Raw genomic sequence first — 57,671 nt, 5'->3', positions numbered from 1 at the left:
TGCGTTTAGTATAGGTGTAACCACAGTTTGATTAGGGAACTCGGCAACTACTGCTGCTTTTGTTTTTTCGGCTAATTTACGTTGTTCGTCGTTTTGTACAAATATAGCGCTTAAGTAACTAGGGCCTTTATCACAAAATTGGCCTTTGGCATCAAAGGGATCGATATTTACCCAGTAATGATCAAGTATGCCCTGATAGCTTACTATGGCCGGATCGTATGTGATTTCAACGGCCTCGTAATGGCCTTTATGATTACCATTGTATGTCGGGTTTATAAGTTTACCGCCAGTAAAGCCCGATATTACATCGGTTACGCCTTCTAGCTTTTCAAAGTCACTTTCCATACACCAAAAACAACCTCCAGCTAGAACGGCTTTTTCGGTTTTAGCTGCATGGGAGAATGTACTAAACAAAATAACGGCAGATGTTAATGCAAGCGTAAGTGATTTTTTCATAAAATTATCCATCTGTACTGTGAGTTTATAAATACTTATAAAGTTAGACCCGCTAAGTGCTAATACAATTTCATTGTAGAGTGCTGACTAATTTATCTATGGTGAAAAATATTGTGCTTTGACGAGTTTTATAGGGATAAGGCTAGTAACAAGATCACTATTTAAGTTAGTAGCATGGTTTAATTGGATTAGCCAAGTATGCGTTATTTAATGGGGTGTTGAATTATGCTTACGTGTTCATTAAAGTGACAACATTCGTGATATAAATTAGCAGGTGATAAATGAACCAGTTAACAGAAACATCAATAAGCTGCCCTTATTGTGGAGAAAGTATAGAAGTATTACTTGATGCAGCAGATATTGATGAGCAATACATAGAAGACTGCCAAGTGTGCTGTAAGCCTATCTCGTTTGTGGTATTTGAAAATGATGACGAGCTAAACGTTAATGTTTACAGCGAAGACGATGCATTTTAATTCGTTGATTAGATAGTAGGCTGCAAAATTGCAGCCTTTTTACTGTGTATGTGTTTGGTTAGCTATTTTGCTCACGCGCTAATTGGTTAGGAAGAAGTTCTTCTACTATTTCGCGTGCTGGAAGCGTATAGCGTGTGCCGTCAAACATTACTGAGGTAAACTCGTTAATATTAGTAATGCCTGTTAAGGTCCAGCCTTCGCCGCGCTTTGGGCAATATACTGTGGTAGTGGGTTGTATTACTTTAAAATCGTCACTCATTACGTTATCCACTCTTTTTGCTTTAAAGATAATGCTTGTTAATAGGGTATGGTAAGTTAATAATGCGTGCCCATAAAGAGCTAATTTAAATAACCACTTAAATAAAATGTTTAACACCACAAAGCTTGAGCGCGTTACGCTGCGTTTAGTTACCCACAAACACGCAGCGTGTTTATTTAATATTTTAAATCACCCGCACGTGTCAGAATTTAACGACTACGAAACACCACTTAGCAAAACGCAAATCAAACAATTAATACAAGATGATATTAGTGCTTACTACGAAGGCGAAGTAATTCGAGTTGCAATTGAACATAATATATCTGGAAAGTTAATGGGTACTTGTGGGCTTTATAATTTAACCCGGTGTAAAAGTAGTGCGTTTATAGGATTTGAGCTGCATCCTGACTTTTGGGATAAGGGCGTAATGTTTGAAGTGGTGACCGGTTTTATTGAAACTCTAGTTAAGCAAATTCCGCTTAAACATTTGTCGGCCGAGGTGAGTGCACATAATGCACGTTCCCATAATTTACTTATGAAACTGGGCTTTAGTTTAAGAGAAAATTCTATTTGGCATAAATCACTTTAACTCAAGACGGCAATTATAAGTGCTTACCTTGTTTCAATCCTCAATCCTTAAAGCTCAGTAAATAAAATACAAAAAATAGCGGCTTTCTATTATAGTTAAGCGTAAGCAAATGAATTTGTTACCCGTGTTTTATTAAACATTTACGCTTAACAAGGATTTTATATGCTAGAAAAACTCTCTCAAGATGCGCTTGTAATTTGGGCGACCATTGACCCAACAGGCACTATGGCGCTGTTTGCTGCGCTTACTTCTCATTTAACTGATCAACAACGCCGTAAAACTGCATTTAAAACGGTACTTTATGCCGGGGGCGTATTATTGGGTTCTATTTTAATAGGGCAACTAATACTTAATACGATGGGAATTAGGTTGGTGTCGTTTCAGTTAGGGGGCGGAATTATATTGTTTTTGTTTGGCCTGCAAATGATTTTTGGAAACGATTCTAATAAAGCCAAACAAGACCCCGATCACGATATAGCCGTGTTTCCGCTTGCTATACCTGCAACGGCGACTCCTGGCGCTATTTTGGCGGTAATACTACTTACCGATAACCACATACACCCAATTACTACTCAAATAGGCACAGCGCTTGTTACACTTGGTGTGTTGGGTATTACCTTAATACTGTTGCTGCTTTCGGGTAAAATTATTAAGCTAATTGGTACTGGCGGCGCGTCTATTTTAACGCGAGTGATGGGCATGATTTTAGCCGCGTTTTCGGTTGAGCTTATTATGACCGCGCTGGAAATAAAACAATGGGTTAAGCTCGATTAAATAACTCCTAAACATTGAAAGGAATGCCGTATGGCAATAAAAATAACAAAACACTATATTATTAATTTAAGTTTAGCCGTAGTCATTTTTGCTATTGGTATTTTAGCTATACGCTATTACAACCATTATGTATCGGCCTATACAGATGTAACAATTAACTCAAGCGTGCTTAATGAGTCGCGCAAAGTGTTTATAAGATTGCCCGCTAATTACAATCCTAAAAAAGCGTATCCGTTAATTATTAAAACAGATGGTAACTTTAATTTAGATACATGGGATAAAGCACTTACAAAACAAGCTAAGAGCGAAAAAGGGGATAAGGCTATATTGGTGTCTATTCCTAATTTGTTTTTTACAGATACACGTAATCGCGATTTAGTGCCTCCTTATGCTCGCCAAGATGTAAACACACAAGCGCGCACAGAAAATGAAACACTTATTGAACCAAATGGTGAAGCCGACAAGTTTTTAGCGTTTATTGAAACTGAGTTACTCCCTTATCTATCAGCAAAATATAAGCTTAGTAATAACCGTGTTTTAAGTGGTTTTTCGGCAGGTGGTAGCTTTGTACTTTATACGCTGCATACAAAGCCTGAATTGTTTAATGGCTATTTTGCTTTTAGCCCTGCGGCTTGGTATGACGATATGACCGTAGTTAATAATGTAGAAGCGTTTTTAAGTGCCCAAGATAACAAAGTGAAGTCGTCTACATATTTATATCTTTCGGTGGGCGGGGCAGAGCATCCGCTAATGTTAAAAGCGTTTAGTAATTTAGAGGCCGCTTTATCAACCAATCCTAACAATAACCTTGTGTGGCAAAGTGATATAAACAAAGGTGCTGAGCATTCAGATAATCCATCAATTAGTGTGGCTAAGGCATTAGCTGGTTATAGTACGTTTATTAAAAAGTAAGATAGATTGGTTTAAGTGATAACTGTATATACATACAGTTATCGTTGTTTTATCTATTTATGATAACGAATCAACTTTATAACACTTTACTTAGTTCAATATTATTAACGACTTACAAAGAAAGGTAGGTTTAAATTATTTTTTCATAGCAATCACATGTACTGTTTTCATATACAGTACATGACTATTGAATTAGAATACCGTGAGTACCCATGAGCATATACCACACCTATATGTGACTGCTTTTAAGCAGCCTTAGGTATTTGTGATCAGTAAAAAGCAGTGTCAGTACTTTGCAATTTCAATATAGTTTCAGCATCTTTTTATACTCTTAATGCAGTTAATATAAATTGGCTGGTGGCTTTACAGTAAAAGAACACATCATACTAAGTGTTGCTATAACGTTAAAATTAGCAATAAAGTCAAATTATAAAAAGTAATCAAAGAGGTAGTCAAAATAATAAAGCCTGCGATAACTACATCCACTAAAAATATAAATGCCGAGTGTGGACTATGAGTGATTAATTAAAGTTTTCCTCGCTCATTGTAATGAGCAGCAAAATGGTAAACGTAAAAAATAGGGGCATCGTGAATGGTGCTATTACAAATTGAAAAAGCAGATACCACTGCGGCTGTTAATGCCTTTTTTGAAATAGCCTTAAATGCAAAATTGAGTATTGAAAAAAGTATGGAAAAATAAAAAAAGCCCAGTTAAAAAAGTTAAAAGGGCTAAAATGGTTGTGCTTAGGGAAGTTGTAGTCGTTTTATAAACTTATATTTAAAACTTATATCTAAAACCAAATGCTATACCGTCATCTTCCGACTGCTCCATTTGTGCTTGTTGCTCTTTGTTATCGCTTTCAAAGTCGCTAAAGTCTTTACGCGCTTCTACGTAGGCAATAGTGTCTTCGTCAATTAAGTAGTGAAGGCCAATAACAGCAAACTGACGTTTAAATACATCGTCTGGGTCGGCGTTAAAGTTTGGCTGAATTACGTAATCATCACCAGCATCAAACACGTTGTAGGCAATAAAAGGGCGAAAATCGTTATCAAAGCGGTAAGATGCAAATGTTTCTACACCGATTGCGTCTTTAATTAAGCGACCAATGTTATCTGTGTCGTGGTTTTTGTTTTTATTTACGTTGGCTGCAACGTATAGGCCGGGCTCATCAATGTTGCCCCACATAATACCTGCACCATAAATTAAATCTTCAACATTGCGAGTAGAACCATCGGCAAACGTTAAATCAAACTCACCACTGTTAACACCTGCTGTAAGTGTTAGCATGTCAGTTGGGGTATAAGTTACAGACGCACCAAATGTGTAATTAAATTCAACTTCTTGGGCTGCACTATCGCCAGAGTTCCAAAGTGCTTCACATTCTTCTTCTGAAATGTCGGTTACGTCACAGGTATAAAATTCGCTGTTTTTAAGCTGCGCTTGTACTGCAAAACTAAAATCGTTATAGCTATTGCGGTACTGCACTAATTTATCTCCACGACCAGTGCCATTAACAGCGCCATCGTCTTTGTTATAGGTGTAAACACCAGCCGCATTACCATCCCATACAAAGCTATTATTTGTGCCGTAAACTACGTCGTACCATGCACCCCATTGTTTACCAATGGTAAGTTGGCCGTACTTTTCGTGTGAAAGGCCTGCGTAACCTAAACGGTTATATAAAAACTCATCCTGGATAGACTCAAAACGATTGTTATAAATAATATGGCTGCTGCCAACAGGGTTTACACCCCATTCTACGAGTGCGAGTGCAGTCCAGTCTTTCTTAAGCTTTCGGGTAAATCCAAAGTTAATGCGCGAAGTACCGTTAACAACTTCGGTTTCATTTTGTGTATTAATTACACGCACATCAAGATATCCACCAACTTCAACAGTATTTTTGTCATCTTTGTATAATTCTACTGCCGAAACAGCGGGTGCGAATACAATACTTGCGCTAATAAGCGTCGCTAATTTTTTGCTCATCTTGTGTGTTGCCCTGTGTAAATTGGTCAATTTTTTACGTAGGTAAAAATTCAGATTCGAAGACTAACAAAGCAATAAACGGCTCAAAAGTGAAAAATACTCAATAAAATTAATCGTTAAACTTAACGGATATTCACTAAAGGTTAATTTTGTTTTTCAGGTGTTGCAAAAGTTTGTGTTTTTAATGATTTGATAGGTAAATAGGATGAGGAGTTAGCGATGTGTAAAAATTGTAATTTGAATTAATTTCATCTTGGTTAAAAAGTAGTAACTAGTGTAAAAGCTCTAAAAGTACTTTATTATCATTAATATAACTTTTTATTATTATAGGGTGAACAAAAATGAGTTAAGTAGACACACAAACACGTTAAAAGTTTTTTTACTCTAATTTGTATCGTAATTTCTAATCTCTTATGCCTGTTTGTAAAACATACTTTATGGATTTTAATTAGAATAAGTTGAATAAAAATTAACGAAACCATTAAATCTAATCCGTTATTTTTACTACTAACTACATAGCCATAATAAATGGCTAAAACGCAGTGGTTTGCTTTTAAACTTTCATAGAAAAACAGGCCATTTTGGTTTAAACTGCGCGCAATTTAAATACATCATTACTCCTTTGGAGGGTAGCGCTATTATTAGTACAGCTAATGTCACCATGCAATTTGGTGCTAAACCATTATTTGAAAATATCTCAGCAAAATTTGGCGATGGTAACCGTTACGGTTTAATCGGTGCAAATGGTTGTGGTAAATCAACATTTATGAAAATTTTAAGTGGTGAGCTTGAAGCGTCTTCAGGTAATGTAAGTACTGATCCTAACGAACGCGTTGCTAAACTTAATCAAGATCAGTTTGCCTACGAAGAATACTCAGTAATCGATACCGTAATTATGGGCCACAAAGAGTTGTGGGAAATCAAACAAGAACGTGACCGTATTTACTCTTTACCTGAAATGAGCGAAGAAGACGGTATGAAAGTAGCCGATCTTGAAACTGAATTTGCTGAAATGGATGGTTACTCTGCTGAATCTAAAGCAGGTGAGCTTTTATTAGGTGTAGGTATTGGCACTGACCAACACTTTGGCCCAATGTCAGAAATTGCACCGGGTTTTAAGCTGCGCGTGCTACTTGCACAGGTATTGTTTTCAGACCCAGACATTATGCTACTTGATGAGCCTACTAATAACTTGGATATTTACACCATCAAGTGGTTAGAAGACGTGTTAAATCAGCGCGACTGTACCATGATAATCATCTCGCATGACCGTCACTTTTTAAACTCTGTGTGTACACACATGGCCGACATTGACTACGGCGAGCTTCGTATTTACCCAGGTAATTATGACGAATACATGTTTGCAGCAACGCAAGCACGTGAGCAATTACTTAACGAAAACGCGAAAAAGAAAAACCAAATTGCTGAACTTCAACAGTTTGTATCTCGTTTCTCTGCTAACGCATCTAAAGCTAAGCAAGCAACATCGCGTGCTAAACGTATCGACAAAATCCAATTAGACGAAGTTAAAGCATCTTCACGCCAAACGCCGTTTATTCGTTTTGATCAAGAAAAGCAGTTATTCAGAAACGCACTTGAAATGACAAACCTAACACAAGGTTTTGACGACAATACGTTGTTTTCTGGACTTGAAGGTTTAGTAGAAGTTGGCGAACGTATTGCTATTATTGGTGAAAATGGTGTTGGTAAAACAACATTACTTAATACATTAGCAGGGCGTTTAGCCCCTAAAGCTGGTGAGTTTAAGTTCTCGGAAAATGCTAATATTGGTTACTACGCGCAAGATCACGCTGATGAGTTTGCAACCGACATGAACTTGTTTCAGTGGATGGAGCAATGGCAACAAGAAGGCGACGACGAGCAAGTGGTTCGTAGCTTCTTAGGCCGTATGTTATTCTCTCAAAACGATATTAAAAAATCAGTTAAAGTAATTTCAGGTGGTGAGCAAGGCCGCATGTTGTTTGGTAAAATTATGATGCATAAGCCAAACATATTGTTAATGGATGAGCCAACTAACCACATGGATATGGAATCAATTGAAGCGCTTAACTTAGCCCTTGAAGCTTACGAAGGTACATTGATGTTTGTTTCCCACGACCGTCAGTTTGTATCGTCGGTTGCGACCCGTATTTGGGAAATTAAAGACGGTAAAGTTATCGACTTTAGAGGCAACTACGCAGAATACCTAGCGAGTAAAGAAGCTTAATTAGCTATTTACCCGTTAACTCTAAAAAGCCATGTTTAAACATGGCTTTTTTTGTTTTTGTGAGTCGCAATTAAACTTGGTTTGGGTATAATACCCGCCTAAAACCGGACATAAGTCCGCTATTTTTAAAATACATTACTGAGGAGTATTTATGACTGTTGGCATTATTATGGGTTCTAAATCAGATTGGCCAACCATGGAACATGCAGCACTTATGCTAGAGCATTTTGGCATTAAGTACGAAACCAAAGTCGTGTCTGCACACCGCACTCCTCAATTACTTGCTGATTACGCAAGTTCAGCCGCAGAACGTGGTATTAAAGTTATTATTGCTGGTGCTGGCGGCGCAGCGCATTTACCTGGTATGGCAGCTGCTTTTACGTCGCTTCCTGTACTTGGCGTACCTGTAAAATCAAAAGCATTAAATGGTGTTGATTCACTTTTATCTATTTGCCAAATGCCTAAAGGCGTTGCGGTAGGTACGCTTGCCATTGGTGAGCCGGGCGCAGCAAACGCGGGTTTATTAGCTGCACAAATTTTAGGATGTCAAAATCCAGAAATTTTTGCAAAAATTGAAGCTTTTCGTAAAGCTCAAACCGACACTATATTAGCTAATCCAAACCCTGCAGAGTAATAATGAATATTTTAATATTAGGTGCAGGGCAACTTGCACGTATGATGAGCCTTGCAGGCGCGCCGCTTAATTTAAACGTTGTTGCATACGATGTAGGCAGTAAACAAATTATGCACCCGCTAACTGGTGACATTTATAACACGTCGCTTGAGCAAGCAATATCAAACGCTGATGCCATTACTGCCGAGTTTGAACACATTCCTGATGACGTACTAACCCTTTGCTGTAACAGTAATAAGTTTTACCCAGGAAAAGCCGCTATTAAAACCGGTGGCGATCGCTCGCTTGAAAAGGCATTGCTTGATAAAACAAACGTAACTTGTGCGCCGTACCAATTAATTACTGAAAAAGCGCATTTAGAACTTGCCGTTAAAACTCTAGGTAAACCTCTTGTAATTAAAACATGCCAAGCGGGTTACGACGGAAAAGGCCAATGGCGTTTAAAATCGGATGATCAAATAGACGAAATTTGGTCACAAATGGCTGATTTTATTGCATCAGGCACCGAGCTTGCGCCACATACGATTATTGCTGAAAAAATGATCCCGTTTGATCGTGAAGTATCTATCATTGGTGCGCGCGACAAACACGGTAATGTTGCTATATATCCGCTAACAGAAAACGAGCACACTAATGGTGTGTTAACGCTTTCTATTGCTGGTAAAAATAATCAAAGTGTTGAAGCGCAAGCAAACGATGCATTTACAAAAATAGCAAATGAGCTTAACTACGTTGGCGTGTTAGCTATTGAGTTTTTTGATGTACATGGCACGTTACTCGTTAACGAAATTGCACCGCGCGTACATAACTCAGGCCATTGGACGCAACAAGGTTGCCATTGCTCGCAGTTTGAAAACCACATGCGCGCTGTTGCAGGCTTACCGCTTGGTAATACAGAGCTTAAACACATTACCGCGATGGTCAATGTGCTAGGCCAACCAAGTATTCCAAGCGAAGTATTAAAGTTCGCTGATGTAACTAGCCATTGGTATGGTAAAACCGCAAAACCAGGTCGTAAAATGGGCCATATTAATGTATCGGCTATTAATATGAGTGAGCTTGCAGATAAATTAGGTGAACTTACAGAGTATCTACCAGAGCAAGATTATCCCGGTATTTTAAAAGCAGCTGCCAATTTAGTGCTCAGTGAATAGTTATTATAACTTTATATAAATACCGGCTTAAGCCGGTATTTTTTTGTCATAAAAATGGGCTTTGAATATGTAATACTGTTAAAGTCTAATTTTTAATTTGTGAAGTAGAACAATGAAACTAAAAACAATATCAGGCGTGCTAGCCATTACAGCATTATTTAGCTTAAATGCATTTGCATCGGAATCTCTTCGTGTTGCAACTTTTAATGTAAGTATGGATGCAACTAATCACACGCCCAAAGGTGAGCAAGTTAAAAGTGATGCTTTAGTTAATGCACTTAAAGCTAACCACCAGCAAATTAAGAACATAGCGGAAATTATTCAGCGTGTTCGCCCTGATATTATTTTACTTAACGAATTTGATTACATCCCAAAAGAGCAGGGTATTGAATACTTTAATCAGCATTATTTAAACGTAAGTCAGCAAAAACAAGCCGCTATTAACTACCCTTACTCTTATATTGCACCAGTAAATACAGGCCTAGCTACCGAGTTTGATTTAGATAACGATGGCAAAAAAAATGGCGTGATGGGCGATGCACAAGGCTTTGGCTTTTTTGAAGGGCATTATGGTATGGCTATTTTGTCAAAATACCCAATTAATTTTGATAAAGTAAGAACCCTTCAAACCTTTAAATATAAAGACATGCCAAATGCACAAATGCCTGTGATGCCTAAAACAGGTGAAAACTGGTATAACGCACAAGAATGGCAAGCACTTAGACTCAGTTCTAAATCGTTTTGGGATTTACCTATTAGCGTAAATGATAAAACAATTCATGTTATTGCATCTCACCCAACACCGCCTGTATTCGACGGTGAAGAGGATAGAAACGGCAAGCGTAACCACGATGAAGTAAGGTTAATTGCCGATTACGTTTCAAATGCTAAGTATATTTACGACGATAAAGGCGAAAAGGGCGGTTTAAAAACTCACTCTCGTTTTGTTATTTTAGGCGATTTAAATGCAGCCCCTGAGGGGGACAAAGCCCGTACAAATACCACCGAGCAATTACTTAAAAACCCACTTATCAACGCAAGCTTTGTTCCAAAAAGCGAAGGTGCTAAAGAGCAGTATGATGTGCCTTATGCACAAAATTACAGTGCTAATTGGCAAGCCCGTGTTGATTACGTTTTACCGTCAAACTATGGTTTAAAAATTAAGGGTGGTGGTGTGTTTTGGCCTACTAAAGCGAGTAGTGAATATCGTTTAATTAAAGATAGAAACGCATCGAGCGATCACCGACTGGTTTGGCTTGATTTGGTAATTGAATAACGCCTATTAACAAGAGAAGCGCTAGTAAACTGAGCTTTACCCTGTTTAATGGCTATTTATCTTAAAAAATTGCAATAACTTAAGTGCTTCTGCTTAAATACGGCTTAATTATAATAACCGTATAGAAGCACTATGATTTTTAATTTTTCTTCATCTAAAACGTTAGTGGCCTTAGCTGTTGCCTCAAGTGTTATGCTTGCAGGTTGTAGCGCTACCGCTAACACCTCTTCAACACAGCAAAGTGCTTTACCAGCAAGTAAGGTTGCTGCGGTTGTGAACACGCCAGCAGATATCGGCTCACAAAAAATAACGCTAGAACAAGCAATGGCCGATCCTGATTGGATGGGCAATCAGCCAGAGAACGCTTATTGGGCTAGCGATTCGGCTACTATTATTTATGCTCAAAAAGAGAAAGGTAATACACTACGCAATTTATTTAGCCAATCTGTTACTAGCCAAACAGCAGAGCAAGTAGCTCTTAATAAACTTCATACTGTGGGTTCTAATAAAGCCGTTTATTCTAAAAATAAAACAATGGCGGCTTACACATTTAAAGGCAATGTGTTTGTTAAAAACCTAAAAACAGGTGAACTTAAGCAAATTACAGCTACATCAGCAAACGAGTCTAAACCACAATTTTTAAATAATGGCGATTTAGTTTACCGCCAAGGCAATGTGTTTTTTAAAGTTGATTTAAAAACAGGCTTAACGAGCGAGCTTGCTAACTTAAAACTTACTGATGAGCCAAAAGGGATTGAAGAGCCAAGCACGTATATTGCTAAAGAGCAGCATAAATTGATTAAGTTTGTGGCGCTTCAACAAAAAAATAAAAAAGACAACCAAGCACGTAATGAGCAAATTAATGAACAAAACGATTCAATTGCTAATACGGCTTACTACTTAGGTGACGGTAATAAAGTTGCAGAGGCTCAGCTTTCGCCAAATGGTGATGCGTTATTAGTCGTTGTACAAAAGCAAACAGATTGGCGCGGTGATGACGATATTATGCCAAATTACATCACTAATGATGCAACCATTGAGCCTAAAAAAGCACGCCGCCGTGTTGCAGATGCTAAAGAAGAAACCTCAAAGCTTGTCTACATCAATTTAACTAACAAAGAGCAAACATCACTTAGCTTTAATACTTTACCGGGCTTTGACGAAGATGTTTTAGCCGCAGTTAAAAAAGAAAATTATGCACGTGATGGTAAAGCATATAAGTCTAAAAAGGCGCCTCGTGGCATTAACCTTATTATGGACTGGGGTTTTGAGCAAAGCCCAATAGTATGGAACGATGACGGCTCGCAAGTGGCTATCATGCTCGAAGCATGGGACAACAAAGACCGCTGGCTTGCTACTGTTGATTTTGAAAACAACAAACTTGTGTCGCAACATCGCCTGCATGACGACGCATGGATTGCTTATGCGTTTAACGACTTTGGGTGGTTACATAACTCGAACACGCTTTATTACCTATCGGAAGAGTCGGGTTACAGTCAGCTTTATAAAAAACCAGTTAATGGTAGTGCAACCGCGCTAACACAAGGCCAATTTGAGGTTTCTAACTTAACGCTTACCAGTGACAACAGCGCAATTTATTATAAAGCGAATGTTGAACACCCAGGTCTGTACGAAATTTACCGTGTTAACCCGCAAACTGGTAAGAGTGAGCAAGTTACTGACTTAAACGGCATGACCGATTACACGTTAAGCCCAGATGAAACCAAGTTACTCCTTAAGCACTCTACAATTACGATGCCTAATGAGCTTTATGTAGCTGACGCACAAGCCAATGCAAAAGCAACGCGCTTAACTCATACAGTGTCGGATGAGTTTTTAGCTAAAAAGCTAACTGCACCTAAAATTGTTGCTGTGCCATCGAGCCATACCGAACAACCAATATACGCAAAAGTGTACTACCCAGCTGACTACGTAGAAGGTGAAGTAGGTAAAAATCGCAAAGCAGTTATTTTTAACCACGGCGCGGGTTACTTACAAAACTCACATATGGGATTTTCGGTTTATTTTCGTGAATTTATGTTTCATTCATTGCTCGCTGATGAAGGTTACATAGTAATGGATATGGATTACCGCGCATCTAAAGGTTACGGCCGTGATTGGCGCACCGCGATTTATCGTCAAATGGGCACACCTGAAACACAAGATTTAGCCGATGGCGTTAAATGGATGGCGCAAAATGCCAACGTTGATACCAAAGCAGTCGGCACTTATGGCGGCTCATACGGCGGCTTTATGACCTTTATGGCATTGTTTACCGCGCCTGAGTTGTTTCAATCGGGTGCGGCACTACGACCTGTTACCGACTGGGCACATTACAACACGGGGTACACTGCTAATATATTAAACCATCCTGATGTTGACCCGATTGCATATGAGCGCAGCTCGCCAATTTATTACGCTGAGGGTTTAAACAAACGTTTATTAATTAACGCACCCATGGTTGACGATAACGTGTTTTTTCAAGACTCAGTGCGTTTAGTGCAGCGCTTAATAGAGCTTGAAAAACAAAACTTTGAAACAGCTATATTCCCTGTTGAACCGCATGGCTTTGTACAGCCTTCAAGCTGGTTAGACGAATACCGCCGTATTTATAAGTTATTTAAAGAAACGCTTTAATCTTTAATTATAAAAACAAAAACGCCGCATTGGTTTAGTTAACTAATGCGGCGTTTTTATTGGGTTGAACAAAATCTAACTTTATTTTTTCTTTCTAAAGAGCTCTATAACCAATGGTATGGCAAGCAGAGTCCCGCCAATTACACCAATTAAATGTGCATCAATAGCCACAGTGGAGTTAATAAGCTTTCCTATATCAGCATTAGGGCCGCTAAATTGCTCAAACGCTATTTTAATCCATACGCCTATAAATAATAAATAACCTGATTTAAGCCCTACGGTTATATCTTTAACTGCGCCCCAAATAATTACACCATGCAGTAGAGCACTTAATCCGGTGTAAATATGTATGTTTGGGCAAAACCAATAAACACCGAGTCCACACCACAGTGCTAGCGCACTTGTATTAAAAGCGTAGCGAGTAGGGGATGTGTATTCGCCATGTAGTAACCATATTAGTAAAACACCACTGGCATTTAATCCCAAATGAGCCCAATTAGCATGAACAAATTGGCTAGAAAAAATTCGCCACAGTTCGCCATCATCAATTAGGCTTCGGTTAAATTCAAGTAAACTATTTAAATCAAATGCAGCAAAAATGGTACTAAAAAGCAGCAAAATAATAGGCGGTAATATATAACGAGGTTGAATAGGTAAATTAAGCATTTTATTATATTTTTTTAGTCAAAATTTTTGCATATTGTGCCCGTTTAACTTTAAGATGCCAAATACAACTACGTAATTAAGTGTTTTTAGTATTTTTATGCATTTTAAACTTAACTCATTATTTGCCATTGGACTGTGCGCAGTATCACTGCCTTCATTTGCACAGCAAACAACTCAAATTGAAACTCGCGAACCTGAAGCTGCTACAGGATTAATCCATAAAAAAGTAGTGCAAGGTGATAAATACATGGTAGCTGCGGCAAATCCATATGCCTCAAAAGCCGGTCAACAAATTTTAGCCCAAGGCGGCAGTGCCGTAGATGCTGCGATTGCTACTCAACTAGTGCTTACTTTAGTTGAGCCGCAATCCTCAGGTATTGGCGGTGGTACATTTATGATGTATTACAACAAGGCTAACAATAAATTAACTAGTTTTGATGGCCGCGAAACCGCACCTGCAAATGCAGACGAAACGCTGTTTTTAGATAAACACGGTAAAGCCGTTAAATGGATTGAAGCCGTAGTAGGTGGACGCTCTGTTGGTGTACCCGGTATTTTACATGCCTTTGCAAGTGCACATAAACAATACGGTACATTACCGTGGGAAGCGCTTTTTAAACCTGCTATTGAACTTGCAGAGCAAGGCTTTGTAGTTTCGCCGCGTTTACACGGCTTATTAGCCCGACAGTTAAACCCAGGCGTATTGAGTATGCCGATTATTAACGAATACTTTTACCCAAATGGTAAATTAATTGAAGTGGGTAGTGTTAAAAAGAATCAACCACTTGCTGATTTGTACAAAGACATTGCAAAGCAGGGCATTGATGCATTTTACAAAGGCGAAAATGCAAAACAAATGGTTAATGCTGTAAAGCACTCTAAAATTGCCCCTGGTAAATTAAGTGTGCAAGATTTAGCAGATTACAAAAGCAAAGAACGCGATGCGGTATGTATACAATACCGTGCCTATAACGTGTGTTCTATGGCACCACCAAGTAGTGGCGGCGTAGCAGTACTGCAAATGCTAGGCTTGCTTGAGCATAAAGATATGAGCGCACTTAAGCCAAACGGCGAAAAGGCAATTCATTACTTTAGCCAAGCTTCGCGTATTGCATTTGCCGATCGCGATATGTACATGGGCGATCCCGATTTTACTCAAGTACCTACAAAAGAGCTCCTAAACAAAGATTATATTGCCTCACGCGCTAAATTAATTACCGAAACAGACCAAAAAGCGGTAGCAGGTAATCCTGTAGGGTACTTAAGTTATGCAATGGATGATTCATACGAGTTACCTTCTACCTCACATGTATCTATTGTAGATAGTAAAGGTAATGCCGTTTCGATGACCAGTTCAATTGAAATGGCGTTTGGCTCTACGGTTATGGTTAATGGCTTTATTTTAAATAACCAACTAACTGACTTTTCGTTATCGCCACGTAAAAACGGCAAGCTTGTAGCAAACCGTGTAGAGGCCGGAAAACGCCCGCGTAGCTCTATGTCACCGGTAATGGTATTTAATAAAGATGGTAGCTTACGCTTAATTGTAGGCTCACCTGGTGGTAGCCGTATCATTGATTACGTTGCACAAGTTGTTGTGGGTGTTATTGACTGGAATTTATCAGCGCAAGACGCTATTAACTTACCACGTACAACAAATCGTAACGATTACACCAGCCTTGAAAAAGGCACAACCATAGAAGCCATTGCGCCTGCACTTACCAAACGCGGCCACAATGTACGTATTATTGATTTAAACTCAGGCTTACACGCAGTTGAAGTTAAAAATAATACCTTATATGGTGGCGCTGATCCGCGCCGTGAAGGTGTTGCGTTATCTGATTTAACTGATAATAACGCCACTATCAAATTTTAAATTATGTATAATATGCATGCGGGCAGTGAAGTCCGCATGTATTTTCTCTCAATGGTCTGACTAGCTTAATTGTCGTTGCAATTAAACCTCTAACACTGATAATGACAGATCATAACTTAAGACTCCGTTAAAGCCTGGAAATATGACAACTAATACTGATCCTAACTACTTATATATTCATCATTCTGGCCCTGGCCTAATTGAAACACCGCTATTAAATAAAGGCAGCGCCTTTAGTAAAAAAGAACGCGAAAATTTCAATCTTGCTGGTTTACTTCCTCCTCGCTTTGAAACAATAGAAGAGCAAGTTGAGCGTTGTTATCAGCAGTATTCTAGCTTTACCGACAACCTTAATAAGCATATTTACTTACGTGCGATTCAAGATAACAACGAAACACTTTACTACCGTTTAGTGCGTGACCACCTTGAAGAAATGATGCCAATCATTTACACACCGACAGTGGGCGATGCTTGTGAAAAATTCTCAGACATTTATCGCAGCGCACGTGGCTTATTTATTTCGTATGAAGATCGCTACCAAATTGACGACATTTTACGCAACGCTACCAAAGGTAAAGTAAAAGTTATTGTTGTAACCGATGGCGAGCGTATTTTAGGCCTAGGCGATCAGGGTATTGGTGGCATGGGTATTCCAATTGGTAAATTGTCACTTTACACAGCGTGTGGTGGTATAAGCCCAGCATACACATTGCCTGTAATGCTTGATGTGGGTACTAATAACGAAAAGCTTTTAAACGATCCTATGTACATGGGTGCACGCCATAAGCGTATTGCTCAAGACGAATACGATGAGTTTTTAGATTTATTCATTAAAGCGGTTAAACGTCGCTGGCCAAATGTATTACTTCAGTTTGAAGATTTTGCACAGCCAAATGCAATGCCATTACTTAAGCGCTACCGCAATGAAATTTGTAGCTTTAACGATGACATTCAAGGTACTGCGGCTGTAACGGTCGGTTCTTTACTTGCTGCGTGTCGTGTTAAAAATTCAACCCTAAGCCAGCAAAAAGTAGTTTTTGTGGGTGCAGGCTCTGCTGGTTGTGGTATTGCTGAGCAAATTATTAGCCAAATGGTTTTTGAAGGTATTTCAGAAGCTCAAGCGCGTAGCCAAGTATTTATGGTTGACCGTTTTGGTTTGCTTAGTGAGGGTATGGAAGGCTTACGCGATTTCCAACAAGCACTTGCACAACCTAAAGGCTCTTTAAGTGATTGGACTTACAGCGGCGAATACGCATCACTTCTTGATGTTATGCACTGTGCTGAACCTGATATTCTAATTGGTGTTTCTGGTCAACCTGGCTTATTTACAGAACAAGTAATACGCGCTATGCATGCCGGTTGTGAACAGCCAATTATTTTCCCATTAAGTAATCCATCTAAGCAAGTAGAAGCGCATCCTGCTGATGTGATTAAGTGGACTGACGGTAAAGCACTTGTTGCCACAGGTAGCCCATTTGATCCTGTTGAGTACAATGGCGAGACGTTCCCAATCCCACAATGTAACAACAGTTATATTTTCCCGGGTATTGGTTTAGGTGTTATTGCCGCTAAAGCGACACGCATTACTGATGCTATGTTAAGTGTGTCTAGCGAAATGCTTGCAGAGTCGTCGCCGCGTGCAAACACAGGTAAAGGTAGTTTATTACCAGCCTTGACTGAAATTGAAACGCTAAGTAAACGTATTGCATTTGCCATCGCTAAAAAAGCAATCGAAGAGGGCGTTGCTCTTGAGATTACTGATGATGCATTATGGGCAGCAATCGACAAAAATTACTGGTTACCAAAATACCGTAACTATAAACGCAGTAGTATTTAGTAACGTTTATACGTAATTTTAAGTAAATGGTGTAATAGCATTAGTTACAACGCTTAACAAAAAACAGGCAATTGCCTGTTTTTTTGTGCTTGTTCATATTTAATTAACCACGTACGGTGTTTACTTGCTTTTACATAATTAAAGGATCGACTTAATGAAAACACTGACTTTTGTTTTAGGTAGTGCACTGGCTTTAAACGTACTTAGCTTTGATGCACTTGCGGCAGCGACTCCCGATGCTCCTCATATTTATGTTAAGGGCGAAGCGACTCTTACTACAATGCCAGATTACGTACAGCTAAGTGTAGGTATTACCGAAGTTGATAAAGACTTAATTGCTGCTAAAAATAAAACCGACTTAACTATCGCCAAGGCAATTAAGCTCGTAAAAGAGATTGGTGTTAAAGAGGGAGATATAAACGCAGGGCAAATTTCAATAAACCGTGATAGCCAATACAACCGCACTACCGGTAATCAAGAATTTAAAGGCTTTAAGGTTTCTCGTACGTTAACAGTAAAACTCAGCGATATAAATAAATACCCAGAGTTACTACAAAGCTTAGTTAACAACGGTATTAACGAAATTAATCAAACTCAATTTTTAGCAAGCAACTATAACGAGCTGCATAAAAAAGCACAAAAGTTAGCAATTAAAGACGCACGTGACGCAGCAAAAGAGTTTAGTGAAGATTATGACGTTGATTTAAAAGGATTGTACAGCGCATCACTGAGTCCACTCAATGTGCAGTCGCAGCCTTATATGCGCGCAGAAAAAGTAATGATGGCTGATAGCGCACCAAGTAACTATGTACCTGATGCCTACCATGCTGGAGAGATTAAAGTAACAGCGTCAAGCTACGCTGTTTACTACATAGATTAAACTTTAATTTTGGTGGTGCTCAAAACGTGCCACCAACTTCTCACCTTGCTCTTGGCTGATACGCGCTATAGAGTTGAGCATATTAGTCACTTCGCGTCTGTCGTATTCATTAGTTACATGCTCGTTTATGTCATCAACAATTGCATTTAAATAATTAAATAAACTGTTTCGTGCATCGGTATCTTTATGGGCAACAAACAAAATATTTTTAAATGCCTCAAGCACGTTTGTCATTACGTATGCATCGCCTTTGGCGTAATTACGCAGCGGTGTAAAGTTGTCGTGTAATAACTCATCAAAGCTTGTTTCATGAAGGTATAACAATGGGGCATTATCACTGTGCTTAAACGAGTAGTTAATATCGTTAATTGAAAGTCGTTGAATAAGTAAAATACTCAGCATATCAATTGATTTAACCGCAGTACCGGGATCGTTTATGCCTGGACTCATTGCCTTAACCGCAATTTCTGATATTTGCGTTAATCCATAACGGTAATGATCGCTAATGTACTCTTCTATATAAAAAATAAAGCAGTCGAGAATTTTATTAATCAGCTCTTCATCGTTTGCTATATCTTTATTGCATTTTAAAAACGGGTAACCTTTAACTGTAAAATAGCCTTGGTTTACAGATATATACACCTTTATATCTTGCTCAGCCAAAATAGCACACAGCTTATCGGTATGTACGCCTTTATAATATCCTTCTGTTTTACTGCTAACCGAATGCCATTTGCTAAAGTCCGGAAAGTCTTCAACTGGGTTCTCTTGTTGTCTTTGTATTATTGTTTTAATTTCGTTTTTAGTTTGGCTAAACAAGCCATTTAACACGTTATCAACTTGAATAGCACGTGAAATTGAATGTATAAAAAATACAAACAAACCTAATGAAATCAATCCAAAAACAAGTGCAAACAACACACCTATTGAAGGAATTGCCGTACTGCCACCATCAAGCTTATTAATATTTATAAGCATAATAATAGAGTAAATTATGCTGCCTAAATAAAACCCCAAAACCATTTGGTGTGATTTGCGCGTAATAAGCCCTGGCACTACGCGGGGCGATAAACTCGCACTGGCCGAATTTAAAACCACCATTACCATCGAAAAACTGAACACGGTAAGCGAAATAATACTCCCCGCTAAAGTGCTTAAAATAGTCCGCGCGTTTTCGGCGCTATCTACAAGTACAACCGATATAAACGATTTTAGCTGCTCAACAGGGGCTAAATATTCAACCGACATTATAATAATGGCAAATACCAAAAAGCCCACTGAAAGCATCGAAGGGTAAAAGCCAATACTGTTAATCATTTCACGGTAACTGTCGGCTACTTTGCGAGGTACAAACATAAAATCCTTATGTATTTTCTACTAACTTAATACCTCTAGCTTAGCATAGGCAATTATTAAACTTCTGATAATGCTGCTCAAATTTATGTGTTATTATCACGCCCACAATAATAGAGCGCATATTTATGCGATAAAATAACAGGAAAACACCGTGATCATTTCAACTTATGCTGCATTACTCGCATTCTTTTACATTTATTTAAGCTTTAACGTAATAAAAGTGCGCCGTGCGGAGCAAATATCACTTGGTGATAACGGTAATGCAACGCTACAACGTGCTGTGCGTGCCCACGCAAATTTTATGGAATACGTGCCATTTGCTTTAATTTTGCTTTTTTTAGCAGAGTACCAAGGGCTTGCTAGCCATTACAGCCATATATTAGGTGGTGCGTTATTAGTAGGGCGTGTGTTTCAAAACTTAGGCATAGTAGAAAAAAGCCTTAAATATCGCCAAATTGGTACTATTACTACATTTTTAGTCATGATTATCAGCGCCTTTGTATTACTAGTAACACGTGGCTAATTAAAGAAAAGTTAATGAGCAAAATATTTATAATAGGTTTACCACGTACCGGCACAACCAGTGTGTGCCATGCATTTTTAGAGCTTGGCATTACAACAGCGCATACCGCGTATACTAATGCCTGTTTTGAAAATGCCAGCGCAATTGCCGACACTCCCATATTTAACGATTTTAAAGCGCTTGATATTCATTATCCACACTCTAAGTTTATTTATTTAGAGCGCGAACTTGGTGCATGGCTTGTATCAATAAAACAGCTTTTAACGCGTATGCACACTAATTTAACCCGTGCAGACGGGGGCTTTAATATTCATATAAAGCGCTGTTATTTAAATACGTTTAGTGAGCTTTCGCTTAATAATATTAGCGACGATAGTTACTTAGCTCACTGCTATAAAACACATTTTAACGATGCTCACACGTACTTTAAGAATCGTGACAACGATTTTTTATCCATTGATATAGCAAAGCCTGATAGCTACAAAAAACTATGCGATTTTTTAGCATTAAAAAGTGACAAAGCTGATTTTGAAAAAATGAATATGGGCGGTAAAGTCACCGCATGGAACGATATTAAACACCCGCTAAAAGTTGAATCCACCGCTAAAGGGCGCATAGATAAATTGCTGCCTTACAAGATTTTTTAAAACAAATACGTTAAAATCCCCGCATTATTATTTAAGTTGTACAGAACATGTTTGAATTAAAATACCACACTCCATTTGAATGGACCGAAGTTGTCCTTGCTGACTTTAATACTTTTTTACAAGATCATGCCGCTGCAGAAAAAAAAGCATCGGGTATGGCTATGTCTATGCTTTCGCATTACCCAGACAAACGTAAATTAGTAAAAGCCATGACCGACTTAGCATTAGAAGAATTAATACACTTTAAACAAGTGCTTAAGTTACTTTTAGAGCGCGATGTAAACTTAGGTGACGACAAAAAAGACCCGTACATAAAACAAATACGTGCACTGTTTAGACATGGTCGTGATGGTTTTTTAATGGACCGATTACTGGTTGGCGGTGTAATTGAGGCACGCGGTCACGAGCGTTTTTCTTTAGTTGCACAAGCACTTCCTGAGGGTAAAGAAAAAGACTTTTATGTTGCGATTGCCAAGTCAGAAGAAAAACATAAAAACCTTTTTGTAGAGCTTGCTTACGAATACTTTGATAAAGAAGAAGTTGATACTCGCCTAGAAGAGTTACTTACAGCAGAAGCTAAAATCTGTGAAAGCATCCCATTTACAGCTGCTTTGCATTAACTAAAATTAGCGCAGAGCCTATTTTATTCGCTTTGCGCCACCTACCTCTACTCTCATTTCTTGGTTAAACCCTTCATGAATTATTGATTTGCAATTTGCGAATCAAAATAATAAAACACACTTTCACACATCTTAATGCATTGATAATAAAGATAAAAGCGTTTGGTCTCATACTTGCTACCTATACATTAAGCAAATTGATGGAAAGGCTTATGTTAAAATTTACTTTTATACTATTACTAATATCTTTTAGCGCCGTAGGCAGTGAAAGTCATTTAGATTATATAGAAAAGGCAAATGGTGAGCGGGTACAAAAAGTATCACACTTAGTTAAATGGACACATACTCGCTTTGTGAATAGTTTTGAAAAATAATATTACATCAGAGTTAACGATAGCAAGCGATGAAAAGTTAATTTCTCAACTGGTTATTCAGTTAGTGACTGAGGTTTTGGATTCGTCAAACAATACTACGCTTTCAATTAACGCCGAGATTAAAAAAGAAAGTACTCGTAATTACCTACATCTCGATTTTTCATTAAGTAATTTGATTAATACGAGCCATTTTATAACTGAGCTTAAAAGCATTTCGGGTGATGATATAACACGCTTTATAGATGATAAAGATATGTCATTAGAGTTAAAATTTTTTATATCAATATTTAAAATGCTTGGTGGGAAAGCGTTAATTATTAGCAGTAGTGCAAATAAAACGACGATATCACTTTCTATATTGGTAAACCTGGGAAGCAGATGATGAAAAAGAAGTATTAAATAGTCGATTAACAACTACCGATTTAGTAAATACTAATCTATTAACTAATAAAGAACAAAACACGCTATTACTAGTTGATGACGATCCACTTGTTGAGATTGTTATTAGAGCAATGCTAAAAAATGAAAACATAAAAATAGATTACGCGTGCAGCGCAATTGAAGCAATGCTGATGGTATCTCAAAATAGTTACGACATTATTTTAATGGATATAGTAATGCCGCAATTTACAGGCACCGACGCAATGCTAAAAATAAGAAAGCATGCTGACGCATCAGCAACAAAAATTATCGCTCATACATTTAGTGAAAACGAAAATAGTGATAACAAGTATGTGAAGCTTGGGTTTAACGGCCTGTTATTGAAGCCAGTTAAGCAAAGTGTATTAATAGAAAATATTAGATATTTTTTGGAATGAAAATTTAAACAGTAGGGCGGTTAACTATTTTTTATTTATAGCTTACTAAAAAATTAAATTATAATTTTTGAAAGCACTAATGTTTATTAGTGCTTTTGTGTATATGAACCTTTAATTTATTTAAATTTGTAAAAGTCCTTTAATAAGAATAATTACTTCAAATTATTTCTTCAAAGTATTACAAACTACGCTTTTGTAATTGTTGCATGTATACGAGTCATCGTTTCACACTTCTTAAAGCGGTTTGATAATCACAATTATTAAACACTGCAATATTATAAAGTCAGTAAATTTATTTAGCCTAGAGCCCACGTATCACAGGGGTTTAACTTTTAAAACATTAAGATTTTTTAATAACTAATAAATACTCATCTTGGGATGGAATTTGCTTTATAAGGTTATATTCCAATTTTATAGTTCACGAAATATTATAATTTTTAAAGTTAACGAGGCACAAGCATGAGCAAAACACAGTACGTTACAGTAGAAGGTCATCAAATTGCTTATCAAGAAATGGGACAAGGAACACCTTTATTATTGATACACGGTATTCCGACTAATAAATTTTTATGGCGAAATGTGATGCCAAACTTGCATCAAAATATCGGGTAATAGCACCAGATTTACTTAACTTTGGTGAATCAGATATGCCAAGTAACACTGATGTATCTATAAATGCGCAATGTAGAATAATGTGTAAGTTTATAGAAGAGCTCGGTATTTCTAAAGTTAATATTGCTACACATGATATTGGTGGTGGTGTTGCTCAATTAATGGCTGTAAATCATCCGGATAAAGTAAACGGGTTGGTTTTACTTGATAGTGTATGTTTTGATTCTTGGCCAATACCAGAATTTGAACCTTTACTAGAACCAGGCGTAGAAGAAAAAACATCTGTAGATGAATTTGTTGATACATTAAGAGATTTCATTCCCAAAGGTGTTTACGACTCGAACGTAATGACTGAAGAGTTGATGAAAATATACTTAACACCATGGAGTAATGAAAAAGGAAAAGCCGCTTTATTTAGTAACATGCGCAGACTCAATAAAGAATATACCGAAGCTATTACAGGCGATCTTAAAAGCTTACCTCATGAAACACTCATAATATGGGGTAAAGAAGACAAATTTCAAAAGCCAAAGTATGCACCAATGTTAGAAGAAGCAATTCCAAATTCGTCATTGGTTTGGATAGATAAAGCCGCACATTGGGTTATTGATGAACATCCAGATAAAGTGTCTGAGCTTATTAATGAATTTATGAATGATAAAACATTCTAGTGAATTACTAGGCTTATTAAAAATCTATTTATTTCAATATGTTAAGTTTTATTGCATAAAGTAGCGAATAGGCAATCAGTGTAATACCGCTTGATTATATTAATAACCAAGCGGTATTTTTATATGTTTAAGTAACAAATAGCGTAATGAGACAAAACATTAATTTTTAAAAAAGTAGGTTAATGCCTATTAAATATTCAAAATATCGCGTTTATACGTTAATTAATGAAGGTGAGTAACTTAGTTATGTATTTATTTATTCTATTTAACATAATATAAATTATAGGTAGTTAATGTATATATAGAAAGAGCGCTTAAATGCGCCCTTGCTATGTCCAATACTAGACGGTATCGGACATTAAGTGTTTTTATTACAATAACTAGTATTACTAATACAGATACTTTATTTATCAATTTCTTTAATCAATACTAAGTAAACGCTCAGCTGTATATTCGTTAGTAATTAATCCACTGATCATGTTTGACCTTACTGCGCCCAAAATGGCTAACACTTTTTCTTCACCAGCAGCTATCGCATAAATCTGTTTGTTAGCATTTGTTTTTAATGGCGTACTTGCTACACGCTGATTAACTGTGCAATCTAAAAGCTTACCGTTTTTATCAAACACCCAACTAATCATTTCACCAACAGCACCAAGATCTTGTAGCTCTTTAAGTTCTTGCGCATCAATAAAACCATCTATATGTAATGGCGACTTTTCACCTAAGCTACCAATACCCACAAATGTTACATCGGCATCTTTAGCGAGTTTTAAATTGCCGGTAATATTTTGTTGTGCGTGTAACTGTTCTTTTTCTTCAATGCTTCTTGGTAAAACTGGCAATGGCATTGGATAATGTTTTGCATTAGTGTGTTCGGCCATTCTTACTACAACATCATAAGGTGAAGCCGATCCATCCAAAGCCATATTACCTAGCATGGCTACAATTTTATGTTGCGGACAATCAACAGTTCTTAGCTCATCCACACATGAACGTAAAACTCGACCGGTTCCCATAGCAAGTACTTTGGGTTGTTCTGATTTTAGATGACGTTCTATTTCTGCCGCGCCAGCTTGAGCCAAACCTAATGTAGATGAAGGTTCAGATGGATCGCTCGGTACAACTTCACACGAATCTAACCCAAAACGGCTTTTTAATTTTTCGGCCAAATCCATACATTTGGCAATCGGGTGGTCAAGTCTAACTTTAATTAATCCTTGGCTCACAGATAATGCGACCATTCTTTGTGCAGATTGACGAGATATATTTAGTTTTTTAGCAATTTCATCTTGTGTGTTACCGCCAACATAATATAACCACCCTGCTCTGGCTGCATCATCTAGCTTTCTAATTTCTGTATTTGATAGCTTTACCACGTAAACCTCTTAAAATAGAAGGAAAACTAAGTCCTTATTTTTATTACATAATTTTAATTATATGTGCTGCTATATAAATTATTTTATTAATTTTGGAGTATCTATTTATCAATAACGTTTTTGTTATTTATAGTTGTAAATATACCATTCCTTAATAAAAAATACCTAGGTTTCATAGGATTATGTAATTAGAATTTAGTTAATAGCACCTTTATAAAGGTGCTATTTAAGGTAATTAAAGATTGGCTCTAGCGAATTGTTAAACCGTTATTATCAAACTTTAATACTTTATCAGCCGGTGCGCTTAGGTAAATACTATCGCCATATTTTAACGGACAATCACCATCTGCTTTTACTGTTACGGTCCCTTTGCCTTCAATATTTATATGTAAAAAGCTCTCCGATCCTACATGTTCAATTACACCTACAGTACCAGCCCACGTTCCTTGCTCAGTAGAGAGTGTTATATGCTCTGGTCGTATACCAATACAACTAACATTCGCATCTTCATTTTGTGGAGCATCTATAAAATTCATTTTTGGAGAGCCAATAAAACCAGCTACAAATTTGTTTACTGGGTTTTTATAAAGCTCTAAAGGTGTGCCTACCTGTTCAATAATACCGGCATTAAATACCGCGATTCTATCTGCCATTGTCATAGCTTCAACCTGATCGTGCGTAACATAAATTATTGTTTTAGCTTAACTTTTATGTAATTCAGATGTTTCTAAACGCATATTTACACGTAGTGACGCATCAAGATTTGAAAGCGGTTCATCAAATAAAAATGCCGAGGGCTGACGTACAATTGCGCGCCCTATCGCTACACGCTGGCGCTGACCGCCCGATAATTGCCCAGGCTTTCGGTCTAAATAATCGGTCAAATTAAGAATTTTAGCGGCGTTAGCAATTTTACTTTCGATTTCTGTAGGGCTAACTTTGGCTCTTTTTAAAGGAAAAGCAATATTATTACGCACTGTCATATGCGGATACAACGCGTAGGATTGAAACACCATTGCTAAGCCTCTTTTTGCAGGCGGTGTTTTTGTAGCGTCAATGCCGTCAATTTCTATATTACCACTGGTGGTATCTTCAAGCCCTGCGATCATACGAAGTAATGTAGATTTACCACAGCCTGATGGCCCAACAAATACGATAAACTCACCGTCTTTAATTTCTAAGTCGAGTGGTTTAATTACGTTAACTTCATCAAAGTTTTTAGTGACTTGTTTTAGTGTGATGCTGCCCATGTGTATTCTCCTATTTTACTGCGCCGAAACTTAATCCACGCACTAATTGTTTTTGACTAAACCAACCAAGTATTAAAATTGGCACAATGGCCATGGCAGATGCTGCCGATAACTTAGCGTAAAATAACCCCTCAGGGCTTGAGTAACTGGCAATAAATGCCGTTAAAGGTACAGCATTTGCAGCGGTTAAAATAAGTGTCCAAAAAGCTTCGTTCCATGACAAAATTACATTTAACAATAGCGTTGAGGCTATACCCGGTAAGGCTATTGGTAATAAAACATGAAATATTTCTTCTCCAATTGTTGCGCCATCCATACGTGAAGCTTCAAGTATTTCGCTTGGTATTTCTCTAAAGTAGGTGTACAACATCCATACCATTATTGGTAAGTTAATGAGTGTCATTACAATTACTAAACCTAATTTTGTATCGAGTAATGCGAAGTCTCGAAACAATAAATAAATCGGAATAAGTACCCCTACTGGCGGTAACATTTTGGTAGAAAGCATCCACATTAATAAATGCTTTGTTTTTTTAGTTTGTACAAAAGCCATAGACCAAGCAGCAGGCACAGCAATTAATAAACCCAGCAAACTTCAACCTAGCGATATAACTACAGAGTTCCAAAAATGGTTAAAGTATGGCGAACGTGACAGTACATCGCGGTAGTTTTCGAGTGTCCAATCGAATGCATATAAGCTTGGACTTGCTGAAATTGCTTCAGCTTCCGTTTTAAAGCTGGTAATTAACGTCCATAAAATTGGAAAGAAAATCATGCCGCTTATTGTCCATGCAGCTATGGTATAAATTAGTTTGGAACGACGGCTATCTTTTATAGTCATAATTAACCCTCCAAGTTGTTGCCAATTAAGCGCATTAAAAATATAGCGACAATATTTGCAATTATTACTGCAACTATGCCCCCTGCCGAACCGCCACCTACATCAAATTGAAGTAGTGATTGCGTGTAAATTAAGTACGTTATATTGGTCGACGAATAACCAGGACCACCGCTGGTTGTAACTAATATTTCGGCAAAGATTGACAATAAAAATATAGTTTCGATTAAAATAACAGCGGTTACAGCGCGCGATAAGTGCGGCAAAACGATGTAAAAAAACTTACTATGTGGCCCAGCTCCGTCTAAATCAGCCGCTTCTAATTGTTCACGGTCTAATGACTTTATTGCTGTTAGCAGTATTAATGCTGCAAATGGTAACCACTGCCAAGACACAATTATGATGATTGAAAATAACGGCATTTGAACAAAAAAGTCGATAGGTTCAAAGCCAAGTCAAATCGCGAAATGTGCAAATAAGCCATTAACTGGGTTCATTAGCATATTTTTCCATACCAATGCCGACACAGTTGGCATTACAAAAAATGGGGCTAGTACCATAATGCGAACGTAATTTCGTCCCCATATTGCTTGGTCTAGTAAAATAGCTAAGCCAATACCACCACAAATAGTGATAAGTAAAACCCCAGTTACTAGGTAAAGCGTGTTAAAAAATGATTCAAAAAAGCCGGATCAGTTAGAAAAAACTCATAGTTTAAAAAGCCTACAAACTCTTTATCCCCTGGAACGAGTAAGTTGTAATCAATAAATGAAAAATACAGTGTCATACACAGCGGAACTATCATCCAAGCAAGTAATAAAATTACACTAGGAAGAAGCATAAACCAAGCAAACGTGCGCGAGTTAGTTGTTGCCATAAAGGTGACCTTAAAAAAGCCAATTCTATTTACTTGTTAACTATCAAGTGAAAATCAGAAACCCTTGATAGCGTTTATAACTAACAAGTAAATAGAATTGACATAAAATATTGGGTAAGCTTGAGTACTTACCCGCCCATTACATGCTATTTAAGATAGCGAGCTTTACGCATTGTTCGCTCAACGAGGTGCTGAGACGTACTAAGCGCTTGCTTAACGGTCATTTGGCCAGTTAATGCTGCTGAAAATTGTTGCCCAACAGCTGTACCAATTCCTTGAAACTCAGGAATAGCAACAAACTGAATACCTACATAAGGCACTGGTTTAACGGTCGGATTTTTAGGATCTGCAGATTGAATAGAATCTAAGGTAATTTGCGCAAACGGTGCTGCGTCCATGTACTTTTGATTACTGTAAAGTGATTTACGTGTATCTGGCGGTACTTTTGCCCAACCTTTTTTGTCGGCTACAAGTTGAGTGTATTCTTTAGATGTTGCCCAGCTAATAAATTTCATTGCGGCATCTGGTTTTTTGCTGCTTGCCGGTACGGCTAAAGTCCAAGACCATAACCAGTTACCGCGTTTACCTAGACCGTTATCTGGCGCAAGTGCAAACCCTGCTTTATCGGCAACTTCTGAATCTTTTTTGTTAGTAACAAATGCGCCTGCAACGGTTGCATCAATCCAAATACCATATTTTCCGGTTTGAAATAGTGCAAGGTTTTCATTAAAGCCGTTTGCAGATGAACCCGCAGGACCAGATTCTTTCATCACGTCGACATAATACTGAAGGGTATTTTCCCACTCTGGGGTATTAAACTGAGGTTTCCAATTTTCATCAAACCAACGCGCACCAAACGAATTTGCCATGGATGTAATAAGCGCAACGTTTTCGCCCCAACCTGCTTTACCACGTAGACAAAGGCCATAAACACCTTCTTTTTTATCTGTCATCGCTTTAGCAGCTTTGCGTATAAAGTCCCATGTTGGGGCTTTAGGCATTGTCAGCCCTGCTTTTTCCATTAAGTCTGTGCGGTACATAACCATTGAGCTTTCGCCATAAAATGGCGCAGCATAAAGTTTGTCATTAATCGTTAAACCACTTCGAATTGCCGGAATTAAATCGTCTAAATCGTATTTTTCACCTAAATTATCCAGCTCTTTTAGCCAGTTTTGCTTGCCTCAAATTGGTACTTCATAAGTACCTATGGTCATAACATCGTATTGGCCGCCCTTTGTTGCAACATCGGTAGTGACACGTTGGCGAAGAATGTTTTCCTCTAGAGTGACCCATTTTAGATCTATATCAGGGTTTTGGCTGGTAAAGTTACTACTTAATTCTTTCATGGTGATCATGTCACCATTGTTAACAGTCGCTATTGTAATTGTTTCTTTTGCCGCAGCGCCCATGCTTATAAAGCCACACGCGAGCATAATTAATTTATTTTTCATCGGGTATTCCCCATACACGTTATGCTTTAACAAGTACTATTAAATTTCAATCTAATGCCAATTCTATTTATGGCAGTTTTAACGCATAAAACTGCCCGCAAAGTGCCTTTTTAGGTCCTTTGTTTAAATAGTTAGACTAGTTGGATAATGATTTAAAATTTAACAGATATTTCAGAAGTGAAGCCGTCAAATCCTTTACCGATTTGGCCGCCCGAATTAACACCTTCTTCTTGGTTAACATACTCAACTTTTAAAAGCGTTTTATCGTTAAACCAGTAACCTGCGGCTACTTGAATACGCTCTACTGTGTTGTCTGTTTGTTCAATTAAGTCAGAAGTGTTTTCGGCTTCTGCATAACGAGCCGCTACATATAGCTTTTTAGGAATAATATATTGTTGTGCTTCAAAAACGAAGTACTCAACCGATGAGTCGCCTTCTATTACACTGTTTGAATCAAAAGTAGTACCATTTTCATCTGCTATACCGTTTGTACCAAAGTAGGTAATACCGGCAACTGCATTACCAGCGGCATCTGCAAATGTGTAATCATCAGATGATTTACCAACCATAAAGATTAAGCTAGTTTCGTCAGATGGTTGATAAGCTAAATTAAGCTGGATGATTGATTGCTCAAGCCCTGGCATTGCGCCAACGTGAGTGTCACGCTCGTTCGAAGGTGACGCTGAGAAATTATAGTTTTCACCATCGCCAAAGCGATAGTTTGTTGTGGTTACACCATCAAGACTTGCTACGCCATTTTCAAAACGTAACTGGTCGCCTTGATTGGCTTTTAATAAGTTTAAACCTGCTTTAAAGCCACCTTCAAATTCTAAAGTACCTTGAAGACGGTAGTTATAACCTCTGTCTTCTTGAAATGCTTCACCGAAACTTGAAGTCGTAATGTGACCTGTAACATTATAAGCACGAACTACACCACTATCGAAAGTTTCGCTGTAACTTAGCTGTGCACCGTTTTCTGCGGTTGCGTAATCGGTAATACCATTACCAATAAGTGCATTACTTTGGTTATCTGCGCCGTCTTGAAAACCTTTAAATTGAAAAGGCGACCCACCAATGTTACCTAAACGCAGTGTTAAATTTGCGTTTACTTTTGGTGTGCCATATAGACCTAGTAAGTCAAATTCAACACCTGCAAAATCGTTGTGAAATGAAAAGTCACGATCTTCGCCACCAAAGTCATTAGGCTCTTCTGCAATATCTATATCGGCAGTAATGAATTCGTTAATATGAAATTTAAGTATTAGATTTGCTCTAATACGGCCAAATCCTGATTCTTGTTCTTCATCTTCTGGACGAAATGCACCGTCTTTAGCCTGAATTGACTGAAAGTTTTGCATTAGTAAAAAGTCTACGTCAACGCGATCTAAATATTCAGAAATATCAGCCTGTGCTGGAGCCGATGTAGCCATAGCTGCCGCTATGAGTGAAATTGCAAATTTAGTCTTTTTATTATTCAACATAATAAGCTCTTTATTTAGTGTGGTGTGTAATGCCAACTTTATTAAATTGCATTTTCATTTAATGAAATTGGTATTAATTCAGTGTGTATAGATGAGGCTCGCTGAGCAAAACATTAAATAGTTAATGAAATTGCATTTATGAGCATAAGCTCACCTGTTGAGTATAAGCACAGAATGGATTTGGAAGGTCAACGATTTTTTATTACAAAACGTTTACAAAAAATCGAATTTATATGTAAATATTTTTGAATCAATAAGTTAAGTAGCAAATTTGTTACATCAAATTTTGATGGAATGATGTATTGGATTAAGGAATTTCTTATGAATACGCCATTATTGTTCAATACTATTAATAAAAATATAAGTTAGTAGAAGACATAAAAGCAGGTAATCCTTTAAAAATAGGCTGTTGGGCAACCTATAAACAGTTTATTTATTGGTGTTTTTTAAGTAACGTTCTTGAGCTTATGATGGGGTTAGCTTAGTATTAAAGCACTTAGATGTATTCAAAATAGAAGTAACCTACATATGGAATTTGTTCGCCCGCTAGAGCCCATCCTCATTATTGATGACGTTAAGGAAATTCGTGATTATCTAAACCAAATTTTAACTGACTTAGGGTTTGAAGATATATTAGAAAGTGCTGATTTTAGCTCTGCCAAACCTATTATGGACAATAAACCGCCAGGCGTTATATTTGTAGATGTAGATTTACCTGACTCTAACGGTGCAGAGATATTGGAATACATTAATAGTGCTTACCCGCACACTCATGTTGTTATGTGTTCGGGCCACAATAGTCTCGAAAACGTACAAAACACGTGGGAAATGGGCGCTAAAGGTTTTATTGCAAAACCTTTCAATACAAAAAAAGTAGACACTGTAATGAAGCGTCTTGAAATAATAGAATAATAGAAAGGTTAGCATGCATAGTACTGTTACTGCGATTATAGAAGATCTTTCGAGTGTTATATTTGGTAAACAACAACAAATAAAACAGGCACTTACATGCTTATTTAGCGAAGGGCATTTACTCATTGAAGATTTGCCTGGCATGGGAAAAACCACTCTTTCTCATGCATTGTCAGCTGTGTTAGGTTTATCGTATCAGCGTATACAATTTACCAGTGATCTTCTCCCTGCTGATATTCTGGGTACTAATATATTTAACTCTACCGAGCACAGTTTTACGTTTCATAAAGGCCCTATTTTTAGCCAAGTTGTTTTAGCTGATGAAATAAACCGCGCAGGGCCCAAAACACAAAGTGCGTTGCTTGAAGCAATGGAAGAGCAACAAGTAACAGTCGATGGAAAAAAATATACGCTGCCAAATCCATTTTTTGTGATAGCAACACAAAACCCGCTTTATCAATCAGGTACCTACCCGTTACCTGAGTCGCAATTAGACCGATTTTTAATGCGCATTAGCTTAGGTTTTCCACCTAAAGAAGCCGAAAAACGCTTAATTTTGAATATGCAAAAACGAGATTACAGCCAATTACCTAAGCGTATTAACCAACAAGAGTTAGCGGCAATTCAAACTCAGATAAGCCAAATTACTTTAAGTAGCCCGGTTATTGACTACATTATAGAGCTTGTTAATTACACACGCACAAGCAACGCTTTTGCATCATCGTTATCACCTCGTGCTAGTATGGCTCTGGCTAAAGCGGCTAGGTCGTGGGCCTTTATTGATGGTCGTGATTTTGTAATGCCAGAAGATGTTCAAGCCGTATTTGCAAGTGTGTGTCAGCATCGATTAGGTTTGCATAATGAGTCAGGTGAAGCACAAGTAAACGATATTTTAAAAAACGTATTAGTTCCGGTATAAACTTTTATGCCAAAAAAAACAGCTAAGCGCTCTTCTTTATTTAAGTCATTTAAGCAAAGTGTATTTAATAAGTTATTAAAAAATAAACATTTAAAAAACTCAATTACACTTGAACACAGAACAATTTATGTATTGCCATCATCCCTTGGTTGGTACTTTATAGTTGTAGCTATTTTAAACTTTGTGATGGGCATTAATTATCAAAATAATTTAATTTTAATAATGTCTTATCTTATGTTTGTGGTAATGATTATTACTATATTAATGGGCTACAGTAACGCTAAAGGCTTAACAGTTAAATTTAAAGATGCATTTAACAGCTACGCTCCTCAAAAACCGAGTATTATATTTGAATTACAAAGCCCTTCTGTTACCCAATCTATTAATTTAACATATCAAGGTAGTGAGCAAACTTACAAACATACCGGCCAAGTTGATAGTAAACCTCAGTTGCTTACACTCCACTTACCCTATAGCTCACGCGGTAAGTACTCAGTGCAACGTATTAAAATAGCGAGTAACTACCCCTTTGGTTTGATAACTGTTTGGAGCTACATTCAATTACAAGAAGAAGTATTTGTATATCCGTCGCTTGAACAGGTTCACTGTGATGCGCATGTTTCTATGCTTGATGAGCAAGCCGATAAAGGTATTTCTACACAATCTGGTAGCGAAGAGTTTGAGTCTCTTATCCCACACTTACCTGAGATGGGCTTGCAAAGAGTGTCGTGGAAGCATTACGCAAAAACACAGCAGTTGTTAGTTAAAGAGTTTGTAGACTTTAAAACAGCAAATGCGCTCTTCGATTTTACGTTAATGAATGGAGATACAGAACAACGTTTAAGCCAGTTATGCTTTTTAGTGTGTGAAGCAACCGAGAAAAACACCCCTTTTATGTTAAAGCTACCGAATAAAACAATAAATACAAATACCGGACAGCAACATAAGCAGCAATGCTTAGAATTATTATGCTCATTTAATGGTGATGTGTAATGGACATACTTAAAAATGAAAAAGTAATAAATTATTCGCTGTCTTTTATATATGCATGTTTGATTGTATTTTTTGTATCACATTTACCGCTTGTTTTTGTTGGTGTACTTACACTTATTTGTGCATGGAACTTTTACATAACGCTGAGTAATAAACCCAAGCCAAATGCTTGGCTGGCAAATATACTCGCAGGTGTGTCATTAGGTTTAATGCTCTACACAGTAGGCATGTCGGATACGGTTATTTTATTTGTGGCTATGCTGCTACTTGCTAGTTTATTTAAGCTGCTGCAGGCTAAAACCAAAAAACACTATCATGTAATTACAACGCTTACGTTTTTTTCACTCTCATCGGTGTATTTATTTAACCAAAGCATTTTAACGACTTTAACTGTAAGTTGTTTATACATATTAAACTTTGCAGTACTTGGCCTACTCGAGTCCAAACATAATTTAAAAATCGCCTCTAAGCAAAGTGGTAAATTGCTACTTTTAGCGCTTCCTTTAGCTATATTTTTACTGCTTTTTTTACCAAAAATGCCTGCCTTTTGGCAGCTTCCTGGGCCTAAGCTTGCTAAAACAGGGCTTTCTGAACAAGTCGATCCATTCGATATTGCAAAGCTTTCAAACTCAGATGAACTTGTGTTTAGAGCTAAATTTAACGAAGAAAAACCTGTAGCGCCTTATTATTGGCGAGTAATAGTCCATGATGAGTTTAATGGTAATGCGTGGCTTACGTCTGACTTTTTAAAATATAATAATGTAAAAACAAATACGCAGAGCGAAAATGATGAGCAACTTATTGCAAGCTACTCAGTTATTGCAGAGCCTGCTACACAAAAATGGCTCTATGGTTTAGCGTATTCCAGTAGTAACTCACCAAATGTTGAGGGTAATTCGCTAGGTTTATTGCGTAAAAAAAGTCGCCAAGCTAAAAACTTACAATACGATGTAAATAGCTTTAACTTCACAGCTTTACCGCTTGGCGAATTTGAAGAAAAACGCTACAAATACCTCTCCAATAAAAAGAATGTAAAAACATCATCACTTGCTAAAAACTTAAAGCAAAATACACACTCTGACCGCGATTTTTACAATAGCTTATTACAGTACTTTGCAGGTACGGGATTTACTTACACATTAACACCCACTCCTATGAGCGGCGATAACACCATAGATCAATTTTTATTTGATAATCAACGTGGCTTTTGTGGCCACTATGCCAGTGCCGCTGCGTACATTTTTAGAACCGCAGGTATACCCGCTCGACTAGTAAGTGGCTATTTAGGTGGTGAATTAAATCAAGATAATAATACGCTAACAGTTCGACAATACGACGCACATGCATGGGTAGAAGTATATTTACAAAACGAAGGTTGGGTTATTTTTGATGCAACCGCCGTTGTTGCACCAGAGCGTTTAAATGGCTCACTTTCGCAAAACGAAGAGCTGAATGACGAATTTAAAAGTAACCTTGATTTTGGTTTAGTGAGTTTAAGTAATTTCCCCGCTATTAATTGGTTAAGGTTGGAACTTGAAAACCTCGATTATCAATGGTCTAGCTGGGTACTTGGTTTTGACGAAGAAAAACAAAATGATTTTCTAAAATCAATTTTTGGTAGTAAAAACATTTGGCTTGTACCATTAATGGTTTTACTACCAGCTGGTTTTTGTTTTATATGTTATTTTGTTTATTTAAACTTGCCAAAACGCCCGGCTAAATTAGCGCCTATGGTTAAAGAATTTTATGAAGTAAAAGCATGGGCTAAAAAACAAAAAATAAATACACCCGATAATTTAACACCGAATCAGCAGTTACATTTTTTTGCTGACAAACTCCCTCGTTCTGCACAATCTATAAACACTTTTAGTCAGTTATTTAACCAAGTACGCTATGGTAAAAAACCTTTTACGAAAGAGCGTAAAACTCAGGCTAAAGATCTGATAAAATTAATTAAAATTTCCAAATAGAGAATACTATGAATGCTGTTGTTATAGGCGTTATTTTAATGCTCGGGCTATCTCTGGCTCGCGTTAACGTCATTGTTGCCATGATCATAAGTGCGTTAGTTGCAGGTCTTACTGCAGGCTTGGGCATAAAAGAAAGTGTTGATGCGTTTAATTCTGGCCTTTCAGCTGGAGCTGAAATTGCACTAAGTTATGCTATGCTCGGCGCGTTTGCCGTTGCTATTTCTAAGTCGGGTTTAACACGCATTCTCGCTGATAAGCTACTTGCTAAAGTAAATGCAAAAGGCAGCGGTAATGAAACATTTTTAAGTTACTTCATTTTATTAATTATTTTAGGTTGTGCAATTTCTTCGCAAAACTTAGTCCCTGTACACATAGCGTTTATTCCTATTTTGATCCCGCCGTTACTCGTTGTTTTTAATCAGTTAAGATTAGACAGGCGTGCTATAGCGTGTATTTTAACATTTGGATTAGCAACGTCTTACATGGTGCTGCCTTATGGTTTTGGGGGTATTTACTTATATTCTATTTTGCACAAAAACCTAGTTGATAACGGCCTAGACATTGTAAATACACAAGTCCCTATGGCGATGATCATTCCTGCATTAGGTATGTTTATTGGATTGCTTATTGCGGTATTTATTACCTACAAAAAACGCCGCGAATACACCGAGCTCCCATTAACAACTGTTAGTAAATCGGCTGAAGTCGAAAACCCTAAAAAAGTAATGACTGTAGGACTTTTTGCAGTACTTGCCTCACTTGTCGCACAAAATCTAAGTGGCTCAATGATTTTAGGTGGCTTAGTAGGTGTAATGATATTTAGTGTTTTTGGTATAGTTAAGTGGGAAGAAAACGGCGACGTATTTAGTAAAGGCGTTGCGATGATGGCCATGATTGGCTTTATTATGATATCGGCACAAGGTTTTGCATCGGTTATGCAAGCCACTGGCGATGTAGCAAGCTTAGTACACAGCGCAGCCGCCCTTTTTGATGGTAATAAACCTTTGGCCGCCGGTGTTATTTTGTTAGTCGGGTTATTAATTACAATGGGAATTGGCAGTTCGTTTTCAACAGTGCCTATTATTGCAACTTTATTTGTTCCTTTATGTTTAGACCTTGGGTTTTCTGTTATGGCTACCGCTGCGCTTGTTGGTACTGCGGGCGCTCTAGGTGATGCAGGCTCTCCTGCTTCAGATTCAACGCTTGGCCCAACATCGGGTTTAAATGCCGACGGCCAGCACGACCACATTAGAGACTCTGTTATTCCAACGTTTATTCACTTTAACATTCCACTGCTTATATTTGGCTGGATTGCAGCAATGGTACTTTAAAAAGTATTTATGTAAGTTTAATAAATGTAATTAAAAGCTAAATATAACCAAAAAGGTATGTTAAAAGCATACCTTTTTAGTATCCAAATCCAACAACTCTCACCCCTATCAATCTCCCAAGTTTGATTATTTTTTAGTTAATATCAGCTCTGTTGTTGAGATTATATTTAATAAATTTTTAGTATGATGTGTTCTTTAAGGGGTTTTATATAAGCACCAATTAAGGTGGTTATATAATTTTACTTTAGCGCGTATTCAAAGCTTTAAGTTAATCAAAACCATAAATCATTTTGTCGCATACTACCGGAGTCGGTCTGTGGTTATCATCAACTGCTACAAACGTAAAGCTGCCACTAATGGCTGAATGTTTATCGTCTTTGTGCATCGTTTCTAATAATATATCTACGTCAACTTTTAAGCTGGTGTTGCCTACATGCACTACTTTAGCTATTAACTCTGCAAAAGTACCTGCTGGTATGGCTTCTTTAAAGTCGACTCTATCTGAAGATATAGTTACCAAAGGCTTACGGCAAAAACGAGTCGCTGCTATAAATGCCACTTCATCCATCCACGCCAGTGCATCACCACCAAATAAAGTATTGTGATGATTAGTACGCCCTGGAAACACGGTTTTAGTTACCGATGTGGTTGAGTCTTCAATACGCTGAGCAATTATTGCATCGCGATTTACGTCAGTCATAATCTCTACTTTTTGTTTGCTAATGTATCTTGCATTAGTAATGCAGGATCAAGGCGTTCGCCTTTCCAGTTAAAACGCCAATCTAGGTGAGGACCCGTTACACGCCCTGTTGCACCAATTTCAGCTACTTTGTTACCTTGCTCAATTTTATCACCTACTTTTACATCAAGCTTACTTAAGTGAATGTAAGTTGAGGTAATACCATGGCCATGATCAATAATTAATGTACCGCCAGAGTAATATAAATCAGGTTCAGCAAATACCACGGTACCACTAATAGGCGCGTAAACAGGAGAGCCCGTTTTATTGGCAATGTCTAAGCCAAAGTGCGGACGACGAGGCTCGCCATTAAAATAACGCTGGCTACCATAAACACCCGATATGCGCCCTTCTGCAGGCTTTAACACAGGGTCTAAAAAGTACAATAAATCAGAGTCTACTTCTCTGGCTTTTCGTACCGCAATGGCTTCGCGGCTTATACGCGCACTAACTTCTTTTGCCGGAGATACATATTTTTTAGCTACGCCGGTAATTTTATCAATTTTATATTCGCGCTTAGTGATAGCTATTGATTGTGAATGCGATTCACCATTGTTATCTACCCATTTTAAAGTATGAGTAGTATCAGCGTCACGACCAAAACCAAACACAAAATCACCCTTTGGTGAAAGTTTTAAGCTTTTGCTATCTAAACTTACTGATTTAGCGTTTTCTAGCTTTCCAGTAACTAAACCGCCTTGTGTTAAATGCCCTTTTAACTCAAGCGCCATAGCACTAAAGCTAGCAGATGCAACAAGCGCTGTTGCTAAAAGTGTTTTAAACATAACTAATCGATCCTTTTCCAACACCTTCATAAGCGGTTACTTTCACTGCTTTTTCTGGGTATTGAGCTTTAATTTGGCCTGCTACATGTTCAGCAATACATTCTACAGTGGTATCTACTGGCAAAATGTCGCAACGAGACTCGCTAATAGCCATTTCAAAATAGCCTTGTGCCGATGTATAAGCAAAACATACGTCACCCGCTTTGGCTGGTATGTGTTTTAAATCAGCTGCATTAATTTGATCTTCACTGGTGGCTAAGTAAATATCTTCCCACTTTTGAGACCATTCTTTTTGCAAGCGCGGCATAGAGATACCATCTAGGCTAATACCAATTTGAGAACGATGCCCATGAATAATACGCTGGCAATTACCGTCATGTTTTTTAAGGCCATGGCTATAATGATAATAAAAACTTTGGCTGTGTTCAGGCTTAAGAGACAGCTCTATTTTTTCAATGTTATCTGGTAGCTTCGGTAAAATAGTCGCAATTAAAAATTCGGTAACCGATTCAACCGTTACTTCGTCTGCGTTAATCATGCAATAAGCTTGATGAGGGGCACTCATAGCTAAGTGGTTGTTTTCACCAAATGTACAGTCGAGTGTTTTATGCTCGTCAAATTCAGATACAGTGCCATTAAGCCCTGTAGGAATTGCTAAACGGTGATCAATGCACTCATCTATAATGCCTTTAATTTGCTTTTTAACTAAACCAAAATCTAAAACCATAGACTCTTCGTTAAGTTTACCGTGCAAAGTTAAATCAACAATCCAGCTCTCGCCAACGGCGCCGCGTTTGTTACATAAGTAAGAAAAATCAATCACAGTTAGTGAGTTAACAAAAAGGATCATAAACTTCCTTTAGACTGGTTATAAGACAGCGTTAATTATAATGATTTCTGATTGTAATTGCGCGGTTTTATAGTGCAAAAACCAATCGCGTTGATTGATTGATGATTTAATATGCAATATTTTGATTTTTTAACTGCTCCGAGTTGTTTAGCGTACAAGTGTACGCTAAAGTACTTGGCAATTTCTAAGCGAAGATAAGTGTTATGGAACCTAAAAATAGCTATACAAAAGAAGAGTTGATCCTGTGTGGTCAAGGTGAAATGTTTGGTGAAGGCAACTGCCGCTTACCAAGTGACAACATGTTAATGATGGACCGCATTACCTCTATTACTGCTGATGGCGGAATTCATGGTAAAGGCGAAATTGTTGCTGAGCTTGATATTGACCCTAGCCTGTGGTTTTTCGATTGTCATTTTAAAGGCGACCCAGTAATGCCAGGTTGTTTAGGCTTAGATGCTATGTGGCAACTAGTTGGTTTTTACTTAGGTTGGTCTGGTGGCCCAGGTCTTGGCCGTGCGCTAGGTGTGGGTGAAGTTAAATTTACTGGCCAAATTTTACCAACTAATAAAAAAGTAACTTACCGCCTTGTAATGAAACGCGTAATTAAACGTAAATTGTTCATGGGCGTTGCAGATGGCACTGTAGAAGTAGATGGCCGAGTAATTTACGAAGCAAAAGATTTAAAAGTGGGCTTGTTCCAAGACACTAGCGCGTTTTAATTTTTAAATGCGTACAAAAAGGCCTCCAACGTGGAGGCCTTTTTGCTTAAATTCGATTATTGATTTTAGGTTTTGTACATGTTGCGGTTTTCAATCGCTTCACGCCAACCTCCTAACCACTCTGATTTGGGATCTACTTGTTGATAAGGGCATAGCTCTTTTGAGCGACCTGCTAAACCTGCTTTAAAACCTTGAGAATGAGCTCTTTCTAAACGATCTCTTTTCTGTCTCTTCATCGGTAATATCCTCACCTTTTTATTTATATATTGTGTAGCATTAGTGAAATCTACATTTAATGAATAGTTAATAAAAATGTAAAATTCAAATCATAAAAGCAATTAAATTGTTTGACTTTAACTAAGCTGCTGATGCAAAAATGAATTAACATTTAAAAAAGTAAGTGGTCATACAACATTCAATTTGACCGGTTTTATGCTGAATAAAATGCGACTCAATAATCGCTAAAAAGCACTTATGTGCTTTAATTGTGACCGACTAATATAGACTAAGTTCCAAACAAAAATGTAATCGTGACACTTTTATTTCATTAATCTTAAATTAGTAGCCCGCCCCTAACTTGAAGTATTTTTAAACAATTTTAATTTATGCTTGATTATTTAAAGTCGATCGGTCTAATATACGTACATGAACAAAAATACATCAACACCAATACGCCGTGGTCGCCCACCTAAAATAGCCAGAGAGAACGCCGATACCAAAGCGTTACTTATTCGCACGGGCCTAGAAACATTAACAGAGTTTGGTTTTAGCGCCACGGGGCTCGATACTATTTTAAAAAAAGCGGCTGTGCCTAAAGGCTCTTTTTATCATTACTTTAAAAGTAAAGAAGCCTACGGCATTGCTCTAGTTGATGCATACGACAGTTATTTTATTGCCAAGCTTACCCATTACCTGCAACAAGAAGATGTTCCCCCACTTGAGCGAATCGTTAATTTTACCCAAAGCGCAATTAAAGGAATGAAAAAATACGATTACAAACGTGGGTGTTTAGTCGGTAACTTAAATCAAGAGCTTAACCATTTAAGTGATGAGTTTAAAACCAGGTTAATGCAAAGCTATACCGCTTGGCAAAACCATGTAGAAGTTTGCTTAAACCAAGCTAAGCAACAAGGCACAATTGCAAGCCATGTAAATACAAAATTGATGAGTGAGTACTTTTGGATTGGGTGGGAAGGTGCGGTTATGCGCGCAAAGCTCACAAAATCAAATACCCCACTTACTTTATATACAGAAATGTTTTTACGCGCATTACTAACCTAATGCGTTTTTATTCACCAATTAAAAGACGATCGGTCTAAAAGGATATCCCATGAGTAACCCAATTAAAGCCATTGTTATTAATAAAGAAGATAATAACTACAGCGCCTCATTATCGACTATAGAAAGCAGTGATTTACCAAACGAAAACGTGTCTATCGACGTGCTATACAGCACACTTAACTATAAAGATGGTTTAGCAATTACGGGTAAAGGCCCCGTTGTACGCAGTTTTCCTATGGTGCCAGGTATCGATTTAGTGGGTACGGTTACAAATTCCACCAGCGATGAATTTAAAAATGGCGATAACGTAATATTAAATGGCTTTGGTGTAGGCGAAAAACATTGGGGCGGGCTTGCTCAAAAAGCAGCACTTAATAGCGATTGGTTAATCCCCTTGCCTACAGGTATTTCACCAAAACAAGCAATGCAAATAGGTACAGCCGGTTATACCGCTATGCTAAGTGTTATAGCACTTGAAAAACAAGGAATAACTCCTGAATCTGGCGAAATACTGGTAACAGGTGCCAATGGTGGCGTAGGCAGCTTTGCTATTTATTTATTAAACCAGCTTGGCTACAACGTAACAGCAGCTACTGGTCGATTAGATCAAAGTGAATATTTAAAAGAGTTAGGTGCTAAACAGGTAATTGACAGAAACGAGCTTTCAAATCCTGGTAAGCCTTTTCAAAAAGAGCGCTTTGCAGCGGCAATAGATTCTGTAGGTAGCCATACACTTGCCAATATTTGTGCATCATTAAAGTATGGGGGTGTAGTAACCGCCTGCGGACTTGCCCAAGGCATGGATTTACCTGCCTCAGTTGCCCCATTTATATTACGTGGTGTGTCACTAATAGGCATTGATAGCGTAATGCGCCCTAAAGCCGACAGAATTGAAGCGTGGGATCGTTTAGCAAAATTAGTTAGCGCTGATTACTTAGATAAAATTTCGACTGAAATTTCACTAGAACACGCCATTGATAACGCAGAGCGACTTATGCAAGGCAAAATTCGCGGTCGTGTTGTAGTTAATTGTAAAAGTTAAGCTATTTACACTGTTAAAGCCTCGTTATTAAATTTATAATGCAATTTGTATTTTAATAACGAGGCAACACCTATGAGCAACCAAGAACTTTTCAGTAATAATCCACTGCAAGGCGTTAAATTAGAACAAGTGGTTGAAGAGCTGGTTGAACAATACGGGTGGGAGCTCCTACACGCTTATTTACAACTTAACTGCTTTAAAAACAATCCTGATATAAAGTCAGCGGTTAAATTTTTACGTAAAACACAATGGGCACAAGAAAAAGTAGATAACTTTTACCTTTATCGTCTTAAAAACTTACCTAAGCCTGATGATGTGCAATACGAATTACCGCCACGCGATCGCGTGATCCCAGCTGATCATAAACCTGGTGAGCCATGTGAGTTAAGTTTTAGTGATGCAAAACGTATTATGGAAAAAAAAGCATCAAAGCAACGTGCTCGCGATCGTAAACAACGCTCTAATTCTAGTAACCCTTGGGGTAACTAAACACGCTAATTTAATTTTGTAGAGCTATTTTAAATGGCTCTACAAGTCTCTTTTATTAATTTTTATTACATCCACGCCGTATAGCTAACAAATAGAAATCAATACCCTCGGTTTTTCCAAAAATCTGTTTCAGTACGCTCTACCTCTAATGCCACCTTAAAAGTTTTATCAGCAATAATTTTTCCATTTAGCTCAATCGTCATACGCCAATCACCCAACTTATTCTCTATTGGTAACCAAAGCGTGTCGCCTAAATAAAAGTTCCAATCACTGTTTTTAACGTATACATCGCCTTCAAAGGGGTCCATTACATCACCTTCACTGTCTGGAATATCTGGATGGTATATACAATAGTGAAGCTTTTCGCCTTTACCCTTTTTAATATTTACGATTAAGCCAAACTCAACATCTACCTCAGCTATTACATTTGTTGTAAATTGCTCTATTTGTGGCAATGCTTTACTTTCGCTGTCCCACTTAGAGTAAATACCGTGACTTTGTAACATCACTACAGGTTTTGTTTTAGCCATTAAGGTAACCTTTTATATTAGCTATTTTTGCATTAGTTTAACTTTTGAAATTTTAAAATAAAACACAATCCAATAAAGTTAAATCTCAACTTAGCTTTAATACTTCGCCTATTTACATCATTGCTAATTTGTCATCATTGTTTACACACTATTTGCAAAATTGCTGATTATTGTTTGAGTAACTTAATTGATCAGGTATGCAGCAATGAAACTACACGCAGTTAATATTAAAAACTCAAATCGGGTAAATGCTATAAAGCTAAGCACCTTGGCTCTAGTTGTTTCATCGTTAGTTGCTTGTGGAGGTGGAGAAGGCATAGTTGATACCTCAACAACTACAGATTCATCACCAACCACCTCAGATAACGGTACAGGTACGAGTAGCTCAACCCAAGGCGTGCTTTGTGAATATAGCTACAGTGAATATAACGAGTCAGAATCAGTACAAGCCACCAGCGCTGCAGATTGGTCATGCACAGGAACTACACGCGACTTAGTCGCTAATGGCATACCTGATCACGAAGTAGGTACATTCCCTAGTGCCGATAACCCAAATACTATTTCTGAACAATCAGTAAATGAAAGCTACACACTTGAGCCTGTAGAAACAACACAAGCAACCATGCTTGGTGCCCCTCGTGGAATGATAGGCGTTGTACTTAACGGCATTAAAATAGACGCAGGCACAGGCGGAAGTTGCGATGATTCAGGCACCGATTGCGATTTAGGCGACAACAGTGGTAATTGGAACATAGAAGCCTTAAGCCAAGACACGTTTAGTTTTGGAACAGACGACAACAATGCACACGTTCAACCCGATGGCACATATCATTATCATGGTATGCCTGAAGGCTTTGTAACACTGCGAGGTGGCAATAGCTCCACTATGACTCTAATAGGCTGGGCAGCAGACGGCTTTCCCATTTATGCACGTTACGGCTATTTAGACTCAAATGATGCAACTTCAGCGCTAACCTTAATGACCGGTAGCTACCAACACATAACATCTGTAAGCGCAAACCGCCCTTCTACCGATATATACCCATTAGGTACATTTGCACAAGATTGGGAGTACGTAGCAGGCTCTGGTGATTTAGATGAATGTAATGGCCGCGTTGGCGTAACACCTGAGTTTCCTGATGGGATATACCACTACTACGCAACAGACACTTACCCGTTTTTTCAACGCTGCGTTAAAGGCGAAGTTTAATTAGGAGTAAGTTATGCCTTATATGAAAAATTATCTGTTAAGTGTGACCACATTGGGCTTATTGAGTACATCAACATTAGCAAACGCGCATTTAATGGTTGCAGAGCACGGTACGCTGAATTTTGTTGATAATAACGTGTTTATTGTGCTTTCAATCCCTATTTCGGCTTTTAAAGGGGTTGATGAAAACAAGGATGGCAAAGTGTCAATAATTGAGTTTAACGCTCATAAAAAACTAATAACTAAGCGAGTTAAAAAGAACGTTTATTTAGCGGATCATCAGTATAAATTTACTATTGATGGACTTTTACTAAACCCAGAAGCGTCGCATAAACATAAAAGCGACAATATAGACCAAGTAACCATTACTGGGCGCTACTCTTTGCCAAGTAAACTAACCAAAGTTAACTTTAACGTTAAGCTATTTAGTAACAATGAGCACAAGCAGCATTATCAAATTACAGCGACTAATAAAACGCAAAAGCTAACTCATCAATTTGAGCTATCACCAACGTCGCCCTTTAGTAAGGTGTTTAATAATTAGTAATACTTACCTAAATAATTAAGTAGTAAAGAGTACAAGTTAAACCAATTTGTGCTCTTTTTTATCTTTGTCTTGTTATTTAACACTCTTTAGTGAAGGGTTCTTTCTATAAAGATACAAGCTTGGGATTTTTAGGAAAATAATGCTCTTGTTGCTGCTCACATAAACTAAACTCACGGGTGTTTTTATATGGTAACTTCATAAAGCCCGCAACACCCACGTCCGTAATATTTACTGCGTATTGCATAAGCTTATTTAGCAAACGTTTAAACTCAACCTCTTTGCTCGAATCGAGTAAGCGGTAGTAATGGTGAATCTTCATTCTGTCAGGCAGTGCTTCAAAAATAATACACCCCGTATGATGAATTTGGTTAAGCTCAAATACGCACTTAATAACTTTTTTTGGTAGCTGTAGTTGCTCATCAGGGTCTTTACCGTCTTCAAAGTATGAATGCGGGCGGGTTATGTCGTTTGCTTTCATGCTTACAACTTCGTATTCAAGCTCTGGTAGGCTATCAAACTTAAATGCACCGGTGCCATCTCGCTCTAGTTGAATGGTTTTACGGGCGTCAAACAAACAACACTTAAATAACCCTTTTTGATTAATCGCTTGCGCAAGCATCACTGTGTTATTAATCGCATCACTAAACGCATCACCCAATGATTCGTCATGCATTATTAAAGATGATTCAACAAACATTGACTCATCCTTCCAATGAAAACTAAGCCCACCTACTACAGGGTACTTAGCTAATCGGCTTATTGATGCTAAAAATGCTTTTTCGGTATCGCCTGTATCAAACAAAAACTCTTTATAATAACGGTCAAGTTGCGCGTCGTTTATATCTAGTAATTGCTGGTTATGATCGGCTTGGCGTAAAAACTGTTTTCGTGAACTATATACCACCGTGTCGGGCTGCTCGTCGTTACCATACCAAAAAGGGATATCTGCTTTTCTTTGTTTTTTATCAAGCTCAGGTAAATACATTTTGGCCATAGTTGTAATGTTACGCATAAAGTAATCACCAGCACCATCACGTATGGCCTTACTTTTTGACAGCATGCCATCAATCACCTTAGCCAGCTCTTTTGGGAGCCCTAAGCTGCTTGCAGGGATGGCTTGCGCACCAAAGCGGCACGACTGCGCCGACGCTAACGCATATAACGTAGCGGCTACACCTTGTTCGTCAAATCGTGGGGATGATTGCTCTCCCGACATTTGCGCTTCACCAATAAAGTACACATCGCCCATACGAGCATTCGTTGTGCTTAAATCGCCCGACATTAAATCCATAAAGTTACTCGCAACAGGATTCCCATCACTATCGAGCTGTGCATACACAGAGCTGCCCCAATCCACTAACGAAAGCGCATCAGTGTTTGCATCCCAAACAAGGTTTGAAGGTTTTATATCGCCATGCACTATAGGTTGTGGGCTAACGCCATTTTTGTGGCTACGTAAATCAATTAATACATTACGTAACCTAACAGCTAGCGCCATTATTTGCGCGGCACTAAAGCGCCCTGTTTTAAGCGATACTTTTTCAAGGTCCTCTCCAATGGCGCGAGCCATCATTAAAATGCCTTGTTTTTTAATTCGCTCAAATGCATAAAAAGTAGGCACTAAGGGGTTATTAATTTGCGAAAGCATATACGCTTCGTCTTCTAGGCGGTCACGTACACTTTGGGCAAGTGTAATACGCGAAAACTTAAATACCCAAGGTAAGCCGTTATCGTCATCACCTGCAAACACAAAACCAAAAGCACCCGAGCCAATCATTTCAACGTTTTTGTAGCCCAGCAGTGTTAGCTGCTTAATACAAATATTAAGCCACTGGCGGTGTTTTTTAGCATCGCGGTGCGAAAGCAAATAAACAGATTGCTCTTCGTTGATATAAAAGTTGCGGATTTCTTTGGCTTTCAATACAGGTACTCAAATTTATAAAACTAACCAATTATTAGTTTTATGTAATGAGATTACAATAGGTTAAATAAGAGTTTTGAAATCGTGGTATAAAACAGCGCTAAAGTAGCGCCATAGCAGTAAATTTAAGTGTAAACGTTAAAGCTCAAATTAAGCTTTTACAATGCACTGTATATAAATACAGTGCATTGCTCTTTGCTAACTTTCAATAAAACGAAGCTGCTTAATTGATGACACAGCTATGTGCGTTTGATAATAATATTTATTAGTGGCTCTACCACGGCTCATAAAATCGATAGTTACTCGTTTAGCTTCGCCTGTTACTTCTATTGTTTTATAAATAAAAAAGGTGTCTGCTGGTTGTCCGTATTTACTTTGAAGCTCTGCTACCACATTGGGCTGTATTGATACCGTAATAGAACGCCTGTCACGATAATCAGTTTCGGTATTTAAATACAACCAACTACCCTGAGCTCCCGCCGCTTTAATTTGAAACTGGTAAGTGCCAGCAACACCCTTAGGTGCACTTTGCTCAGTTAAAGCGATAAGGTTCATATTTGCTGCCGTACTTTGGCTCATTTCAATTTTATGGGGAACAGAACTACATGCACTAAGCGTTAGCACACTCAGTAAGGCTAGATATTTCAAGACACAATTTCCTTGTTTCTTACACCAATTCGCATAATTCAGTGATCTATTTTGAGACAAGAAAATCGTGTGGAAAACACAGCAAAAATTTCGTTATTGAGTTGTTCTATATCAGAAACTTTTAATGCAGTTAGCGATTTAATCCCTTAAATTGATTAACTATTATTGCGAATTGGTATTATGCATTATTAAAAATATGTAGCGTTAATGATACCACTATATGCAGCTGTGTTTCTATAATCAATCCAAGCAATTAGTTAGCGGATATTAAGGCGCATTGCGCTGAGAGGGATCTGTTTTAAAGCTTTTTAGCAAACTTTGTGGGTCAACCACCTCGGTATGCTCTTTAGCAGCCTGCGCCCACCATACTAGTTGGCCAAACGTGCGTGAGAAATAATTAAACCACGATGATTGACTCTCTCCTGCAACAAGTTTGCCATCCTCACTAAACACATCTTGCGCTTTTGGCACGTGGATCATAGCCGATACCGGCAAACAGCCAAGTTCAGATAAAAACGTGCGCATACTAATGGCCGCTCTTACACCACCCCACTGTCCTGCTGAGTAAGTAACTATTGCACTTGGTTTATACGAAAATAGTGAGCTACCAAAATGATTAAGTAAGTCAGCGAGAGCTGGACTCATGCTGTGATTGTACTCAGGGCTAATCATTATATATCCATCTGCGGCTTTAATTTTATCAGCTAATAGAGTGAGCTCTGTAGGTGCATTACTTTTAGCGTATGCAAAGTGTGGTTTAAATACGTTTTCGCTAGGAAAATCCAACGCATCAATTAGCTCAAACTCATGATCGCCAAAATGCTCTGTTAAGCATTCTATACAAGCCCTAGAAACCCTTAAGCCTAAGCGAGCTGGTTTTGGTGGAGTGCTATCGCGTACTGTGCCTAAAAATACTAAAAACTTCATATGTAATTCTCAACTTTTTTAAACGATAGCTAAACACTAACATTTTTTAGTTATTGTGTATTACACATACGCATTGTTTATTGATTCAAAGCACAATAATAATTAAATTTAAAACTGAAATTTAGCAACAACCGCGCCGTTAAACATATTTTATCGTGTATTACTATTTGACCCTAAGATCGATTTAATCATGCAGCAAGAGTTTTACCCAGTAGGCTCTGAACTGCCTAAAGTAAAACGCACTGCTACAAACACAATATCGAAAAAGCGCGCCCTAGTATTGATAACTTAGCCCTACACCACCCCAAAATATATTTCGAAGTGCCTCGTCACCTGCAAAGCGTTTTTCATCTTTATTAACTGCAATGCTATAGCTTGTATATGTGTATAGGGCTAACTGATTAAAAAGCTGATACGACAAGTTTGCAGTAAACTTAACGTTGTTTACTCCGTTGTGCCCATCACTAACATACCCCGCATTAACCCCCACGCCTGATTGAATATCTACTGATAGTAAATCGTTAATATAAAAACCTTTTTTTACTGCCATCTCCAAAAATGTACCGCTGGCATCAAATGAATAATAAACACTACTTAATAACTGAATACCGTCCGCAAAAAAATACGCAACGTCGAGGCTTAGCTCATTATCGTGAGCATCAATGCCTTCTTCGCGAGCTTTAATATAGTTATAGCCTACATACATCTCTATCCGCTCAGATAAGTGAGCGGTATAAATAGCATTTAAATTAAGCTCTGAATAATCACTACTAATACCTTTTGCCGCCCAAGGGATCACCGCAAAGTTTTTATAGTTAACCTCAGTAGCAATTGATGCAATACCATTACCGGCAAGGTTATCTCGACCTTCGGTAACATATCGGCTCTCCCATAATGGATGAATATGTAAATCAAACTCTTTATTTTTATAATTTACGTCAGTATGGGTATGCTTAATATTTCCGCCTACGCCCACTTCAAGCTCTTGGTAGTGCTCTTGTGTTTTTGCTTGTGCGTAAGCTGTATTTGCTACCGCTAGAGTCGTAATAACAAATACATATTTTCAATAGTGAGTCATTTATTAAGTCCAAAACCATCATAAATGGTAAAAAGTGGCGCATAGTATTGTTATAAAACGTGTTAGCGAAATAAATAGATGCATATATATTGTTTTATTTATTAGATTTGAAGTATTTACTAAGTATTACCCATAAACTACAAGTTGCAATTAGCTCGGGTTTTAACCAGCAAACCAAAGCTATATACGCACCGAGCAATGCTCTAGCAGGTACTTAATTTAATAGTAAAATGATAGTTATAGTACTCACGGTGAGGCGCTCCCTATTGCAAAAACAGGAAAAGTATAAGTAGGAAGTGTAAAAAGTGCGGTAACGGGACAAACATAAGCAGCAACAACTCAATAGGCTGATTATTCTTAACCTAATTTATTAGCAAATTTAATGACTTAAATAAGCCATAACGGCAATGAGTGCAACATAAAAACCAAAACCTAGTAAGAAGGTAAAGTCGACTCTTCTAGCTTTACTCGCTTTATAAGATGCAAAGTCTTTAAACTCGCTTTTATACAGCCCAAACGTAACCACTTTTAATAGTAGCCAACCGGTCGAGTAAAATAAAAAGCTCAAGCCAGTATCAACTATTAGCCAAATAAAAATCTCAAATGCAATACTCATTAACTATGTCCATTAGTTTGGAATACAAAAACTATATCAGCTATGTGTTTAAAATACAGCCGGCTTAGTTAATTAAGGTGTAACAGTAAATTTCGTTAAACCTATTAACTGACCTGATTCGGTGACTACTTTTACCTGCCACTTACCAACAGAGTCGCTAGGAAAATTTACCTTGTGGGTCCATGCTCTGTAACCTAGCTCTCTCCCGCCGTTTATATTTAACGTGATCCGATCAACTTCCTTTTTATTATGAAGCCACACATGAAATATTTTTTCATTTAAGCCTCTTGGTGCTTTAACAGCGGTCCAACTATATAAACCTTGATGATGCAGTGTATAAGAGTCTAACTGTTTAATACTCCCTACTGGCTTTTTATGCTGTAAATCAACTTCATGAGCTAGCGTAATATCGGTTAATCGCAGCGCAGCAGGAGGCACATAGCTTCTTAACTGCCACACAGCAGTGCTCAAAGCACATAAAATCAATACAAGAATAGGAAAGCGCCACCAGCGTGCATTAGGCATTAAATTGTTTAAACTCGGAAGAGTAACCACTACAGCCGTTACAAGGGCTGCAGCTAAACTTTGGCTCGTGGTAAGGTTTAACAAAATAGGTAAGGTAACAAGTAAAACAACGAATAAAGCAAAGTTATGAAACACACTAAATAACGTACGGTTTTTAGCAAGCTTCTTATAATAGAAGGGGTCGATTACCGATATAACCGCACACAAAACAATGAGGGAGGTAAAAAATGCTTGAGGATGGTCCCACTGCGTAACCGCTAAAAAAAACGGCAAAGCAAAAAATAGACTTTCTTGTTGCACCATTTGTAGAGCAAAACGCATTACATTAGGAGATACAGCCACACCAAATTTTTCTTCTACTTTGTCTCGTAGCCAATTATCAATAATTAGCCACAACCAACTAATAAGTAAAAATATCGCAATAACTTGCGAAAAAGACTCTTTTCTATCTACAAGTGCAAAGCTGGCAACGCCCGACAAAAACGCCAATACAGCCAATAATCCAGGCCGCTTTTGCATCGCGCTTATAAATTTGGCGATTATATTTTTACAGTAATCCATGTATGAGTGTTTCCGTACGGGTACGTACTTTATTATTTTTATTCAGAGTAAGGTTAGTTTAACCACTTTTAAATGAACAACAGATAGACGGATGGATTTAAACGCGTCATTTAACAGTACATCAAACTAACCATTTTTAATTAAATAAAAGCTCGGCATAGCGCGTCATTGGTACGTTTATTAATTTTTGTAACGCGTGAGCCTTAGCAAGTAATTCATCCTCACTAAGTACAGGCATTTTATTGTTAAAAGCAAAAACAATTTTATTCCCGCCTTCAATAATAAAACTAAAAATCTTTCCTGCAAATTCTTTCTTAAGTAGTTGATCAAACGCTTCTCTTTGCCCAACTTTGGTATGGCAAATATTAAGTACTAAAACACCATCAAAAGTGAGCGCATTTTTACAATCGCGTAAGTAGGATGATTGCACCTGATCTGATTCCATCCCTTCTGAGCTATATAAATCAGAAAAAATAACATCCGTTTTTATCTGCGTTTTTTTCATGTAGTTTGCCGCATCATCAATGTGAATAAACAAACGTTCTGACACAGGCAGTTCAAAATATTTTATAGCCATATCAGCCACGGCTTTACGGTATTCAACGGTATGTATGGTCAGTGAAGGAAACGCATGATAAAGACTTTTTGCTATAGAGCCCGCCCCAAGTCCCATTATCATCGCGGTTTTTAAATTTGGTATAAAAAAAATCGCAGCCATCATAGCTTGCGTATAAGCTAAGCTTAACCCATTAATATTATTTAACTTAATACAGCTTTGATAAATTTTTCCGTCAAAGCTGAGAATAAGATTCTTTTTTGTTTGATATACATAAACAGGGCCATGCTCATCAATAGTTGATGCAATACAAGTGCCTTTGATATCCACGAATACTCAATAGGTGAGGTGATGAAAAACGAGTATAACTTAGTTAACGTACTACCATTGCTACTAATATGGCTCATAACGCTTTTATTAATTTACAAGCATTTATACGTACTCAAAAAAGTCGGTTTATCATTTAGGTTAGATGAGCTGAAGTATCTGCTTTTATAGTGAATTAAAACTTTCCCAGTGATGACTCTTAGTACAAGCAACGACTTAACCTACTAAAAATTTGACTAATGTACTGTTATAGCTATAAAAAACCCCTTTGAATATTCCTCATGTTCAACATGAATAAAGTGCACACCACCACTAAAGAAGTCTAAACGGCTAAACATCCATCCTTTATTTTTACTGATTTGTGCCTTTTTTTCGTCAATTGCTACGTAATCGAATCTAACAATAATGATTAATGAATATGACTCATGTTTTATGTGAAATTAAACCGTTTTTCTTCATATCCCAATCAACGTATAAATTACTCATCCCTTAGCGCTAAACACTATTGCTAACAACTTAAAGCTGCTGAATACCTAAACCAGCTGAGCCAGCTTAGTAAGTTGTGTTGTAAGGCTAGTAAAGCGCAAAGCATCAATCAGGTTTAAATTATAAAATTGGATATAAACACGATGAAAAAAGATTTTACATTTAATATTAAGAGCGTTTCACTCGACGAAAATTATCATCCATCAACTAATACGCGTATCACAACCAACTTTGCTAATTTAGCCAGAGGTGAATACCGCAAAGCAAACTTACGTAACGCCTTAAACATGATTAACAACCGTTTTAATGCCCTAGCCCACTGGGATAATACCAAAGGTGAGCGTTATGCTGTTGAGCTTGAAATTGTCTCTGTTGAAATAGGTATTGAAGATGGCGGCGAAAGCTTCCCCTCTATCGAAATATTAAAAACAAATATTGTTGATCATAAAACAAATAAACGCATTGAAGGTATTGTAGGAAACAACTTTTCATCGTATGTGCGCGACTACGATTTTAGCGTACTTCTACAAGAGCATAATAAAGGTAAGTCTCAATTTAGCATTCCAGATGACTTTGGGGTTTTACATGGCAAACTATTTCAGTCATTCGTAAATTCGGATACATACAAACAAAACTTTAAAAAACCACCGGTTATATGCCTAAGTGTGTCAGATAACAAAACCTACAACCGCACTGAAAACCAACACCCGGTACTTGGCGTTGAATACGAACCAAATGAATCGTCTTTAACTGAGCAATACTTCAAAAAAATGGGCTTGCAGGTACGTTACTTTATGCCGCCAAATAGTGCAGCGCCTTTAGCATTGTTTTTCTTTGGTGATTTACTTAATGATTACAGCAATCTTGAGCTTATAAGCACCATTAGTACGATGGAAACGTTTCAAAAAATCTACAGACCAGAGATTTATAATGCCAACGCAACAGCGGGTAAATCATATAAACCAAACTTAAAAAACTTGGACCACTCACTAACGCAAATTGTGTATGACCGAGAAGAGCGCGGCAAGTTAGCAAACGAGCAAGGCAAGTTTGCGCAAGAGCATTTTATCAAGCCGTACCAAAGAGTTCTTGAGCAATTCTCTACTAGCTATCTGTCATAACAACTAATAGTAACAAGCAGTAATAACGCGCTTAACGATACGTTTAATAATTAACTAAAATATACGGCATTATTTATTATGAAAAAATTACTACCTACATCTACCGCTGGCAGTTTACCTAAGCCTTTATGGCTTGCAGAGCCAGAAACACTTTGGTCACCTTGGAAATTACAAGGTGATGAATTAACCCAAGGAAAACACGACGCCCTACGCTTGTCATTATTCGACCAACAACAAGCAGGCATTGATATTGTTAGCGATGGTGAGCAAACAAGGCAGCATTTTGTAACTACATTTATAGAGCATCTAAATGGCGTTGACTTTGAAAAACGTAAAACAGTAAAAATTCGTGACCGATACGACGCAAGCGTACCCACTGTTGTTGGCCCTGTTAGCCGTCAAAAGCCTGTGTTTGTTGAAGACGCTAAATTTTTACGCAAGCAAACCAAGCAATCAATAAAATGGGCATTGCCAGGCCCAATGACAATGATTGACACGCTTTACGACGATCATTATAAAAGCCGCGAAAAACTAGCGTGGGAATTTGCCATAATTCTCAATCAAGAAGCAAAAGAATTAGAAGCCGCAGGCGTTGATATCATCCAATTTGATGAGCCCGCGTTTAACGTATTTTTTGATGAAGTGAACGACTGGGGAATCGCCTGTTTAGAGCGCGCAATTGAAGGGCTTAAATGCGAAACCGCAGTGCATATTTGCTATGGCTACGGCATTAAAGCAAATACAGATTGGAAAAAAACACTAGGATCTGAATGGCGACAGTACGAAGAAGCATTCCCTAAGCTTCAGCAATCTAATATCGATATTATCTCACTAGAGTGCCATAACTCGCATGTACCAATGGATTTACTAGAACTCATTCGCGGTAAAAAAGTAATGGTAGGCGCAATTGATGTAGCAAATCATACTATCGAAACGCCAGAAGAAGTAGCTAATACGCTACGTAAAGCACTGCAATTCGTAGATGCCGACAAACTCTACCCGTGTACAAACTGCGGCATGGCTCCACTGCCTCACCATATAGCCAGAGGTAAACTAAATGCCTTGAGCGCAGGGGCTGAAATTATAAGAAAAGAACTAGAAAAGTAGCTTTAAAATACAAATTGTAAACAATAACAACTGTCGCACCATGCCATAGTAAAATCCATAAACATGGTGCGTTAGCTAAAACCGACTAAAGAACAAAGTTTAGGTTAGTTATTTTATTTTTTTTTATTAAAAAGCTCTAATCTATTTTTTGAAAAATCGATAACTGCTTGGTATTTGGTAAAAAAGGGAGAGCCTAACAAGCCATGTACTCCCTTTTCACCACCCGCTACCTGAACATGGTCAAGATTAAGTGACACAAAGTCAGGACTTTCAAACAAGGCATTTCCAAACTCAATTGAATGAACTTCTATATCTCCCATAGCGTGATCCGAAGTGCCTAAGCCTGCTGCATTCTCAACATTTAGTGTCTCTTCAATGCCTAACTCACTTAGGCATCCCCTGTCTAAAACAGATGTTCCAGCGCCAGTATCTAAAATAAAACGTAACAATTTACCGTTAATTTTAGCTTCAACAATTTGGTGGCCTGTTTCTGATATTTCAAACTCAATTACAGTTTTGCCTTCAGATAAATTCATATACGTTCCTTGTTATAAAGTTTTTAAAATCTTACTTACTATTTTCAGCTTCCCACAATTAATAGCCAAATTTTACTAGTCGCCCACCTCAGCGCGTTTTGTTAGGTAACGTTTATCACCTGAGGCTCAATATTTGTTAAAACATGGATGATTTCATTTGTAGTCATTACTGAATAATGAAACAGCTTATTGTTGTTTAAACTGAAAGTATTCGTTTTAGTTTGAGCATACTCCAATAAGCTTGAATCAGAATACACGCCGATTACGCCCGAATCACGGTTTTGATGATAGTCATGAAAATGGCTACTTTCATCATAAGTTTCAAATAAAACGGTATTCGTAAACACAACCATAAACCTTACGGGATCATCGCCTTTTATATAAGTTTTAAGGTTCAGTGTTAGTAACCCATCAACATACGATAATTTGTCTAAGCTCCAGTCTTGGTAATTATTTGTGACTTCATCGATGGCAGTATTCATTTAATTACCTAACGAGCCTGTAGATTAACTCGTTTCTATTTGTTTTTATTGATAAGCAAACCATAGCTGAGTTCCTATTTTGGTTCAATTGATTACTGTCTTTTTACACAGAATATAGAAGTGTTTGATATTGTTTTAATTGGCGTTTTGGAAGGGATTAAGGGTGGTTGAGTGGCTTTTATTTAGAGTAAGAGGGCTTACCCTTCTTAATTCATCGTGTTTTGCAGCTTTTCTATATTATGAGCAAGGCAATACAGTTGCCACACAATAAAGTAAAGGCATTGACTTTCGCTTGCCCCCGTAAGGTCAGTTTATTCATGCCTTTGTTCACTGTAATATTCCGCTTTTTATTTAAAGGAAAGCCGGTTTAATACAGCCGAGTCGTTTGCCATTCTTTAATAAACAGATATCGTAGCCCGATTGTGCTGTCTATTTTTACTTTCATTTTGTCTACATAGCTCAGCTTTTTGCGTGATTCATTATTTATAATAGTGCACTCTTCATACTGTTTTTGTTGGCTTTTTTCCTAATGATTAGGATAGGTGTCATCCTAATCATTATTTTCCTCAAAGTGATGAGGAGGTGTCCACTAAAACGGGTCAGGAGCATTGTCCTTGTTTAACAGCTTGTTATAACTAATTACCACTTCTAAGCTGTTCTTTTAAGTTAAGGTTTTCATTTTTCAATATTTCAACTTGCTGCTTGTAAGATGCAACTTCACTTTTTAAACTAGAAACATCAGACTGTATCTCATCTAGTTTTTCTACAATTTCTATGGAACGTGCATTCCCCAAAAAGAGAACAATTAACGCTATTACGAATAACGTGCCACCAGTTAACTTTACTTTTGATTCCATCCACTACAGCTCCTTTGGTTATAACGAGCCTGTAGATTTACTCGTTTTTTTATTTGTTTTTTATTGATA

The 57,671-nt window shown here is 37.7% G+C and carries 52 protein-coding genes and 5 pseudogenes (1 of these 57 running past the window's edge); 31 read left to right on the top strand and 26 right to left on the bottom strand.

The genetic code is table 11. From position 1 onward, the window contains the following. Nucleotides 1–456 carry the 5' portion of a peptide-methionine (S)-S-oxide reductase MsrA gene (msrA, locus tag GQR53_RS10085; protein ID WP_165743854.1) on the bottom strand. The gene continues 144 nt to the left of window position 1, outside the view, so the window shows 456 of its 600 coding nt (coding positions 1–456); the start codon lies at nucleotides 454–456; its stop codon lies off the left edge, out of view. Between the two features lie 281 nt (nucleotides 457–737). Here msrA and GQR53_RS10080 point away from each other — a divergent pair, with 281 nt between their 5' ends. After that, complete coding sequence (locus GQR53_RS10080) at nucleotides 738–932, top strand: CPXCG motif-containing cysteine-rich protein (protein ID WP_002962627.1); 195 nt, start codon at nucleotides 738–740, stop codon at nucleotides 930–932. Between the two features lie 58 nt (nucleotides 933–990). On the opposite strand, the gene GQR53_RS10075 is transcribed toward GQR53_RS10080, so the two are convergent. Next, on the bottom strand, nucleotides 991–1,191 hold the full coding sequence (locus GQR53_RS10075) for a hypothetical protein (protein ID WP_002962626.1): 201 nt from the start codon (nucleotides 1,189–1,191) through the stop codon (nucleotides 991–993). Nucleotides 1,192–1,297: 106 nt separating this feature from the next. Between GQR53_RS10075 and GQR53_RS10070 the strand changes: the two genes are divergently transcribed. The 3 genes from GQR53_RS10070 (at nucleotide 1,298) to GQR53_RS10060 (ending at nucleotide 3,466) form a co-directional block, all read left to right on the top strand. After that, the gene (locus tag GQR53_RS10070) at nucleotides 1,298–1,780 is read left to right on the top strand and encodes a GNAT family N-acetyltransferase (RefSeq protein ID WP_165743853.1); all 483 of its coding nucleotides are present in this window, start codon (nucleotides 1,298–1,300) and stop codon (nucleotides 1,778–1,780) included. 162 nt (nucleotides 1,781–1,942) lie between these two features. Continuing rightward, nucleotides 1,943–2,554: a MarC family protein gene (locus GQR53_RS10065; protein WP_165743852.1), complete on the top strand. Its 612-nt coding sequence runs from the start codon at nucleotides 1,943–1,945 to the stop codon at nucleotides 2,552–2,554. 30 nt (nucleotides 2,555–2,584) lie between these two features. Beyond that, on the top strand, nucleotides 2,585–3,466 hold the full coding sequence (locus tag GQR53_RS10060; protein ID WP_165743851.1) for an alpha/beta hydrolase-fold protein: 882 nt from the start codon (nucleotides 2,585–2,587) through the stop codon (nucleotides 3,464–3,466). Nucleotides 3,467–4,244: 778 nt separating this feature from the next. Here GQR53_RS10060 and GQR53_RS10050 read toward each other — a convergent pair. Continuing rightward, nucleotides 4,245–5,453: a porin gene (locus GQR53_RS10050; RefSeq protein ID WP_165743850.1), complete on the bottom strand. Its 1,209-nt coding sequence runs from the start codon at nucleotides 5,451–5,453 to the stop codon at nucleotides 4,245–4,247. Nucleotides 5,454–6,090: 637 nt separating this feature from the next. On the opposite strand from GQR53_RS10050, the gene GQR53_RS10045 reads away from it, so the two are divergent. From GQR53_RS10045 to GQR53_RS10025, 5 genes are all read left to right on the top strand, one after another. Next, the gene (locus GQR53_RS10045) at nucleotides 6,091–7,680 is read left to right on the top strand and encodes an ABC-F family ATPase (RefSeq protein WP_076914937.1); all 1,590 of its coding nucleotides are present in this window, start codon (nucleotides 6,091–6,093) and stop codon (nucleotides 7,678–7,680) included. Between the two features lie 151 nt (nucleotides 7,681–7,831). Beyond that, nucleotides 7,832–8,314 (top strand): 5-(carboxyamino)imidazole ribonucleotide mutase, encoded by a 483-nt coding sequence (gene purE / locus GQR53_RS10040; protein WP_002962540.1) that lies wholly within the window; start codon nucleotides 7,832–7,834, stop codon nucleotides 8,312–8,314. Between the two features lie 2 nt (nucleotides 8,315–8,316). Then, nucleotides 8,317–9,468 (top strand): 5-(carboxyamino)imidazole ribonucleotide synthase, encoded by a 1,152-nt coding sequence (locus GQR53_RS10035; protein WP_165743849.1) that lies wholly within the window; start codon nucleotides 8,317–8,319, stop codon nucleotides 9,466–9,468. Nucleotides 9,469–9,580: 112 nt separating this feature from the next. Then, nucleotides 9,581–10,744: an endonuclease/exonuclease/phosphatase family protein gene (locus tag GQR53_RS10030; protein ID WP_165743848.1), complete on the top strand. Its 1,164-nt coding sequence runs from the start codon at nucleotides 9,581–9,583 to the stop codon at nucleotides 10,742–10,744. A gap of 132 nt (nucleotides 10,745–10,876) precedes the next feature. Then, a complete protein-coding gene (locus tag GQR53_RS10025) occupies nucleotides 10,877–13,381 on the top strand; it encodes a prolyl oligopeptidase family serine peptidase (RefSeq protein ID WP_165743847.1) in 2,505 nt (834 codons plus the stop codon). An 81-nt stretch (nucleotides 13,382–13,462) separates the two neighbouring features. Here the strand turns inward: GQR53_RS10025 and rrtA are convergent, their stop codons facing one another. Further along, nucleotides 13,463–14,047, bottom strand: a complete 585-nt coding sequence (gene rrtA, locus GQR53_RS10020) for a rhombosortase (protein WP_165743846.1) — start codon at nucleotides 14,045–14,047, stop codon at nucleotides 13,463–13,465. A 97-nt stretch (nucleotides 14,048–14,144) separates the two neighbouring features. Between rrtA and ggt the strand changes: the two genes are divergently transcribed. From ggt to GQR53_RS10005, 3 genes are all read left to right on the top strand, one after another. Further along, complete coding sequence (gene ggt, locus GQR53_RS10015) at nucleotides 14,145–15,923, top strand: gamma-glutamyltransferase (protein ID WP_165743845.1); 1,779 nt, start codon at nucleotides 14,145–14,147, stop codon at nucleotides 15,921–15,923. A gap of 142 nt (nucleotides 15,924–16,065) precedes the next feature. Beyond that, complete coding sequence (locus GQR53_RS10010; RefSeq protein WP_165743844.1) at nucleotides 16,066–17,760, top strand: NAD-dependent malic enzyme; 1,695 nt, start codon at nucleotides 16,066–16,068, stop codon at nucleotides 17,758–17,760. Nucleotides 17,761–17,914: 154 nt separating this feature from the next. Further along, nucleotides 17,915–18,640, top strand: a complete 726-nt coding sequence (locus GQR53_RS10005) for an SIMPL domain-containing protein (RefSeq protein WP_165743843.1) — start codon at nucleotides 17,915–17,917, stop codon at nucleotides 18,638–18,640. A 3-nt stretch (nucleotides 18,641–18,643) separates the two neighbouring features. Here the strand turns inward: GQR53_RS10005 and GQR53_RS10000 are convergent, their stop codons facing one another. Continuing rightward, nucleotides 18,644–19,996: a DUF2254 domain-containing protein gene (locus GQR53_RS10000; protein WP_165743842.1), complete on the bottom strand. Its 1,353-nt coding sequence runs from the start codon at nucleotides 19,994–19,996 to the stop codon at nucleotides 18,644–18,646. 151 nt (nucleotides 19,997–20,147) lie between these two features. On the opposite strand from GQR53_RS10000, the gene GQR53_RS09995 reads away from it, so the two are divergent. From GQR53_RS09995 to GQR53_RS09970, 6 genes and pseudogenes are all read left to right on the top strand, one after another. Beyond that, nucleotides 20,148–20,519 carry an MAPEG family protein gene (locus tag GQR53_RS09995; protein WP_165743841.1) on the top strand — a complete coding sequence of 124 codons (372 nt, stop codon included), beginning with the start codon at nucleotides 20,148–20,150 and terminating at the stop codon, nucleotides 20,517–20,519. A gap of 14 nt (nucleotides 20,520–20,533) precedes the next feature. Continuing rightward, on the top strand, nucleotides 20,534–21,166 hold the full coding sequence (locus GQR53_RS09990) for a sulfotransferase (protein WP_165743840.1): 633 nt from the start codon (nucleotides 20,534–20,536) through the stop codon (nucleotides 21,164–21,166). 47 nt (nucleotides 21,167–21,213) lie between these two features. Next, a complete protein-coding gene (locus tag GQR53_RS09985) occupies nucleotides 21,214–21,786 on the top strand; it encodes a tRNA-(ms[2]io[6]A)-hydroxylase (protein ID WP_165743839.1) in 573 nt (190 codons plus the stop codon). Nucleotides 21,787–22,149: 363 nt separating this feature from the next. Then, complete coding sequence (locus GQR53_RS09980; protein ID WP_165743838.1) at nucleotides 22,150–22,542, top strand: hypothetical protein; 393 nt, start codon at nucleotides 22,150–22,152, stop codon at nucleotides 22,540–22,542. A gap of 130 nt (nucleotides 22,543–22,672) precedes the next feature. After that, the gene (locus tag GQR53_RS09975) at nucleotides 22,673–22,978 is read left to right on the top strand and encodes a response regulator (protein ID WP_165743837.1); all 306 of its coding nucleotides are present in this window, start codon (nucleotides 22,673–22,675) and stop codon (nucleotides 22,976–22,978) included. A 459-nt stretch (nucleotides 22,979–23,437) separates the two neighbouring features. Further along, a pseudogene (locus GQR53_RS09970) lies at nucleotides 23,438–24,261 on the top strand (alpha/beta hydrolase). 419 nt (nucleotides 24,262–24,680) lie between these two features. On the opposite strand, the gene GQR53_RS09965 reads toward GQR53_RS09970, so the two are convergent. The 6 genes and pseudogenes from GQR53_RS09965 to GQR53_RS09940 form a co-directional block, all read right to left on the bottom strand. Then, the gene (locus tag GQR53_RS09965) at nucleotides 24,681–25,640 is read right to left on the bottom strand and encodes a sugar-binding transcriptional regulator (RefSeq protein WP_002960874.1); all 960 of its coding nucleotides are present in this window, start codon (nucleotides 25,638–25,640) and stop codon (nucleotides 24,681–24,683) included. Between the two features lie 248 nt (nucleotides 25,641–25,888). Next, nucleotides 25,889–26,890 (bottom strand): annotated as a pseudogene (locus GQR53_RS09960) (ABC transporter ATP-binding protein). Between the two features lie 10 nt (nucleotides 26,891–26,900). Beyond that, nucleotides 26,901–27,731: pseudogene (locus GQR53_RS09955) on the bottom strand (carbohydrate ABC transporter permease). A 2-nt stretch (nucleotides 27,732–27,733) separates the two neighbouring features. Next, a pseudogene (locus GQR53_RS09950) lies at nucleotides 27,734–28,605 on the bottom strand (sugar ABC transporter permease). A 146-nt stretch (nucleotides 28,606–28,751) separates the two neighbouring features. Next, a pseudogene (locus GQR53_RS09945) lies at nucleotides 28,752–30,056 on the bottom strand (sugar ABC transporter substrate-binding protein). Nucleotides 30,057–30,208: 152 nt separating this feature from the next. Next, on the bottom strand, nucleotides 30,209–31,537 hold the full coding sequence (locus tag GQR53_RS09940) for a hypothetical protein (RefSeq protein ID WP_165743836.1): 1,329 nt from the start codon (nucleotides 31,535–31,537) through the stop codon (nucleotides 30,209–30,211). Nucleotides 31,538–32,065: 528 nt separating this feature from the next. On the opposite strand from GQR53_RS09940, the gene GQR53_RS09935 reads away from it, so the two are divergent. The 5 genes from GQR53_RS09935 to GQR53_RS09915 are packed head-to-tail and all read left to right on the top strand — an operon-like array spanning nucleotide 32,066 to nucleotide 37,662. After that, complete coding sequence (locus GQR53_RS09935) at nucleotides 32,066–32,449, top strand: response regulator (protein WP_002960883.1); 384 nt, start codon at nucleotides 32,066–32,068, stop codon at nucleotides 32,447–32,449. A 13-nt stretch (nucleotides 32,450–32,462) separates the two neighbouring features. Next, the gene (locus GQR53_RS09930; protein ID WP_165743835.1) at nucleotides 32,463–33,368 is read left to right on the top strand and encodes a MoxR family ATPase; all 906 of its coding nucleotides are present in this window, start codon (nucleotides 32,463–32,465) and stop codon (nucleotides 33,366–33,368) included. Nucleotides 33,369–33,374: 6 nt separating this feature from the next. Further along, nucleotides 33,375–34,361: a DUF58 domain-containing protein gene (locus GQR53_RS09925; protein WP_165743834.1), complete on the top strand. Its 987-nt coding sequence runs from the start codon at nucleotides 33,375–33,377 to the stop codon at nucleotides 34,359–34,361. Then, the gene (locus tag GQR53_RS09920) at nucleotides 34,361–36,331 is read left to right on the top strand and encodes a DUF3488 and transglutaminase-like domain-containing protein (protein ID WP_165743833.1); all 1,971 of its coding nucleotides are present in this window, start codon (nucleotides 34,361–34,363) and stop codon (nucleotides 36,329–36,331) included. Before GQR53_RS09925 ends, GQR53_RS09920 begins: the two co-directional genes overlap by 1 nt. An 8-nt stretch (nucleotides 36,332–36,339) precedes the next feature. Then, complete coding sequence (locus GQR53_RS09915) at nucleotides 36,340–37,662, top strand: Na+/H+ antiporter family protein (protein ID WP_165743832.1); 1,323 nt, start codon at nucleotides 36,340–36,342, stop codon at nucleotides 37,660–37,662. Between the two features lie 268 nt (nucleotides 37,663–37,930). Here GQR53_RS09915 and GQR53_RS09910 read toward each other — a convergent pair whose 3' ends face one another. The 3 genes from GQR53_RS09910 to GQR53_RS09900 are packed head-to-tail and all read right to left on the bottom strand — an operon-like array spanning nucleotide 37,931 to nucleotide 40,036. Continuing rightward, entirely contained in the window at nucleotides 37,931–38,362 is a 432-nt protein-coding gene (locus tag GQR53_RS09910; protein WP_002960891.1) for an acyl-CoA thioesterase, read from the bottom strand. Between the two features lie 5 nt (nucleotides 38,363–38,367). Further along, nucleotides 38,368–39,186 (bottom strand): M23 family metallopeptidase, encoded by an 819-nt coding sequence (locus GQR53_RS09905; RefSeq protein WP_165743831.1) that lies wholly within the window; start codon nucleotides 39,184–39,186, stop codon nucleotides 38,368–38,370. Then, on the bottom strand, nucleotides 39,179–40,036 hold the full coding sequence (locus GQR53_RS09900; protein WP_002960893.1) for a 6-carboxytetrahydropterin synthase: 858 nt from the start codon (nucleotides 40,034–40,036) through the stop codon (nucleotides 39,179–39,181). The genes GQR53_RS09905 and GQR53_RS09900 overlap by 8 nt, the downstream gene beginning before the upstream one ends. A gap of 203 nt (nucleotides 40,037–40,239) precedes the next feature. Here GQR53_RS09900 and fabA point away from each other — a divergent pair, with 203 nt between their 5' ends. Further along, on the top strand, nucleotides 40,240–40,755 hold the full coding sequence (gene fabA / locus GQR53_RS09895; RefSeq protein ID WP_002960896.1) for a bifunctional 3-hydroxydecanoyl-ACP dehydratase/trans-2-decenoyl-ACP isomerase: 516 nt from the start codon (nucleotides 40,240–40,242) through the stop codon (nucleotides 40,753–40,755). 65 nt (nucleotides 40,756–40,820) lie between these two features. Here the strand turns inward: fabA and rmf are convergent, their stop codons facing one another. Continuing rightward, nucleotides 40,821–40,991 (bottom strand): ribosome modulation factor, encoded by a 171-nt coding sequence (gene rmf, locus GQR53_RS09890; RefSeq protein ID WP_002960897.1) that lies wholly within the window; start codon nucleotides 40,989–40,991, stop codon nucleotides 40,821–40,823. A gap of 409 nt (nucleotides 40,992–41,400) precedes the next feature. Between rmf and GQR53_RS09885 the strand changes: the two genes are divergently transcribed. The 3 genes from GQR53_RS09885 (at nucleotide 41,401) to GQR53_RS09875 (ending at nucleotide 43,567) form a co-directional block, all read left to right on the top strand. Then, a complete protein-coding gene (locus GQR53_RS09885; RefSeq protein ID WP_007582758.1) occupies nucleotides 41,401–42,036 on the top strand; it encodes a TetR/AcrR family transcriptional regulator in 636 nt (211 codons plus the stop codon). Nucleotides 42,037–42,085: 49 nt separating this feature from the next. Beyond that, nucleotides 42,086–43,078 (top strand): MDR family oxidoreductase, encoded by a 993-nt coding sequence (locus GQR53_RS09880; protein ID WP_165743830.1) that lies wholly within the window; start codon nucleotides 42,086–42,088, stop codon nucleotides 43,076–43,078. A 72-nt stretch (nucleotides 43,079–43,150) separates the two neighbouring features. Next, nucleotides 43,151–43,567 carry a VF530 family protein gene (locus GQR53_RS09875; protein WP_149592379.1) on the top strand — a complete coding sequence of 139 codons (417 nt, stop codon included), beginning with the start codon at nucleotides 43,151–43,153 and terminating at the stop codon, nucleotides 43,565–43,567. Nucleotides 43,568–43,665: 98 nt separating this feature from the next. Here the strand turns inward: GQR53_RS09875 and GQR53_RS09870 are convergent, their stop codons facing one another. After that, entirely contained in the window at nucleotides 43,666–44,097 is a 432-nt protein-coding gene (locus tag GQR53_RS09870; RefSeq protein ID WP_165743829.1) for a DUF3859 domain-containing protein, read from the bottom strand. A 205-nt stretch (nucleotides 44,098–44,302) separates the two neighbouring features. Here GQR53_RS09870 and GQR53_RS09865 point away from each other — a divergent pair, with 205 nt between their 5' ends. Then, entirely contained in the window at nucleotides 44,303–45,307 is a 1,005-nt protein-coding gene (locus GQR53_RS09865; RefSeq protein WP_165743828.1) for a YHYH protein, read from the top strand. A gap of 13 nt (nucleotides 45,308–45,320) precedes the next feature. After that, nucleotides 45,321–45,851: a hypothetical protein gene (locus GQR53_RS09860; protein WP_165743827.1), complete on the top strand. Its 531-nt coding sequence runs from the start codon at nucleotides 45,321–45,323 to the stop codon at nucleotides 45,849–45,851. 106 nt (nucleotides 45,852–45,957) lie between these two features. Here the strand turns inward: GQR53_RS09860 and GQR53_RS09855 are convergent, their stop codons facing one another. The 7 genes from GQR53_RS09855 to GQR53_RS09825 form a co-directional block, all read right to left on the bottom strand. After that, nucleotides 45,958–47,775 carry a serine/threonine protein kinase gene (locus GQR53_RS09855; protein WP_154903144.1) on the bottom strand — a complete coding sequence of 606 codons (1,818 nt, stop codon included), beginning with the start codon at nucleotides 47,773–47,775 and terminating at the stop codon, nucleotides 45,958–45,960. Between the two features lie 198 nt (nucleotides 47,776–47,973). Next, nucleotides 47,974–48,423: a hypothetical protein gene (locus GQR53_RS09850; RefSeq protein ID WP_165743826.1), complete on the bottom strand. Its 450-nt coding sequence runs from the start codon at nucleotides 48,421–48,423 to the stop codon at nucleotides 47,974–47,976. Between the two features lie 267 nt (nucleotides 48,424–48,690). Then, entirely contained in the window at nucleotides 48,691–49,350 is a 660-nt protein-coding gene (locus tag GQR53_RS09845; protein ID WP_165743825.1) for an NAD(P)H-dependent oxidoreductase, read from the bottom strand. Between the two features lie 274 nt (nucleotides 49,351–49,624). Then, on the bottom strand, nucleotides 49,625–50,326 hold the full coding sequence (locus GQR53_RS09840; protein WP_231619904.1) for a hypothetical protein: 702 nt from the start codon (nucleotides 50,324–50,326) through the stop codon (nucleotides 49,625–49,627). Nucleotides 50,327–50,807: 481 nt separating this feature from the next. Then, the gene (locus GQR53_RS09835; RefSeq protein WP_165743824.1) at nucleotides 50,808–51,044 is read right to left on the bottom strand and encodes a hypothetical protein; all 237 of its coding nucleotides are present in this window, start codon (nucleotides 51,042–51,044) and stop codon (nucleotides 50,808–50,810) included. A gap of 72 nt (nucleotides 51,045–51,116) precedes the next feature. Beyond that, nucleotides 51,117–52,130 (bottom strand): DUF5924 family protein, encoded by a 1,014-nt coding sequence (locus tag GQR53_RS09830; protein ID WP_138489039.1) that lies wholly within the window; start codon nucleotides 52,128–52,130, stop codon nucleotides 51,117–51,119. Between the two features lie 136 nt (nucleotides 52,131–52,266). Beyond that, nucleotides 52,267–53,016: an ATP-binding protein gene (locus GQR53_RS09825; protein WP_165743823.1), complete on the bottom strand. Its 750-nt coding sequence runs from the start codon at nucleotides 53,014–53,016 to the stop codon at nucleotides 52,267–52,269. Nucleotides 53,017–53,642: 626 nt separating this feature from the next. On the opposite strand from GQR53_RS09825, the gene GQR53_RS09820 reads away from it, so the two are divergent. Both GQR53_RS09820 and GQR53_RS09815 read left to right on the top strand, forming a co-directional pair. Beyond that, nucleotides 53,643–54,620 (top strand): DUF1852 domain-containing protein, encoded by a 978-nt coding sequence (locus GQR53_RS09820; RefSeq protein ID WP_002960920.1) that lies wholly within the window; start codon nucleotides 53,643–53,645, stop codon nucleotides 54,618–54,620. Between the two features lie 78 nt (nucleotides 54,621–54,698). After that, entirely contained in the window at nucleotides 54,699–55,727 is a 1,029-nt protein-coding gene (locus tag GQR53_RS09815; protein WP_024604411.1) for a methionine synthase, read from the top strand. A 113-nt stretch (nucleotides 55,728–55,840) separates the two neighbouring features. Here the strand turns inward: GQR53_RS09815 and GQR53_RS09810 are convergent, their stop codons facing one another. From GQR53_RS09810 to GQR53_RS09800, 3 genes are all read right to left on the bottom strand, one after another. Continuing rightward, nucleotides 55,841–56,263 (bottom strand): retropepsin-like aspartic protease, encoded by a 423-nt coding sequence (locus GQR53_RS09810; RefSeq protein WP_024604412.1) that lies wholly within the window; start codon nucleotides 56,261–56,263, stop codon nucleotides 55,841–55,843. Nucleotides 56,264–56,364: 101 nt separating this feature from the next. After that, nucleotides 56,365–56,745 carry a hypothetical protein gene (locus GQR53_RS09805; RefSeq protein ID WP_024593617.1) on the bottom strand — a complete coding sequence of 127 codons (381 nt, stop codon included), beginning with the start codon at nucleotides 56,743–56,745 and terminating at the stop codon, nucleotides 56,365–56,367. Nucleotides 56,746–57,380: 635 nt separating this feature from the next. Beyond that, nucleotides 57,381–57,602: a hypothetical protein gene (locus GQR53_RS09800; protein ID WP_002961860.1), complete on the bottom strand. Its 222-nt coding sequence runs from the start codon at nucleotides 57,600–57,602 to the stop codon at nucleotides 57,381–57,383. Between the last annotated feature and the right edge of the window lie 69 nt (nucleotides 57,603–57,671).

Source organism: Pseudoalteromonas sp. Z9A6 (assembly GCF_011378805.1).
Taxonomy (GTDB): domain Bacteria; phylum Pseudomonadota; class Gammaproteobacteria; order Enterobacterales; family Alteromonadaceae; genus Pseudoalteromonas; species Pseudoalteromonas distincta.
The sequence above is the reverse complement of the archived record's forward strand: the minus strand, read 5'-3'. Positions and strand labels throughout refer to the sequence as shown.

Excerpts from the sequence above, each read along its gene's own strand:
- GQR53_RS09870 (WP_165743829.1), bottom strand. The coding sequence starts at position 44,097 with ATGGCTAAAACAAAACCTGTAGTGATGTTACAAAGTCACGGTATTTAC.
- GQR53_RS09925 (WP_165743834.1), top strand. The coding sequence starts at position 33,375 with ATGCCAAAAAAAACAGCTAAGCGCTCTTCTTTATTTAAGTCATTTAAG.
- purE (WP_002962540.1), top strand. The coding sequence starts at position 7,832 with ATGACTGTTGGCATTATTATGGGTTCTAAATCAGATTGGCCAACCATG.
- GQR53_RS10010 (WP_165743844.1), top strand. The coding sequence starts at position 16,066 with ATGACAACTAATACTGATCCTAACTACTTATATATTCATCATTCTGGC.
- GQR53_RS09975 (WP_165743837.1), top strand. The coding sequence starts at position 22,673 with ATGCTAAAAAATGAAAACATAAAAATAGATTACGCGTGCAGCGCAATT.
- GQR53_RS09935 (WP_002960883.1), top strand. The coding sequence starts at position 32,066 with ATGGAATTTGTTCGCCCGCTAGAGCCCATCCTCATTATTGATGACGTT.
- GQR53_RS10075 (WP_002962626.1), bottom strand. The coding sequence starts at position 1,191 with ATGAGTGACGATTTTAAAGTAATACAACCCACTACCACAGTATATTGC.
- GQR53_RS10070 (WP_165743853.1), top strand. The coding sequence starts at position 1,298 with ATGTTTAACACCACAAAGCTTGAGCGCGTTACGCTGCGTTTAGTTACC.
- GQR53_RS09930 (WP_165743835.1), top strand. The coding sequence starts at position 32,463 with ATGCATAGTACTGTTACTGCGATTATAGAAGATCTTTCGAGTGTTATA.
- GQR53_RS09805 (WP_024593617.1), bottom strand. The coding sequence starts at position 56,745 with ATGAATACTGCCATCGATGAAGTCACAAATAATTACCAAGACTGGAGC.
- GQR53_RS10030 (WP_165743848.1), top strand. The coding sequence starts at position 9,581 with ATGAAACTAAAAACAATATCAGGCGTGCTAGCCATTACAGCATTATTT.
- GQR53_RS10005 (WP_165743843.1), top strand. The coding sequence starts at position 17,915 with ATGAAAACACTGACTTTTGTTTTAGGTAGTGCACTGGCTTTAAACGTA.
- GQR53_RS09820 (WP_002960920.1), top strand. The coding sequence starts at position 53,643 with ATGAAAAAAGATTTTACATTTAATATTAAGAGCGTTTCACTCGACGAA.
- GQR53_RS09985 (WP_165743839.1), top strand. The coding sequence starts at position 21,214 with ATGTTTGAATTAAAATACCACACTCCATTTGAATGGACCGAAGTTGTC.
- GQR53_RS09920 (WP_165743833.1), top strand. The coding sequence starts at position 34,361 with ATGGACATACTTAAAAATGAAAAAGTAATAAATTATTCGCTGTCTTTT.
- GQR53_RS10025 (WP_165743847.1), top strand. The coding sequence starts at position 10,877 with ATGATTTTTAATTTTTCTTCATCTAAAACGTTAGTGGCCTTAGCTGTT.
- GQR53_RS09940 (WP_165743836.1), bottom strand. The coding sequence starts at position 31,537 with ATGTTGAATAATAAAAAGACTAAATTTGCAATTTCACTCATAGCGGCA.
- GQR53_RS10060 (WP_165743851.1), top strand. The coding sequence starts at position 2,585 with ATGGCAATAAAAATAACAAAACACTATATTATTAATTTAAGTTTAGCC.
- GQR53_RS10000 (WP_165743842.1), bottom strand. The coding sequence starts at position 19,996 with ATGTTTGTACCTCGCAAAGTAGCCGACAGTTACCGTGAAATGATTAAC.
- rmf (WP_002960897.1), bottom strand. The coding sequence starts at position 40,991 with ATGAAGAGACAGAAAAGAGATCGTTTAGAAAGAGCTCATTCTCAAGGT.
- GQR53_RS09815 (WP_024604411.1), top strand. The coding sequence starts at position 54,699 with ATGAAAAAATTACTACCTACATCTACCGCTGGCAGTTTACCTAAGCCT.
- GQR53_RS09910 (WP_002960891.1), bottom strand. The coding sequence starts at position 38,362 with ATGACTGACGTAAATCGCGATGCAATAATTGCTCAGCGTATTGAAGAC.
- GQR53_RS09830 (WP_138489039.1), bottom strand. The coding sequence starts at position 52,130 with ATGGATTACTGTAAAAATATAATCGCCAAATTTATAAGCGCGATGCAA.
- GQR53_RS09900 (WP_002960893.1), bottom strand. The coding sequence starts at position 40,036 with ATGATCCTTTTTGTTAACTCACTAACTGTGATTGATTTTTCTTACTTA.
- GQR53_RS09885 (WP_007582758.1), top strand. The coding sequence starts at position 41,401 with ATGAACAAAAATACATCAACACCAATACGCCGTGGTCGCCCACCTAAA.
- GQR53_RS09875 (WP_149592379.1), top strand. The coding sequence starts at position 43,151 with ATGAGCAACCAAGAACTTTTCAGTAATAATCCACTGCAAGGCGTTAAA.
- GQR53_RS10035 (WP_165743849.1), top strand. The coding sequence starts at position 8,317 with ATGAATATTTTAATATTAGGTGCAGGGCAACTTGCACGTATGATGAGC.
- GQR53_RS10050 (WP_165743850.1), bottom strand. The coding sequence starts at position 5,453 with ATGAGCAAAAAATTAGCGACGCTTATTAGCGCAAGTATTGTATTCGCA.
- fabA (WP_002960896.1), top strand. The coding sequence starts at position 40,240 with ATGGAACCTAAAAATAGCTATACAAAAGAAGAGTTGATCCTGTGTGGT.
- GQR53_RS09800 (WP_002961860.1), bottom strand. The coding sequence starts at position 57,602 with ATGGAATCAAAAGTAAAGTTAACTGGTGGCACGTTATTCGTAATAGCG.
- GQR53_RS09810 (WP_024604412.1), bottom strand. The coding sequence starts at position 56,263 with ATGAATTTATCTGAAGGCAAAACTGTAATTGAGTTTGAAATATCAGAA.
- GQR53_RS09860 (WP_165743827.1), top strand. The coding sequence starts at position 45,321 with ATGCCTTATATGAAAAATTATCTGTTAAGTGTGACCACATTGGGCTTA.
- GQR53_RS09915 (WP_165743832.1), top strand. The coding sequence starts at position 36,340 with ATGAATGCTGTTGTTATAGGCGTTATTTTAATGCTCGGGCTATCTCTG.
- GQR53_RS09845 (WP_165743825.1), bottom strand. The coding sequence starts at position 49,350 with ATGAAGTTTTTAGTATTTTTAGGCACAGTACGCGATAGCACTCCACCA.
- rrtA (WP_165743846.1), bottom strand. The coding sequence starts at position 14,047 with ATGCTTAATTTACCTATTCAACCTCGTTATATATTACCGCCTATTATT.
- GQR53_RS09990 (WP_165743840.1), top strand. The coding sequence starts at position 20,534 with ATGAGCAAAATATTTATAATAGGTTTACCACGTACCGGCACAACCAGT.
- GQR53_RS10065 (WP_165743852.1), top strand. The coding sequence starts at position 1,943 with ATGCTAGAAAAACTCTCTCAAGATGCGCTTGTAATTTGGGCGACCATT.
- GQR53_RS09865 (WP_165743828.1), top strand. The coding sequence starts at position 44,303 with ATGAAACTACACGCAGTTAATATTAAAAACTCAAATCGGGTAAATGCT.
- GQR53_RS10080 (WP_002962627.1), top strand. The coding sequence starts at position 738 with ATGAACCAGTTAACAGAAACATCAATAAGCTGCCCTTATTGTGGAGAA.
- ggt (WP_165743845.1), top strand. The coding sequence starts at position 14,145 with ATGCATTTTAAACTTAACTCATTATTTGCCATTGGACTGTGCGCAGTA.
- GQR53_RS09880 (WP_165743830.1), top strand. The coding sequence starts at position 42,086 with ATGAGTAACCCAATTAAAGCCATTGTTATTAATAAAGAAGATAATAAC.
- GQR53_RS09905 (WP_165743831.1), bottom strand. The coding sequence starts at position 39,186 with ATGTTTAAAACACTTTTAGCAACAGCGCTTGTTGCATCTGCTAGCTTT.
- GQR53_RS09835 (WP_165743824.1), bottom strand. The coding sequence starts at position 51,044 with ATGAGTATTGCATTTGAGATTTTTATTTGGCTAATAGTTGATACTGGC.